This window comes from Lentimicrobium sp. S6, from assembly GCF_013166635.1.
Taxonomy (GTDB): domain Bacteria; phylum Bacteroidota; class Bacteroidia; order Bacteroidales; family UBA12170; genus UBA12170.
Genome location: NZ_JABKBZ010000001.1, coordinates 115,344 through 173,014 on the forward strand (window position 1 = coordinate 115,344; position 57,671 = coordinate 173,014).

42 protein-coding genes and 2 pseudogenes (1 of these 44 only partly in view) are annotated in these 57,671 nt (G+C 35.4%); 23 read left to right on the top strand and 21 right to left on the bottom strand.

Features of this window, described 5'->3' with window-relative positions; translation table 11 throughout:
• The first annotated feature begins 70 nt into the window (after positions 1-70).
• The 7 genes from HNS40_RS00530 to HNS40_RS00560 all read left to right on the top strand — a co-directional run bounded on the left by HNS40_RS00530 (position 71) and on the right by HNS40_RS00560 (position 9,240).
• Positions 71-412 carry an antibiotic biosynthesis monooxygenase gene (locus HNS40_RS00530; protein ID WP_172276114.1) on the top strand — a complete coding sequence of 114 codons (342 nt, stop codon included), beginning with the start codon at positions 71-73 and terminating at the stop codon, positions 410-412.
• Between the two features lie 182 nt (positions 413-594).
• The gene (locus HNS40_RS00535; protein WP_172276116.1) at positions 595-2,556 is read left to right on the top strand and encodes a tetratricopeptide repeat-containing sensor histidine kinase; all 1,962 of its coding nucleotides are present in this window, start codon (positions 595-597) and stop codon (positions 2,554-2,556) included.
• A gap of 736 nt (positions 2,557-3,292) precedes the next feature.
• Complete coding sequence (locus HNS40_RS00540) at positions 3,293-3,769, top strand: T9SS type A sorting domain-containing protein (protein ID WP_172276118.1); 477 nt, start codon at positions 3,293-3,295, stop codon at positions 3,767-3,769.
• A complete protein-coding gene (locus HNS40_RS00545) occupies positions 3,766-6,024 on the top strand; it encodes a carbohydrate-binding domain-containing protein (RefSeq protein ID WP_172276120.1) in 2,259 nt (752 codons plus the stop codon). The genes HNS40_RS00540 and HNS40_RS00545 overlap by 4 nt, the downstream gene beginning before the upstream one ends.
• A 111-nt stretch (positions 6,025-6,135) precedes the next feature.
• Positions 6,136-7,392, top strand: a complete 1,257-nt coding sequence (locus HNS40_RS00550) for a nitrate/nitrite transporter (RefSeq protein WP_172276122.1) — start codon at positions 6,136-6,138, stop codon at positions 7,390-7,392.
• A 433-nt stretch (positions 7,393-7,825) separates the two neighbouring features.
• A complete protein-coding gene (locus tag HNS40_RS00555) occupies positions 7,826-8,398 on the top strand; it encodes a Crp/Fnr family transcriptional regulator (RefSeq protein ID WP_172276124.1) in 573 nt (190 codons plus the stop codon).
• Positions 8,399-8,484: 86 nt separating this feature from the next.
• Positions 8,485-9,240: an acyl-CoA desaturase gene (locus tag HNS40_RS00560; RefSeq protein ID WP_172276126.1), complete on the top strand. Its 756-nt coding sequence runs from the start codon at positions 8,485-8,487 to the stop codon at positions 9,238-9,240.
• A gap of 331 nt (positions 9,241-9,571) precedes the next feature.
• Here HNS40_RS00560 and HNS40_RS00565 read toward each other — a convergent pair whose 3' ends face one another.
• Both HNS40_RS00565 and HNS40_RS00570 read right to left on the bottom strand, forming a co-directional pair.
• Positions 9,572-9,775, bottom strand: a complete 204-nt coding sequence (locus tag HNS40_RS00565) for a hypothetical protein (protein WP_172276128.1) — start codon at positions 9,773-9,775, stop codon at positions 9,572-9,574.
• A gap of 13 nt (positions 9,776-9,788) precedes the next feature.
• Positions 9,789-13,571: a T9SS type A sorting domain-containing protein gene (locus tag HNS40_RS00570; RefSeq protein WP_172276130.1), complete on the bottom strand. Its 3,783-nt coding sequence runs from the start codon at positions 13,569-13,571 to the stop codon at positions 9,789-9,791.
• A gap of 318 nt (positions 13,572-13,889) precedes the next feature.
• Here HNS40_RS00570 and HNS40_RS00575 point away from each other — a divergent pair, with 318 nt between their 5' ends.
• Positions 13,890-16,205: a tetratricopeptide repeat protein gene (locus HNS40_RS00575; RefSeq protein WP_172276132.1), complete on the top strand. Its 2,316-nt coding sequence runs from the start codon at positions 13,890-13,892 to the stop codon at positions 16,203-16,205.
• A 4-nt stretch (positions 16,206-16,209) separates the two neighbouring features.
• Positions 16,210-16,938, top strand: coding sequence for a LytTR family DNA-binding domain-containing protein (locus tag HNS40_RS00580; protein WP_172276134.1), 729 nt, complete (start codon positions 16,210-16,212; stop codon positions 16,936-16,938).
• A 10-nt stretch (positions 16,939-16,948) separates the two neighbouring features.
• Here the strand turns inward: HNS40_RS00580 and HNS40_RS00585 are convergent, their stop codons facing one another.
• The 7 genes from HNS40_RS00585 to HNS40_RS00615 form a co-directional block, all read right to left on the bottom strand.
• Complete coding sequence (locus tag HNS40_RS00585; RefSeq protein ID WP_172276136.1) at positions 16,949-18,682, bottom strand: FAD-binding protein; 1,734 nt, start codon at positions 18,680-18,682, stop codon at positions 16,949-16,951.
• Positions 18,675-19,322, bottom strand: coding sequence for a ferric reductase-like transmembrane domain-containing protein (locus tag HNS40_RS00590; protein WP_172276138.1), 648 nt, complete (start codon positions 19,320-19,322; stop codon positions 18,675-18,677). Before HNS40_RS00590 ends, HNS40_RS00585 begins: the two co-directional genes overlap by 8 nt.
• Positions 19,323-19,326: 4 nt before the next feature.
• Positions 19,327-19,539, bottom strand: coding sequence for a ferredoxin family protein (locus HNS40_RS00595; protein WP_172276140.1), 213 nt, complete (start codon positions 19,537-19,539; stop codon positions 19,327-19,329).
• Between the two features lie 746 nt (positions 19,540-20,285).
• Positions 20,286-20,999: a LytTR family DNA-binding domain-containing protein gene (locus HNS40_RS00600; protein WP_172276142.1), complete on the bottom strand. Its 714-nt coding sequence runs from the start codon at positions 20,997-20,999 to the stop codon at positions 20,286-20,288.
• Positions 20,999-22,117 (bottom strand): sensor histidine kinase, encoded by a 1,119-nt coding sequence (locus HNS40_RS00605; RefSeq protein ID WP_172276144.1) that lies wholly within the window; start codon positions 22,115-22,117, stop codon positions 20,999-21,001. The genes HNS40_RS00600 and HNS40_RS00605 overlap by 1 nt, the downstream gene beginning before the upstream one ends.
• Positions 22,118-22,151: 34 nt before the next feature.
• Positions 22,152-24,422, bottom strand: coding sequence for a CotH kinase family protein (locus tag HNS40_RS00610; protein WP_172276146.1), 2,271 nt, complete (start codon positions 24,420-24,422; stop codon positions 22,152-22,154).
• A gap of 76 nt (positions 24,423-24,498) precedes the next feature.
• Positions 24,499-25,755 (bottom strand): DUF1566 domain-containing protein, encoded by a 1,257-nt coding sequence (locus HNS40_RS00615; protein ID WP_253916192.1) that lies wholly within the window; start codon positions 25,753-25,755, stop codon positions 24,499-24,501.
• A gap of 250 nt (positions 25,756-26,005) precedes the next feature.
• Here HNS40_RS00615 and HNS40_RS00620 point away from each other — a divergent pair, with 250 nt between their 5' ends.
• From HNS40_RS00620 to HNS40_RS00670, 11 genes are all read left to right on the top strand, one after another.
• A complete protein-coding gene (locus HNS40_RS00620) occupies positions 26,006-27,202 on the top strand; it encodes a M28 family peptidase (protein WP_172276148.1) in 1,197 nt (398 codons plus the stop codon).
• A gap of 278 nt (positions 27,203-27,480) precedes the next feature.
• Positions 27,481-28,077 carry a TetR/AcrR family transcriptional regulator gene (locus HNS40_RS00625; RefSeq protein ID WP_172276150.1) on the top strand — a complete coding sequence of 199 codons (597 nt, stop codon included), beginning with the start codon at positions 27,481-27,483 and terminating at the stop codon, positions 28,075-28,077.
• A complete protein-coding gene (locus tag HNS40_RS00630) occupies positions 28,074-29,213 on the top strand; it encodes a hypothetical protein (protein WP_172276152.1) in 1,140 nt (379 codons plus the stop codon). The genes HNS40_RS00625 and HNS40_RS00630 overlap by 4 nt, the downstream gene beginning before the upstream one ends.
• A 203-nt stretch (positions 29,214-29,416) precedes the next feature.
• A complete protein-coding gene (locus HNS40_RS00635; RefSeq protein WP_172276154.1) occupies positions 29,417-30,127 on the top strand; it encodes an ABC transporter ATP-binding protein in 711 nt (236 codons plus the stop codon).
• Positions 30,124-31,281 (top strand): ABC transporter permease, encoded by a 1,158-nt coding sequence (locus HNS40_RS00640; protein WP_172276156.1) that lies wholly within the window; start codon positions 30,124-30,126, stop codon positions 31,279-31,281. Before HNS40_RS00635 ends, HNS40_RS00640 begins: the two co-directional genes overlap by 4 nt.
• Positions 31,278-32,552, top strand: a complete 1,275-nt coding sequence (locus HNS40_RS00645) for an ABC transporter permease (protein ID WP_172276158.1) — start codon at positions 31,278-31,280, stop codon at positions 32,550-32,552. Before HNS40_RS00640 ends, HNS40_RS00645 begins: the two co-directional genes overlap by 4 nt.
• Positions 32,553-32,670: 118 nt before the next feature.
• Positions 32,671-33,411 (top strand): outer membrane lipoprotein-sorting protein, encoded by a 741-nt coding sequence (locus tag HNS40_RS00650; RefSeq protein ID WP_172276160.1) that lies wholly within the window; start codon positions 32,671-32,673, stop codon positions 33,409-33,411.
• A 159-nt stretch (positions 33,412-33,570) separates the two neighbouring features.
• Entirely contained in the window at positions 33,571-37,191 is a 3,621-nt protein-coding gene (locus tag HNS40_RS00655) for a T9SS type A sorting domain-containing protein (RefSeq protein WP_172276162.1), read from the top strand.
• Positions 37,192-37,326: 135 nt separating this feature from the next.
• A complete protein-coding gene (locus tag HNS40_RS00660) occupies positions 37,327-39,213 on the top strand; it encodes an ATP-binding protein (RefSeq protein WP_172276165.1) in 1,887 nt (628 codons plus the stop codon).
• Positions 39,214-39,352: 139 nt separating this feature from the next.
• Positions 39,353-41,203 (top strand): glycoside hydrolase family 36 protein, encoded by a 1,851-nt coding sequence (locus HNS40_RS00665; RefSeq protein WP_172276167.1) that lies wholly within the window; start codon positions 39,353-39,355, stop codon positions 41,201-41,203.
• Positions 41,204-41,215: 12 nt separating this feature from the next.
• Entirely contained in the window at positions 41,216-41,617 is a 402-nt protein-coding gene (locus HNS40_RS00670) for a hypothetical protein (RefSeq protein WP_172276169.1), read from the top strand.
• 123 nt (positions 41,618-41,740) lie between these two features.
• On the opposite strand, the gene HNS40_RS00675 is transcribed toward HNS40_RS00670, so the two are convergent.
• The 7 genes from HNS40_RS00675 to HNS40_RS00705 form a co-directional block, all read right to left on the bottom strand.
• Positions 41,741-42,901, bottom strand: coding sequence for a leucine-rich repeat domain-containing protein (locus tag HNS40_RS00675; protein WP_172276171.1), 1,161 nt, complete (start codon positions 42,899-42,901; stop codon positions 41,741-41,743).
• Positions 42,902-43,004: 103 nt separating this feature from the next.
• A complete protein-coding gene (gene lnt / locus HNS40_RS00680) occupies positions 43,005-44,624 on the bottom strand; it encodes an apolipoprotein N-acyltransferase (protein WP_172276173.1) in 1,620 nt (539 codons plus the stop codon).
• A gap of 327 nt (positions 44,625-44,951) precedes the next feature.
• Positions 44,952-45,890, bottom strand: coding sequence for a methylated-DNA--[protein]-cysteine S-methyltransferase (locus tag HNS40_RS00685; protein ID WP_172276175.1), 939 nt, complete (start codon positions 45,888-45,890; stop codon positions 44,952-44,954).
• A 259-nt stretch (positions 45,891-46,149) separates the two neighbouring features.
• Positions 46,150-46,830 carry an outer membrane beta-barrel protein gene (locus tag HNS40_RS00690; RefSeq protein ID WP_172276177.1) on the bottom strand — a complete coding sequence of 227 codons (681 nt, stop codon included), beginning with the start codon at positions 46,828-46,830 and terminating at the stop codon, positions 46,150-46,152.
• A 250-nt stretch (positions 46,831-47,080) separates the two neighbouring features.
• Positions 47,081-47,617, bottom strand: a complete 537-nt coding sequence (locus HNS40_RS00695) for a cytidine/deoxycytidylate deaminase family protein (RefSeq protein ID WP_172276179.1) — start codon at positions 47,615-47,617, stop codon at positions 47,081-47,083.
• 1 nt (position 47,618) lies between these two features.
• Positions 47,619-48,170 carry an AAA family ATPase gene (locus tag HNS40_RS00700; protein ID WP_172276181.1) on the bottom strand — a complete coding sequence of 184 codons (552 nt, stop codon included), beginning with the start codon at positions 48,168-48,170 and terminating at the stop codon, positions 47,619-47,621.
• Complete coding sequence (locus HNS40_RS00705; RefSeq protein WP_172276183.1) at positions 48,167-48,757, bottom strand: TIGR00730 family Rossman fold protein; 591 nt, start codon at positions 48,755-48,757, stop codon at positions 48,167-48,169. The genes HNS40_RS00700 and HNS40_RS00705 overlap by 4 nt, the downstream gene beginning before the upstream one ends.
• Positions 48,758-48,925: 168 nt before the next feature.
• On the opposite strand from HNS40_RS00705, the pseudogene HNS40_RS00710 reads away from it, so the two are divergent.
• Positions 48,926-49,587, top strand: a pseudogene (locus HNS40_RS00710) (IS6 family transposase).
• Positions 49,588-49,639: 52 nt separating this feature from the next.
• Positions 49,640-49,813, top strand: a pseudogene (locus HNS40_RS00715) (IS5/IS1182 family transposase); the annotation flags it as partial.
• Positions 49,814-50,057: 244 nt separating this feature from the next.
• On the opposite strand, the gene HNS40_RS00720 reads toward HNS40_RS00715, so the two are convergent.
• Genes HNS40_RS00720 through pta form a run of 3 tightly spaced genes read right to left on the bottom strand, consistent with a single transcriptional unit; the run spans position 50,058 to position 53,294 of the window.
• Positions 50,058-51,272, bottom strand: a complete 1,215-nt coding sequence (locus HNS40_RS00720) for an acetate/propionate family kinase (protein WP_172276185.1) — start codon at positions 51,270-51,272, stop codon at positions 50,058-50,060.
• A gap of 12 nt (positions 51,273-51,284) precedes the next feature.
• The gene (locus tag HNS40_RS00725; protein WP_172276187.1) at positions 51,285-52,256 is read right to left on the bottom strand and encodes a 3-hydroxyacyl-CoA dehydrogenase family protein; all 972 of its coding nucleotides are present in this window, start codon (positions 52,254-52,256) and stop codon (positions 51,285-51,287) included.
• A 33-nt stretch (positions 52,257-52,289) separates the two neighbouring features.
• Positions 52,290-53,294, bottom strand: a complete 1,005-nt coding sequence (pta, locus tag HNS40_RS00730) for a phosphate acetyltransferase (RefSeq protein ID WP_172276189.1) — start codon at positions 53,292-53,294, stop codon at positions 52,290-52,292.
• A 411-nt stretch (positions 53,295-53,705) separates the two neighbouring features.
• On the opposite strand from pta, the gene HNS40_RS00735 reads away from it, so the two are divergent.
• A complete protein-coding gene (locus tag HNS40_RS00735; RefSeq protein ID WP_172276191.1) occupies positions 53,706-54,683 on the top strand; it encodes an acyl transferase in 978 nt (325 codons plus the stop codon).
• Between the two features lie 186 nt (positions 54,684-54,869).
• On the opposite strand, the gene HNS40_RS00740 is transcribed toward HNS40_RS00735, so the two are convergent.
• Together HNS40_RS00740 and HNS40_RS00745 are read right to left on the bottom strand one after the other, a co-directional pair.
• Positions 54,870-55,499, bottom strand: coding sequence for an HmuY family protein (locus HNS40_RS00740; RefSeq protein WP_172276193.1), 630 nt, complete (start codon positions 55,497-55,499; stop codon positions 54,870-54,872).
• Positions 55,500-55,539: 40 nt separating this feature from the next.
• Positions 55,540-57,671, bottom strand: partial view of a TonB-dependent receptor gene (locus tag HNS40_RS00745; RefSeq protein WP_172276195.1) — the 3' portion only. 169 nt of this gene lie beyond the right edge of the window; only the last 2,132 of its 2,301 coding nucleotides appear in the window; its start codon lies beyond the right edge, outside the window — the gene reads right to left on this strand; its stop codon occupies positions 55,540-55,542.

The window sequence follows — 57,671 nt, forward strand, 5'->3', positions numbered from 1 at the left end:
TCCTGAAAACAACCTATGTGTTTCTATTTCTTCAGATTCTATATTTGCCAATCATAAAAAACACAGAGTCATGATTGCCGTATTATTCGAAGTATATCAAAAAGAAGAATATAGATCAGAATATTTAGAAATAGCTACACAACTAAAGAAGAAACTAGAAACCATAGAAGGTTTTATTTCTATTGAAAGGTTTGCTAGCTTGCAAGATGATAGCAAAATACTCTCTTTATCATTCTGGCAAAATGAGGAGTCTATCGAACAATGGCGCAACTTAATGGAACATAGAGAAGGGCAATCAAAAGGGCGTGATCATATTTTTAGTGATTATAGAATCCGAGTGGCAGGAGTGATTCGAGATTATGGTATGAACAGGGTAGAAGAAGCTAGGTTGACTAAAAACGAACATTTCTAGCAGCTCCCTTTTCTAGAAGTTCTAAACGATTTAATCTACACTATTACAAAACATTAACAACAATAAATTTAATGAATAGGGCTGCAAAAAACCAAAGGAAAAATAACAACAACTTGAAAAATTAAAAATTATTCGTAACTTAGTATTTATTGATCACTTAATCAATGATATAACGCTCAAAAATGAAAATCAAGCACTTAAGTATTTTAATTGTTCTTATATTATCATGTGCAATATCTTTTGCTCAAGATAAGAAACTACAATCTGCAGATTTTCCATCAGCAGTAAATGCTTCATCATATATTGATGAATTGGGAGATCAGTGTTGGAAACTTAGAGATCGCTATAGTGATTCCGCTCTACAACTTGGATTACAAGCTCTTGAGTTAGCAGAACAATATCAATACCCAGATAAGCAAGCAAAAATCTCTAACTTTGTTGGAGTCGTATATTTACACTATTTATACAATTACCGAGAAGCCCTACCTTATTTTCAAAATGCCATGAGAATTAGTATCCTATTCAAGGATTCTATTCAAATAGCCTATTCCTACAATAATTTAGGCGATGTATTTCTGTTAAATGGTAACCTTCCTTTGGCTTTAAAATATGGTGAACTATCTTATAATATATTCAAAGGATTAAAAAAAGAAGATGGCATTGCTTTTTCATTAATCAATCTTGCAGAGGTACATCGAGCTCAAAAAAATTATAGTTTGTCTTTAGAATATTTCAACCAAGCTGTAGAAATTAGAAAATCTATCAACTCTGCCAATAGAATGGGCTTTGTAGCTTTTAATAGAGCAAGGACATTAGAGGAGTCTGGTGATTTAGAATCAGCTAAAAACTTTTATCAGCAATCATTGGAATATAGTTATGACTCTGACGATTTTAGATATGTTTCTTGGAGTTTAAATGGCTTGGCCAATGTATATTATAAATTGGCCGATTATCGTCAGGCTCTTGATTATTATACCAAAGCTCTTCAATGGAATATGGAAAGCAATCATGAATTTGCTTATTTAGATAATTATATTGGTATTGCTCTGGTATCTGCTCACCTAGGTCGTAAAGAAGAGGGGCTCAAGTTTTTAGATAAATCCATAAAAATAGCTAAGAAGTTAGGTGTTAATACTCAAATTATAGATTCCTATAACTCTGCATTAGAATTTTATAAAATACTTGGAGATTATAAGAATATAAAAAAGAGTTCCGATTTATTCCTCCATCAATATGATTCCATTTTAAGTGCTCAACAATTTGAAATTGTGAATGAACTGGAACAAAACTTCATGATTCAGCAAGAATTATTTCAATCGGAACAACAGCTTGAATATGATGAAAAAGAAAAGAAAGCATTACTCATTACCATTATAATTATGGTTCTCATTATTTTAGTCATCCTTTATCAATACCGAATCAATAAAAAGATAAATCAGAAGCTAAAAGAAATGAATCAAACTAAAGATAAGCTCTTTTCAGTGATTTCCCATGACTTAAAAAACCCCTTTAATACCCTTATCGGTTTTAGTGATATCCTGGTCTCCTCTATTGAAGAAAAAGATTATAGCGAAGCTCACATTCATGCTGCATTAATCCATAAAGCCTCTCTTGAAGGCTATAAGCAATTAACTACTTTATTAAATTGGTCCTTATCACAAAGTGGAAAGATTCATTATAGACCTGAAAATATAAAACTATCCGAACTGCTTCATGAATTAGAAGAATTATATCTCCCAAAAACTACAAAATACAAAGTTCAGTTGGAGGTAAAAAATGAAATAGAAGAGCCAGTGACATTAGACCCCAATATCGTCAAAATAATTCTAGAAAACCTTTTAACCAATGCCTTTAAATATACTCCCGAAGGAGGAAACATCACTATTTCAACCAATAAAGAAAAATATCATCTAATCATTAAAATCACTGATTCAGGAACTGGTATGATACCAGGGGTTTTAAAGGCCTTACAAACAAATGACAGATCAATTAAAAGTAAAACCGGTTTGAGAAAAGAGAGAGGAACGGGCTTAGGCTTAAGTATTGTTAATGACCTTATCGAGATTCATCATGGTAAATTAAAAGTAGAAAGTAAAGACGGAGCAGGAACATGCTTTACATTGAAATTTCCTTTAGCTCGATAATTATCCTAAGTTTACTCTTTTCATGATCCCCTTTCGCCTCTCCTTATAAAAGTATACTTTAATGCAAGCTGCCGATCTGCTTGATTTAGAGCAAACTTACAATTACTTTCAAGATTTAATATTGACATCTATTATAAAAAAGGTTACTAATCAGTCAAGTGTCAATTTACTGTAGTCGCCCATAATAAATGATTTTTTTGTTTTGCCCCTTCCCCGTGGGGAGCCAAAAAAATCAGATTTTAGTTTCAAAAATCAAATTAGAATAGAATATCAAATTTTTCAATCTAATCATTTTGCTGAATCTTTTCCCTGACTCCCCTTGGGCCGGAACGATGCTGTCCGCTACGATGAATGTAGCGATAATGATAGCATCGTCATTAACCGAAGCGTCAGCTGTTGGGGAAATCAGGGAAAATTAAACTATAGTAATTCTTACTGATTAGTAACTAAAAAAGAAAACCTATGTACTAATTCCACTAACCGAAGCGAAGCAAACTCACTGAATTAGTTTTCACAGTTTTATTTTTAGACAAGGGTCAGCTTTTCTAGCCATTGTCTGAAATTCGCCTTAATTTGTGATAATCCGCGGACTAAATAAAAGTATGTATTTGTCCTATCAGCTTCGTTGATAAAATTGAGCTTTTCAAGGTCAAAACCATACTTTTCGTAGATTTCTTTCTGTGATTATCTGCCTAATATATACTTTTGAAAACTATTTTTTACTAAAAAAAACTTAATGAAAACCAAAACCATTTTTATAAGCCTATTTTTGAGCTTATTCTTTTTACATTCTTTTGGGCAACAAATCATTATTGAAACCAATAGTGAACAAACTATAACAGAGCATATAGCTTCAATAGATCATATAAGTTTTCCTAAGAATAACTTTGTTATCAGTAGGCTAGATCAATCGTCCAGATCTTTAAACCTAATATCTATTAAGAAATTATATTTCGACACAACAACTGCTGTGAACAGCATCAATGAACTCACTAATACATTGGAAATTTATCCAAATCCGGCAAGTGATTTTATCCAAATATTAAATGCTCCATTGGATAAAACTATATTTAGTATTTATTCATTACATGGAATAGAGGTTTTACAATCAAGCTTAAATTCCTCTTCAGATATCATTGATATTTCAAGTTTAGTTACTGGGGTTTACTTTCTTCGTATTTCCAATCAAACCTATAAATTCATTAAATTATGAGAAGACTATTTATAATCAGCTTATTAGCCCTACTCAATTTTAATTTATGGGCTCAAAATACCATGACCGTTCATACTGAGAATTATAATGATGAATACTTGATATCAGATACCGATAGCATGTATTTTAATGAAGATTCTGATGTTATTTATTTTCAACTCATTAATGATTTAGTTTCTTACTATACCGATGACATTGACAGTGTGAGTTTCGACATCAGTACCGACAACACCATATTTATTAGCTACGATCAACAATCGGTGAATATTATAAACCCAATGGAGGATTTAGGAGTAAATATTGAAGTAAATGGAGCAGATGTTACGGTAACTACCGAAGCCGATACCAAAGATATCAACTATGTTCTTTCTGGAAATACGGAGGAGGGCATGTTTAAAATATATTCCGATAAACGATTCAATTTACTGTTAAATGGAGTAGATATTTATAATTCTGATTGGCCAGCCATCAATATTCAAAGTGAAAAAAAATGTAGACTCAATTTGGTTTATGGAAGCACAAATATTTTGACCGATGGAACAGATTATGCTGCAGCCGCTGTAAATGCCAATAATGAAGAGGAGGATCAAAAAGCAACTTTATTTAGTGAAGGGGATTTAGAGTTTATTGGCGGAGGAAGTTTAACAGTCAATAGTTTGGGTTCCGATCAACATGCCATTCGAAGCGATGATGAACTCATCATCAGTGAAGGAAATATACTTATTAATTCAGCAGCCAAAGATGGATTGCATGGAAAAAATGGTTTCTTTATGTCTGGAGGAGATGTAAGTATTGAAGCTGTAGGGGGCGATGGTATAGATGCCGGAAATGATATTCTCAAAATGCTAGCTGGTGTTTTAGATATTACCAGCACTCAAAACGATGTGAAAGCCATGAAATCGGATACGAGCATGTATCTCTTAGGTGGTAGCATTCATCTCAATATACAAGGAGATCAATCTAAAGGCATATCTTCCGATTATGAATTAATCATTGATAATATGGAAATCAATATTGAAACTTCTGGAGATGCTGTCTTAGAACCTTCAGGTTCAGGATATGATGCTTCGTATTGCACAGCTATTGATGGTGGAACAGAAATCAGTATTTCTAATGCACTCATCGAAATAGAGTCGAATGGTGAGGCTGGTAGAGGATTCTCATGTGATGGAAATATGCTTATTGAAAACGCTGATATCCTCATCACTAATACTGGTGATGGTGACCTTTATACCAATGAAGATGGTGACGATGATGCCTATCATGGAACTTGTTTTAATGTAGATGGGGATATGGAAATTCTTAGTGGGAACATAGAGCTTTCTAATTCTGGCGATGGAGGAAAAGGCATTTCTATAGATGGTAACCTAAACATCGGAGATGATACTAATATTCCTAATGTAAATGTGACCACTACTGGCAGTAGTATCGTCATTCAACAAGGTGGCGGAGGAGGAGGCCCTGGTGGAGGAAGCGGAGATTATGATGAAGCTAAGGCCATCACTTGCGATAGCGAAGTAACCATCAATAACGGTGAAATCATTATTGAATCTGCCGATGACGGTATAAAAGCCGATGAAGCCATCACCATTGAAAATGGAAACCTGCAAGTATTAGGATCTGTAGAAGCATTAGAAGCTCCATATATTACAGTAAATAATGGCAATTTGGAATTGCATAGTGAAGACGATGGTTTTAATGCCACCTTTGGTGATGGTGGTGAAGGAAATGATGGTAGTTTACTACAAATCAATGGAGGTTATACCATGATAAATGCTATTGGCGGAGACGCTGTGGATAGCAATGGTGATTTTGAAATCAATGGAGGAGAATTAATAGTACATGGCCCTCAATCTGCTCCAGAAGTAGGCATGGATGTGAATGGTGATAAACTAATTGATGGTGGTTTTTTAATCATCTCAGGAACCAGTTCGAATATGACAGAAGGAGCCAGTAGCAGCTCAAATCAAAATTCTCTACTATTGAGAACCACTCAAGCCCTTAGTGCAAATACCCTAATCCACATAGAAGACAACGAAGGAAATCAAATAGTCACATTTGCTCCACTAAGAAGCTATTACTCTATTATTTTTTCATCTTCAAATTTGCAAAATGGGATAAGTTATAATGTATATACCGGTGGTACTTGCACTGGTGACGAAGAAAATGGTTTGTATCAAGGAGGAACTTTTTCTGGCGGTAGTTTAGAAACAAGTTTTACCATAAGTCAGACTGTTACCACGGTTTGGTTTTAAATCCCCAAAGCTATTTGATTTAAACAGGAGCTGTCTAAAAGTTTAGACAGACCCTGTTTCAAATAAAACAAAATCAATATATTTGAAAGCATAAAAACCTAAACGATAGCAATGAAGCAAAAAAGACCGCCATGGTATTATCTCGTTTTACTCATTTTAGCTGGTGAATCTGTTTTTGTAGTTCCTTTTATCATCGTTAGAGTATTCCGACCTGCAGTGCTAGAAGTCTTTGATTTAAGCAACCTAGAACTCGGCTATTGCTTTTCTATCCTAGGTATAATTTCATTCTTTTCCTACTTCTTTGGTGGGCCTCTTGCCGATAAATACCCTCCTAGAAAATTAATTGCCATTGCACTTTGGTTAACGGCATTTGGAGGAGTCTATTATTATCAAATCCCGGGATATACTGGATTAACAGTGCTGTATGCATATTGGGGATTTACCACTATTTTCTTGTTTTGGGCTCCCATGATTAAAGCAGCACGAGTATGGGGAGGTTCCACCTCACAAGGAAAAGCATTTGGCTTTTTAGATGGTGGTAGAGGACTAGTAGGTGCTTTATTTGGTGCGCTGGGCTTACTTATTTTTTCTTTGCTTCTGGGTGATAATATTCAAATGTCAGATGCTGAAGAAACAAGAAAAGCGCTAAAACAAGTCATCCTATACTCTTCTATTATTGTAGCTGTGGTGGGTGTTTTTGTATGGTTTTTCATGAAACTCGATCGTCAAATAGAAAAGGAAATAAGTATAGAGAAAATCCAAATCTCCCAAATCAAAGAAGTTTTACGTTTGCCTTCAGTTTGGTTATTGATGATGATTATTCTATGTGCTTATGTGGGTTATAAAGTGACCGATATTATTTCTCTCTATGCACAAGATGTCATGCTTTACGACCATGTGAAATCAGCACAAATAGGAACTTTCTTGCTTTTTATGCGCATGATCATTGGAGTTTTAGTTGGTCTTTTGTCAGATAGAATGGAAAGCACTTTTCTTGTTATCATCAGCTTTGGACTTACTCTTCTTGCCTCTTTAGCAATTGCCATGGGATTCATTACAGCATCGGTAAGCTTACTCTTTATTCTCTCCATATTGGTATTATCAACAGGGGTATATGCAGCTCGATCCTTATATTTTGCCCTTATGGAAAAGGGAAATATCCCCGTCATTCTCACAGGAACTGCTGTAGGCCTTATTTCTTTAGTTGGATATGCTCCAGATATATTTATTGGTCCTATTATGGGGCATTTGCTCGATAGTTCACCCGGTTTAAGAGGCCATCAACATGTATTTTGGATGTTAGTAGTATTTTCTTTGTTGGGTGGATTTGCTGCTTTTTTTTATTATCGGAAGTATGGTAGAAAATGAATGATAAAAGTAGGGAATGATTGAATGAAGGAAAGAGCAAAAATTCTATCATTAAAGCATTGTATCAACTGTAGAAGAAAATGAGAGAAGGATTGAATGTGAGAAGGCGAAAACTATCCTATCATTGAAACATAATCACATTTGTTGAAGAAAATGTAAGGGAATGAATGATAAAAGGAGGGGATGATTGAAGAAATAGAAAGAGTCAGTTAAACTGAACATATTTCTTTGGGCACTTTGTGAAACCCATTGGCTCCTTTGTGGTATAGCTATTTCACAAAGAAGAGAAAAATTCAATGAACAAAAGGAGTCAATCATTAATTCATTGTATCATTAAAGCATTCTATCATTAAAGTATTAAGCCATTTGAACTCATGGAGTATTGAACTGAACAAAATATCTTTATTTTTGTATCAACCCAAAGTCATAAAACATGCACAGATTAAGAACATACATAGAACAGATAGCCAAAGTTTCCGATGAAGATTGGAACTTATTCTCTTCCTGTTTGTTTCAGCAGGATTATGCAAAACGACAATTGATTTTAGAGGCTGGAAAAGTAGAAAACCATATCTCCTTTATTGAGGAGGGCATAGTAAGAGTATTTATCCCGAAAGAAGATCCAGAGAAGGAAATCACCTTTGGTTTTAGTTTTAAATATGAGTTTATTAGTGCCTACGATTCCTTTCTGAGTAGAGAACCGTCACAATATCAGTTAGAAGCACTCAGTAAGTGTAGGGTGTGGAGTATCTCCTATGAAGATTTGCAGAGAGTCTACAAGAAGACAAAGATTGGTAATCTCATCGGTAGGCTCACTGCCGAAAGGTTATTTCTGATTAAATCGAATAGAGAACAATCTCTACTGAATGAATCCGCTGAGGAGAGGTATCTGAATCTATTTCATCAGCGGCCAGAGCTTTTTGAAAGTATTCCCTTGAAATATATTGCTTCCTATATTGGAATTACTCCCCAGGCTTTGAGTCGTATTCGTAAGAAATCACTTTAGTTTTTTTCCTTTGTATTCCTGAACCTAGGTTCATTGTTATTCATAACAATTCATCACATCTTTGCAAGAACAATTAATCTATAAAAATGGCTATTTTATTGTTCTTCATTGTATTATGGTATGGAGGATTGTTTTTCCAAACCTTTTTTCTGCATCGCTATGCGGCCCATCAAACCTTTATAATGTCGAGGAGGGCAGAGAAGGTGAGCTTTGTGCTGACTTGGATATTCCAAGGTTCCAGTTACTTGAGTGCTTATGGCTATGGAATTATGCACCGAATGCACCATGCCTATGCCGATACAGAGAAAGATCCACACTCTCCTAAATACGATAAAAGCCTTATGAAGATGATGTTGCGAACTAAGGATAATTACCAAGACATCAACAGGAAAGATGTTTATGTGGAAGATCAATTTCTAAAGAATGTACCACAGTGGAAATCCTTTGACCATTTTGCCAGTTCTATGTTGTCTAGAGTTTTGTGGGGAACTTTATATTTCCTGTTCTTCTTGTTTTTCGCTACGGCTTGGTGGCAATGGTTACTCCTCCCACTCGCCTTCCTCATGGCACCTATTCACGGTGCTATTATCAATTGGTTTGCTCATATTTATGGCTATGTAAATTTTAAGGTGAATGATACTTCAAAAAACCTCCTCCCTTTAGATTTTTTAATGATGGGAGAATCTTATCATAATAACCACCACAGATATAGCGGAAGATCCAATTTTGGTGGAGTAAGATGGCATGAAATAGATCCCACCTATATGATTATGAAAATGCTTCATTCCTTTAAACTCATTAAACTGAAGGAATTTAAGGGTGAAGTTGTAAGAGATATTTAGTATTTCCTTTTTCCATTCGAAGCCATTATTCAGATAAAAAAAGCCCTCTGAAGAGGACTTATATAAAAACTAAAATTGAGTTTAAAACCTGAATTCTATCATTATTAATACTTATGATAAGCCTGCTCCAAGGAGATATTAATTAAAATCAACCTTTATAGGGGGCTATATCAGATGATTTTAATAGCTATCTCAATGAATGAGTAAGGTTTTGATCACTTGAGCTTATATTTCCTTACCATGATATCAAATTTCTTGAGATCATATTTCAAAGGAGCTGTGGGTTATATGAGCTCTTAATCTATAAATTAGGCTTATATTAATATCAAAATCAGGATTTAAGCTGATAAGTTTTTCTAGCACCATATGCTGCTGCTAAAGCCATAAATACTAAGGTTCCACCACCAATGGGAGCACCTCCTCCTGGCAAAGGGCCGCCATCACCACTACCCGAACCATTTGGATCTGGTGGGTCGGCCATTAAACCTAAACCTAAGAAAACAAACAGAACTACTAATTGAAATTTGCGTATCATAATTTTATTTTTTCTACTGATGAATAAGGATTTTTCTTCTCACTGATTTTTTGTCGGATATCAATTGAAACACATAGCTTCCATGGCTTAAAGATCCTGATGAAATACTTTGCAGACTTTCTGGACTCATTTTTTGGCTCAACACCACTTGTCCGGCCATATTGTAAATGAGAACACTATGGAAATACTCCTCCGAATTATTATTGAAATAGATTTGATTTTGGGAGTGATAAATATTGAGGTCTAATTCTTCCATTTCTTCTACACTGGTAATATCTTTAAAATGCAGAACAAATCTATCATTCTCTGATTCAGTTTCATAATAGAAGGAAAAGCTTGTTTCGTTTCCGAGACTGATAAACTCCTTGTTCTTTTTATCTTCTAAGGTGACATGAACAAACTCACTAAAGCTATTTTGCATATCGAAGAACAATTCATATTCTCCAGCCTCCTCTATTTTTAATCCTAAGGAAACCAAATCAGTTTCTTTAATAGAGTTTAAAGTTTGAATGGCTTGATTTCCTCCATTTTGATTTTTAATAAAAACCTGTGGCAGGCTATTTCTTCCAAATAGTTTTCGAGCATCAAAAGCTTCATCAAAACCATTACTGGCTCCTTCTATAAACCTGATTATGGCTTCGTCGCTTTCATTGCCATTTATCAAATGAATTCGCATTTGATTTTCTATTTCCTCTTCTGATTTTAGAAATGTGGCTTCATTCACTTTTCTGATGTCATTATTATCAATCTGAAGAGATGGACTCACGCCTGTGGCCTCCACAAAAAATCCTTGCATGGCGGGAATGTATCGAGTTCCACCGTTCACCCCTGCCCCATTTACATAACTGGTATAGCTTCCTGTTTGAGGATTCCATATATAAATAGCATTGGCCAAATTGGTTTTAGTCCAGTTGGCATCGTCCCAATCAATGGTAGATGGAAATGGATTTCCAACTAAATTATAAGCATCACCATCATCGCTTAAAGAAATACTAAGCGGAGCAGATTGAGCCGTATTCAACTCCCCAGTGAACTCTATCTTCTGTCCACTAAAGCCTGAGGGAAGTTTAGCAGAATAGCCTTGCATGGTATTTAAGTCCTGGCTAAGACTGGTAAAAGGAACCCATAATTCTTGAGCGGTATTATAGGCATTCAAGTAAACTCCAGCAAAGAATTCTGCTGTAGCATTTTTAATGGGGCTTGCTATATAATGCCAATCTTCTTTTGAAGGAATATAAGTTTCAACAATGATATTGGCATCTGCTTTGGAGTTATACTCCACTGGACCATTGTCAATAAAACATGCCGAACCTGTGGCATCTGATCGTAATATTAGGTTAGCTCCAATGCTGGTGCTACCATTTACCGTAATACATCGGCCTGCACTAATAGCCACTTGTCCGGCTCCAGCACCAATAATAAAGTCGCCATCTACTTCTACATCAAAATCAAATACAGGACTACCAGAAGAGATACTAATTTCATGAATGACACCATCTCCTCCTACCATATCTTCATTGATCTGAGCATCTCCACCTATCCACATATCAGCATCTTCCTGTAAAATGACCTCAAATCCATTCACATCAAAAGAAGCAGTAAATAAAGCATATAAATCTTCTATTTCTAAGTTGGCTTGTAAAATGGTTGGGGCAGTTCTACTCACCCAAAACGAGTTTAATAAACTTAAATCTGCAGGAATATATAGTTCATCATCATCTTTACCATTATCCTCGATCACTAAACTACATTCTCCACCATTAGCATGGGGAAATAGCCTACCTTCCTCTTCTATAATTGGATTGTAAAGCGTTAACTGGCAACTTCCACTAAAACCTAAATATACATCACCATCTAATAAACTCAATTGTCCGTTAATGGTGATATAGGAGTCTAAGTAAACCTTTTCATTTCCTGGGATATCGATACTCAAATTATTTAATTGAGAAACATTTGTAGGCATAAAAAAGCTACTCACTCTTTCACCAAATAAATGCAAACTAGAACTCTGACTAAAGATTATTTTTCTTTGGCTTCCATTGATTCGTTCACCGAGGCTTAGAATATTGCTTCCAACATTTAGTTTTTTAATGTTGTCATGATAAAACATACCACCAATAGTAACATCACCTTGCATATCAGAGTTTTCTCCACAATCGTAATGAAAAGTTCCTAAATAGGTTCCGGCAGCAATATCTTGTTGCCCACTTCCATCGAATAGTGAATTCCCTCCAATAGTTAAATGCAAAATATCATCATTTATCAATTGTCCATGATTATTTAAATCTCCTAGAGCACTCAAATAACCCGTTCCGATGGTTAAGCTGGCACCTGCTTCTATGCTTAAATTTCTGGCTAAAGCAGTGGCTATATTTATCTCAGGATAATTGGGAACTGCTTGAGGAATGTGCACATCTGTCAAGCTATTTGGAATATTATTGTCGAACCAGTTAAGAGGATCGAACCAATCGGAAGATACTACTCCTATCCAATTTCCATCGAAAACATCATTGGCCATAGAATAAAAATATGCTGTTCCATCATTAGGAGTATTTCGATCTGTTTTCCAAGCTCCAATAACCACATTATCTAAACTTAAACCTACTGCAAATCCAAATTCATCGCCAATGGCCATATCACTGGCCTGAACCTCTGCTTCATCCATAGCATTATTATAATCATAGAAATATACTTTCCCTTTTGAAGCATCGAAACCTTTTGCACCAACAGCAATCATTTCATCATTCATGTCGATATCAAACCCAAAATAATCGCCTTCACTAGCATCTAATGCAAAGGTATAAACAGCATCATTCCAAATTCCTGCATCATTTTCAAAAATGGCTATCTTGCCCGAATGGTTACCATTTACATTGGAGAAGGGTGCGCCAGCTGCAATTTTTCCATCATAAATGGCAACAGAATGTCCCATATCTGAATAATTCTCAGTAGCTGCTTCTATTAACATTTCACCTTCCCAATCTAGGCCATTAAACTCATAAGCATAAACGGCACCATATTCTGTTCCTCCTTCTACTCCTCTATTTGGTGCCCCAATTGCTATAGTTGTTCCATCAATATCCACATCATATCCAAAATTGTCGCCAGAACCAATGCTATTTGCTTGTTCAGAACCCCATCCATTATCGGCTATCAGCTTGGAATGTAATTCCCAAGCTCCTCCATTGTTTTTATAAGTATAGGCAGCACCAATATTGTTTCTATCATCCACTTCACCATTAATGGGATGTTCTTCGGTTGGGTCTCCAACAACAGCCCAATTATCGGATATAGAAACCGACCAACCAAAGCTGTTTAAAACTGCAATTTCTGGAGCTAAAGCAGCTACTTTTATCCATAGCTCATCATTTGAATCATACTCGTAGATAAAAGCCATTCCATCTGGGCCAATATTACCTTGCATATCAGAATCATAGGCATAAGCTCCAACTATAATATGATCTTCGTAAATATCCACATCACAACCATAAAACAAGCCGATTGGAGAGGCCGGGTTGTTATCATAGGCGAAATAGCTGGGCTCATCGATATCTTGAAAGTGAGACCAGTTTCCATTATTGGCTTTTCTATAAATGGAAACCCTCCCCGCATTGGTATAGTCATGTCCTTGGAATTCACCCGTTTGATGCATATTACCCACCACTGCCCAATTACCATGGCTTGCTACTGCATTGGCATATTGGTGCGTACCATCAAAGCTAAACTCATCAATTTGGGAGAAAGAAGAGATGGCTGCCAATAGGATTAAGATTAGAAATAGTAATTTTAGTTTCATTATTTTGGTTTTTAAGATTATTGGTGCCAAAAGTAAGTGGACTAGAATGCGATTAAAAGTCATAAAAAGTATTCGGTGGACTAGAATGATTATTCGGTAAACAACTGAATATGAGTATGGATAAATAAATAGAGTACTCATTTTAGAAATCTGTATTATTTCAAAATTCTTTAGAAAGTAGCAAACGGTCTGTATTGACCAGTAAGTGGTCAGATCTCATTAATATTCGGTCATTTTCTGACTTAAACATAGGTGTTTTAGGTAAAATGAATCATTTAAAAGTATATTAATGACTAGAAAAATAATTAGATTTGCCCTATGAGATCTCCTATTTCCTTGTTTTTCATATTCTTGTTTTTCTTGTTTTTTCAACAGGAATCATATTCCTATGAATCGAAAAAAGATAGTCTTATTGATTTGATAAACATTTCTCATCAAAAAGAGATAGCAAGTCTCTATCATCTCTTATCAAAGGAAGAACAAGTTCCTGATAGCATTAGAAAATATGCCATACTGGCCTTAAAATTTGCCAAATTAGAGCACCAAACTTATACCATGGCTGATGCCTACAAAAGCATAGGCGCTTCATTTCATTTATCCTCCTCTTACCAAGAAGCATTAAGCTATTATGATTCGGCTTTGATGTTTTTCTCCAAAGAAAAACAAAGTAATGCCATTGCAAGAACCTATAGTAACAAAGCTGGAATTTTCATCAAATTTTACTCCCTTGATTCGGCCATTTTCAATAATGAAAAATGTAAAGAATATGCAGAACGCTTAGAGGATGTTGATTTAGAAAGAATATACTTCAGTAGAAAAGCAAATATACTATCATTACAAGGAAATCATTTGCAGTCGATAGAGGTATTAAAGGAGATGATAGAGAAGTACGAGATGAATCCCAACTCAAAATTCATCGCCCTAAAAGATATTGGAATTAACTATTTCAATTTGGGAAATATTGATTCTTCACTCTATTATTATCAGTTGGCTGAGCAATCGGGAATTTCAGAATATCCAAAGAATAAAATCATTTTGCTCAATAATAAAGCCAATGCTTATATTTTTATTGGTGACCATCAAAACTCTATAAAATGTTATCTTGAAGCCATTCGCATTGCCGATTCCATTGATTTTAAATATGGTTTAACCTTGATTAAAAGCAATCTGGCAAATTTATATTTTGAATGGGATAAATTTGATGAAGCCATATCCATTTACAAGGAAAGCCTAGACTTTTTAAAATCGAAAGGAATTTTAAGAAACTTGGCCACCAATTATGTAAATATTGGCATCAGTTATAACTCTATTCATCAGCTAGATTCCTCCATAAAATATTTGAAAATGGCAAAAGAGGCTTGTATACAGACTGATGACCAAGGATTATTGAGTACCGTTTATCATAATTTAGGTCGGATAAGCTTCTCCAAAGATCAATATCAGGAATCTATTTCCTTTTACGATCAAGCTCTTATTTCTAATCAACGTGATAATAATATCAATACCAAAGCCAATATTTATCACGATAAATCATTGTCATTGGCTAAGCTCAAACAATTTGCTAAAGCGCTGGTCTTAATAGATTCGGCTTCTATTATTTACAATAAAATTGAAAACTCACAGCAAGTAGTAGATGTGGAGCTTAGCAAAGCCATCATCCTTCAACAAAAGGGGAGCTTTAAACAGGCCAATGAACAATTATTGGTTTTTATGGATTTAAAAGATTCTGTTTTTAGCACCGAAAAATTTAAGCAAATCAGTGAGTTAGAAACCAAATATAATACCGCAGAAAAAGAAGCTCAAATACAAAAGCAAAATGCTCAACTGGTGGAGAATGAATTGGAAATTAATCAACAAAAAAACCGGGCTTTAACATACGGAATCCTATTTACTGGAGCGGTTATCGTTTTATTAATTATCTCTATTTTCCTACTCAGAATCAGACAGAAACATCAACTGATTAAATCGAAATTAGAACAAAATAGTAAAGAATTAGAAGGACGTTTACTGCGTTCTCAAATGAATCCTCATTTTATTTTTAATTCCCTCAATTCCATTCAAAGCTATATTACTTCTAATGACCAATATCATGCTGAAATGTATCTTTCAAAGTTTGCTAAACTCATGCGTAGCATACTCGAAAATTCTCGTCATGCCTTTGTAAGTATGGATCAGGATTTAGCTAATTTGATGATCTATCTAGAGCTAGAAGAATTAAGGTTCGAAGGCATCTTCACCTCAAATATTGACATTGAAGAAAACATCGATATAGAAAACACCTATATTCCACCCATGCTTATTCAGCCTTATATTGAAAATGCAATTATTCATGGATTGGTAAAAAATACTGGAAAGAAAGGTAAACTCTTGGTGAAATTTGAAGTCATAAATGCTCAATCCATTAAATGCACCATTGAAGACAATGGTATTGGTAGAGAAAAAGCTATGGAGCTGAAATCTAGAGAGATGAAACCCTATAAATCCTTAGGAATGCAAGTAACAAAGGAGAGGATGGAAGTGATATCAGAAATCAATCATGTGAATTTTGATGAGAAAATAATAGATTTAAAAGGAGAAGATGGAGTTGGACAAGGAACAAGAGTTGAGCTCATTATACCTTTTGAAAAAGATTAAAACTATGAAAGCACTAATTGTTGACGACGAAAATAAAAGCAGAAATACGCTCATGAAGTCTATTGAAAAATATGCTTCAGATATAGAAATTGTTGGAGATGCAGCCAGTGTTGTAGAGGCACTCAAAAAAATAAAAGAATTGCAACCCGATTTACTCTTCCTAGACGTTCATTTACCCGATGGCAGTGGTTTTGATATTTTAGAACTCCTCCCCAACTTACATTTCAAGATTATCTTTGTGTCTGCCTACGATAAATATGCCATTGATGCTTTTAAGTTTTCCGCCATAGATTATCTTCTAAAACCTGTGGAACCAGACCTTTTGGTACGTGCCATAGAGAAATCAAAAAAGGAAGACAAACTACAAAGTATGGAAGGCAAATTAAACGTATTACTAAGCAATCGTCAGCATATTGAAAAGATAGCCTTACCAAGCTCCAATGGCTTAGAATTGGTGAAAGTAGACGATATCATCTACTGCCAGGCCGATAGTAATTATACCCTCTTTCATTTGTCTGATGGACAAAAAATACTAGTAAGTCGCAGTTTAAAAGAATACGATGAAATACTTAGTCCGCAAGGCTTTTATAGAATACACCAATCCTATCTCATCAAACTCAGTTATGTGAAAAAGTATATCAAAGGCGAAGGCGGAATAGTAATCTTAGAAAATGGCAAAGAATTGGATGTAAGCCGAAGGAGAAAAGAGGGTTTTCTTAAAGCTGTTAATTAGAGTGTTTCATTCATTCATTGGGCCAAGAACCAAAGGCCTGTTTTTCAAATTTCATATCACCATCTTGGCCTTTATAAATATTAATCCAAGCTTGCCAGTTTTCATTATCTAAGTCGGGATAATCCAGACGGTAATGACTACAGCGACTTTCGGTTCTCATCAGAGAGGCTTTTAATTTCATTTCGGCACTAATAATCATATTAGCAGTTTCATGAGCTAGACGCAACTCATGTAAATCTGCTGCTCTTAGCATGGTCATGTGGTGATCACGCAATTCCTCTATATAGGCCAAAGCTGCTTTCATTAGGTTTTCTTTCTTAATATAAAGAATGAAGTTAGGCATCATTATACCCTGCAAAGTTTGGGTGACCCAAGCTGGACTATAACCCGATTCTCTTTTTAGAGGAGCCGTTATTTCATCATGTATCATTTGAATTTTGCTAAGCGATATGTTTTTATAATCTGCTTTTTCAGCATATAAAGCTGCCGCCTCTCCTGCAATGGCACCTTGTACCGCCGAACCAGCCAAAGAGGAGCCAATCTGTGTGTAAATAGCTCCTGCCATATAAGAACCAAGCGCATCACCTGCAGCATATAGTCCAGGAATATTCGATTCGCATTTGTCATTTATAGGTACTATACCTTCCGATTTATGTATGGCCAAACCTGCCGATGATCCTCCGACCATACTTCCTCCCATTCCAGGGGGACCTCCTTTGCCTTTTTTACCATCACGAGGTGGTGGTCCATCCTTGGGTCTTTCTCTTTGCTTTTCATTTTGGTTAAAACCTACGGGACGATAAGGACCTCCAGAAATATCCATTTTATTCATATCACCAGGGTGACTCATTTTCAAAGGATTTCCATTTACATAGGCCAGATAGTTCATATCCATTCCTAAATCGTGGTGAATACTAACCGAAGTAGTTTCCGGTTTTTTATCAAACATACCTCTCCAGCCATCATAGCATGCTGCTGCATTTTTAGATTGTCCAGCATGACCATCGTTCCACTCTTTACCAGTAACCTTGGCGCCAATATGATAAGCCATGATGGTTCCATCATGGGTTAGGTCGTTTATAGGAAAACCATTGGGTTTAAAACCACCCGCACCGGTACAAAGAATAACACTTTTTGCATTGAAGAAGTATATTTTATTCTCGTCGATACTAAATCCTGCTGCACCAGCAATTTTGCCATTTTCTTTGATAAGATGGCTTATTGTTACTCGCTCAATCACAGAGATTTCCCGATCTTGAAGAGGTTTGCTAAATGATTCATAATATAATGGCGAATTGAAGAAACCCCATTCTCTGAGCTCCTTTACTCGTGCTTGTGAATGTTCAGCAACTTGACGGGTATAAACCGAATTATTAGTGCCTAAGGCTGATTTGCCCACCGACACAACAAACTGGTCAATAGTATATTTTGATGTTTTGGCATCATATTCAAATATTCCTTTGGCAAATGGGGTTTGTCCTGAGGATCCTAAACGTCCTTTTGAAACCATCATGGTTTTTGCACCTGCATCGTGTGATTTAACAGCTGCAAATAAGCCAGCCATTCCGCTACCAATAACTAGTACATCAACATGGTAGTTTTCGCTTTCCATATCATTAGGTTGAATTTCTGCTTCATTTGCGGCCCAACCTGAGTTTATGCCCAATGAAGTGGACGCAGTGATACCCGCAGCAGCAGCTCCTAATACAGTAATAAATTCTTTACGTGATATTTTTTTAGACATGGTTATTGTTTTTTTGTGATGTTGATTTGAAAAAGTATGTTTTCATTAATAGAATCATTGCAGATAGACTTAATAGGATAAAAAGCCAAGACATGGGTTTGTTCATATGTCTGCCCATGCTTAACACATGCAAGGATGCTGCTATTATAAATGCTATTGATAAATAGCCATGAATCATTCGCCATGTTAAATAAGTTAATCGAAGTTTATATCTGAATAGGGAAGTTAAACCAATGATAAGCATAAGGATCCAGGCTGTTAAGCCTAATAATAAACCTTGTTGGTTGATATTAGACAATAGCTCTAGGAAAGCACGATTCGGACTGATTCCTGCTTCAAAATAGCGAGGCAATACGATTAGAAATGGATGTAGGAGCAACACACTTACAAAAACATATCCTAATGCCTTATGCCACTTTATTACTTTCGCCATATGATGCTCCTTTAAAATAGGCTTATTAGCCCTAGATAAAAAGAATTGCATAAGCATCATAGAAAAAGCTAAAATGGTGACTAGGGATATGGCCTCTTTAAGAAGAGAACGCCTTGGAAAATCACCTAAGCTATAAATAAGTATTGGTAAGACAATAAACACTGCAACTGCAGCTATCTGGTTGTATATTTTTATTCTGTTTTCCATCATTTTATCCCCACGAAACAATAACAGGTATGGATTTTTCTGGAGTGATGGTAATGGCATCAACAGGGCAATACATACGACATAAATGACATATTTGACAATCTTCAGGATATTTAATTTCAGCCTTTCCTTTGCTGTTTAAACGAATGACATCGGTGGGGCAAGTTTTCACGCAAGTCCCACAACCTATGCATCCGCTGATGTTATTAATAGCCATTTTGTTTATTTTTTAAAGAATTATTATTTCGACTTCTATATTTTCAGTTTGATCAGATAAACCTACTATTTTAATTTTTTTGCTTTAGTCCGCTTTTATCTCTTTCCATAAGGTAAAAACTAGGTCATTATATCAAACTAACACAAAGATAATAAGAGCTTTCTCTTTTATAAAATACAATCGACGGTTCTAGCTATTTCATCGACAGATTAATGTGTTATATATACAAGTCTTTAAAAAAAGAGTACAAAATGCTAGAAACTAAACTGCAGATAAAAGTTTTATCATTAGTCTCTGATTTTCTGTTTTAAATGGTTTTTGATCAATGGCCTTTTCGAAAATACAAGGGGCTTTAAATTTATTTTATATTCCTTTGGAGTATTGACTCCGTGAAGATATATTACAAAAAAATTCTAGAGTTTAAGGGATAAGTTTTATAGGAAAAAGACTTGAAATTTCTTGTTTCTTAATGCTGAATACATAGCATGGATATTAATTAAAGCAAAGGCGATTGGTGTAAATGGAGTCTCCATATTTAGCACTCCTCTACGGAAATTCTTAGGGGAAGGGGTGGTTTGTCTACAGCTATAGGTTCCTTCTATTATTATTTATCCATCTAATAGCAAATATAGAAAGGTTTTTATACCTCATTTTAGCATGTTTTGTAGTAAAACCAAATCGTTTATAGAGTTTTCTTTAACCATTTTTTGACCATCAAAAATGGGATCTTGGTTTTATTTATTCTTTTACAAAAAATATTGCTCTACATAAGCTTTAAAAGCTTCACGATACTGCTCACTAACTGGAATGTAAGTTTTTTCGTCATAAACAATTCTATTTCGTTCTATGGTAGTAATATTTTTAAGATTAACTATAAAGGAACGATGCACTCTCATGAAGGTATCTGAGGGAATAGATTCCTCCAGTTTTTTCATACTGATTAATGTCATCAGTGGATTCCTGTTGACCAGATGAATGCGAACATACTCTCGCATACTTTCCATATAGGTGATATCGCAAAGGTTTATTTTAATGATTTTATGCTCCGATTTGATAAACAGGAATTCCTCTTTGAAACTCAATTCTTCAGAAGATGGACTCGGTTTACTCAATAACTGATTGGCTTTACTTGCTGCTTTTAGGAAGGCAGTATAGTCTATGGGTTTCAATAGATAATCAATAGCGTCTACTTTATATCCTTCAATGGCATATTCGCTATAAGCAGTAGTGAAGATAATTCCGGGGGCTTTAGTTAATGATTTGGCAAAGTCCATTCCACTAAAATCGGGCATATTGATATCAAGCAACAGAAGGTCTATTTCTTGTTTCTGGATAATATTGAGCGCTTCTAAAGCACTTTCGCAAGTATCTACTAACTCCAAGAAAGGAGTTTTCTCGATATAGGCCGCCATTTTTTTGCGGGCCAAAGGTTCGTCATCTATAGCAAGGCATTTTAACATCACGATAAAGGTATGGATAAATGAATAGCATATTGCTCTGGAGTATCAGAAATATTTAAAATAAAATTCTTTTGATACAATAGTTTTAATCTTTTTTTCACATTTTCGAGTCCAATACCAGAGCCCTCCTCGTCTTTAGAAACTGCTCCTTGGCTATTTTTTACTTCAAGAATAAGTTTATTTTCATCTACTTTTAGATCGATATAAATAAAACTAGCTTTTTGATAACTCACGCCATGTTTAAAGGCATTTTCGATAAAAGAAGTAAAGAGTAAAGGCGGCAGATTTTTATTAGGAATATGGCTAGGCATATTCACTTGAATATCTACTTTCTCAGACACCCTTAATTTCATCAGTTCCACATAGCTTTCAATAAATTCCGTTTCCTTTTGTACCGTGGTAGTATCATTGGAAGTTTCATAGAGCAGGTAGCGCATCATTTTTGATAGTTTCATTACCGCATCTTTTGCTGATTCACCACTAATATCTATAAGGGTATGTATATTGTTCAAAGTATTCATAAAGAAGTGGGGACTTACTTGATGACGGAGCATTTCTAATAGGTTTTCCACATTCTCTTTTTCCAATTCCTCTTTTTCCTTTTCCGATTTTGCCCATTCAAAAGAAGCTCTAAGTCCTGTATCGAAACCAATAGTTAGAAAAGAAAAAATGAGGAGGTTTATAAATGGAGGTAAAGGTTGTCCCGGCAGATTTTGCATAGGAGGTAGATTCTGATTTCTGTTTGGACTAAATTGTCTATCTGGAGGAGGAGGCATTCTTCTGCTATTCTGCATTTCGTGTCTAGACCTTAAAGTATCCTTAGGTAGAAAGAATTGGAAGCCTATAGTAACAAGAGCAATTAAAGCTATAACGGAAGCAAAATATTTGATTGTCTTCTTTTTGAATAATAACTTAGGGACTAGGAAGAATCTGTTGATTAAGAATAATAAAAAAACTAAACCCAAGGTATCAAGTGGTTTCAAGGCCACTTCCCAAGTTAAAGAATCCGTAGTGTTTCGGAATAAGATGGGCGCAAAAATCATAATCAACCACATTACTGTGATGAGTATGATTTCTGTTCTTCGAAATATTGGGTTTTGTTTTATTGCCTTCTTCATTAGTGCTAATTTAAACCTTTATTAGAGATACTTATTATTGCACCAACATTTTTTTCACTAAGGATTGGCCTTCAAACTGAAGTTGATATAGGTAAACTCCTGTTTTATTATTGTCGGCATTCCATTGGTATGAATACTTCCCAGCTTGTTTTTCACCTGCTTCTAAGGTTTCTATCAGTTGTCCATACATATTATAAACACCCAAACTTACATAGCCAGTTTTTTCTATCTCAATATTTATTTGTGTTTGGTGCGTGAAAGGGTTTGGAATATTTTGATCTAATTGAATACCAGAATTCAAGCTTTCAAGATTTGAGACATCCATAATTAAAGGTTCATTTTCTTCACTAAAAGTAGCCATCATTTCTGCAAAATCACCAGTTCCATTGGGGTATCTTCCATAGGAGGTATCTGCCTTTTGTTCAGTGAAGGTAACTTGGTCAATCACATTTAAATCAGTATCATATAGGAATAATGATTCTCCAGAAGAAGAAAGCTTTAAATCGGCATGTAAGCCAGATTGCTCTTCATCTTTATCGGCCCAAATAATGAGATAATCTCCTGCTAAAATATTGGTATCAGGAAAAGCCCACATATCAGGTTCTGTGGCATCATCACTTAAGTAAATACCTTCTAGTTCAATAGTGGTATTGCTATTATTATATAATTCTATCCAATCGTCATATTCTCCATTTTGATCCACAACGGTACTTTCATTATCAGCCATTAATTCATTAATAACCAAATCGTTATTTACGCTGATGTCGAAAAACTCATATTCTGCTCTCACTGGAAGAAAAGCTACAGCATCGGTATTTGCTGCATAGATATAGTATTGAATATCGCTGTGACTTACCAAAATCGATATCCCATAAACACCATCCCCGGCAGCGCCATCCTGATGATTTCCATCATCAAACATTTCTACTTTTTCAAATATTCCTAGTTGACTTTGTCTATAGGCCAGAAAAACTTGTTCGGCTTGTTCTACTTCTGTACTCAACCAGACTTCTGAATTTGCAGAAACCTCCTCAGGACTATAAGAGGCACTTGCTATTTGTGGCTGAGCAGCTTGAAAATCTGATAAACCCAAAATATAATCAACACGAGCATCCATTAATTGTGATATTCCAATGACGCTATTAGGACCTCCTCCAACAGAATTATATAGATTTGAAGTAAATTCAGAATAGGAGTAAAATTTATTTTGATCTGCTTGAACATCTTCTTCAATTATACTTTGTATTTCCAGTGCGCGATCAAGATATTGGTCATCACTGAAATTCTCTTCTATGATGGTTTTCATGTGAGCCACATACATTTTACGGTATGTTTCATTGCTTAGAATTTTACTGATAATTGGAAAATCATCTTCATTAATATTGGCAAATGGGCTAAACTGTTGTAATTGGTTAGTACTCAAATTACCCAATGTTTGGTGGGAGCGAAATCCCCCAAAGCTTTCGTTTAAATCCCAAGGAATAGGGTTGAATCTTCCATTATCATCTTTATAGAGGTAATGATTTTGTGGATTATTGATAGGGCCATCTAAATTAACCAATAGATTGGAAAAGGCTAAAAACCACAGGTGACGATCAATATCTAAAACTTGATGGACGTATTCTTCGTGATTGTTCAGAGTATCTAAAAACTGGATAAGCTCCTCCCAACCATAATCGGATTTCATATCGTAATATCCATAATAGTTGCTAGAATCTGCTCCATAATATTCCCAAACGCCACCCGATGGAGGTCCGTTTGAGGTAATTTCACCCTTTGCACGGGTGTTATCTCTGCTACCAAAATTACTTTGCATAAAGAATTTATCTACGCTTTGGTCATTGGTATACAAGCCTAAATGGGTTCCGTTGATGTATACATTGGCATAATTTGATTGGCTCGCAGGGAAATATTTTCGGGCAGTTTCATAGCTAAGTACTTCTCGAACAAGACTTGGATCTTTAAATCCATTAGCCAGTTTTAAGGTCCCATATCCTTCCAATGATTGATCATTAATAATATAATCTAATTTGATATTGAGCGGGTTTTTAACTTGATTAGAACTATAGGTACTATTTCCTTTATATCTAATTCCTGCACTGTCAAAAACTTGTCCATTAATGGATACGCTACCCATCAACCTTTCTTCGTCGCCTGCTTGAGCCATTTGATCGAGTAAATAATCCCAATTAGACTCTTCAAAAGTGATTTCTATGGTGTTAATAGTATTGATATCATAAAAAGACTGACCAAATGCAAAACTCGAAAAGAACAATGCAAAGCTTAATTGTAATATTTGTTTCATCGTAAAATTTTTGGTTTAAGAATACTTAAAAAATTAAAAAAAGGCTCCATATAAAAAAGGAGCCTCATCCTCATCACTATATACTCCTCACTAATCTAACGTAATTATATATTCTAATCGCATCTCCTTGTGGTCCATTTCCAGTTGGATAATCATCAGGATTTCCTGTTTTTGGGTCGCTACGTTGAGCTCCTGCACCATGCACATCTGTCCAGCTTCCATCCATATATCCCATGGCCCTTCCAAAGCTTACATAAGCTCCTGCTGAACCACCAACATCTGACCAGTTGGAATGTGTTGTTCCTGACCAATAGCACGCGTAATCGCTTTGCCCTGCTTCGTTGGTTATTTCGCTAGCATTGAATAATGGGTCGATAGCAGCTGATTGTGTAGTACCAGGAGAGCGACTATAATCTAAAATACTTTGTAATTCTTTTACATCGGGTAATCTCCAATCACTATGTCCAGCAAATTCAAAATTCTCAGCGTATGTTAATGCTTCTTCCCAGTTCTTACCTGCTCCATTATCATCTTGCATCCACATTAATTCTGTTGCCTCATCGCTTATGGTTCCATCTTCATTATCAACAAATTGATTGATTCCATATTCTGTGTTTCCTCTTACGTAGGTTACAAAAAAGGTTTTATCACCAGGGCCAAAAGGCATAGATAATCCATAACCTTTAATTCTACCATCGGCAAAGTTTACTCCAAATAGTAATTCTCCATCTACATACAAATTGGAGGAAGCGTATTGAGAATCGATGATTCTTTCACCAGCATCCGTATCTCCATAAGCAAAGTCGAAGTAATCTGTATCGATGAAAGGAATTAATCCATCGGTATCATCACCTTCATAACCACTTGGATCTACTCCAGTAAAAACGATTAAGGAATATTGTTCTTTAATACTAGGTAATCTCCAATCATCATATCCTCCCAAATCAAAAGAAGATGCCCCAGCCAAAGCTTCGGCATAAGTTAGTTTATCATCGGCATCTATATCACCATCACCATCGGTATCTGGGCTCTGCTGCCACATTAGGCCAGTTACCATATCTGTAACAGTGCCATCACCATTATCAACATAAGAGGTTTGGTTTCCTGTATAGCTTGCATCTTGACCATAAAATGATGCACCTTGTGCTGGTTTAGAAATATCGTTTTGGTTATCATAGAATGTTACTTGCATGGTTTCTACTATTGGATATCCGGAAACTTCTGGTAAAATTACCTCTCCACCTGTGGTGTCATCCACTATGATTTCTTCATCATTTTTTGTACAACTTAATAATACCATGATTACTAAAAGTAAACCTAAACTATATAACATTCTCTGTACTGTTAACCTTGTTAAATCCTTCATCATCTTTCCTTTCACTTATTGATTATCTATGGTGCAATAATAATATGGGATGTGGCGAATTGAAAATATTTTCAATGGATAGCTATAGTTTATCTATGGAAATGAGAATTGAATCTATGAATTTTAACTTCAAAAAAACGCTTTTACCTTGTATGACTCGTTTTTGGCATTTCTTACTATCTTAGCTCACGCATATTTTTTATAAAACACAATCATGATGAAACGTATTTATTTACTATCGATTTTCCTAATATTTGGACTGTTTTCATTTGCTCAAACCTATAATGCTCAGGTTGAAAATGTCATCAATACTGTAAATTTAGATTCACTAATTTATCAAATGAGAAACCTCAGTGGTGAAGATGAAGTGGTGATTAATGATGAAACTACTACCATTGAGCATAGAGTGAGTAATTGGGGGAATAATTTAGCTGCTCAATATATTTATGAAACACTAGAAAATATTGGATTAGAACCCACTTGGGATTTATACAGCATGAATGGCGTAAATGTATATGCAGTGCAAGAAGGCAGTGTATACCCTGACGAATATTATATGATATGTGCCCATTACGATGCGGTAGATTATTATTGTGCCGATGATAATGCCAGTGGTTCGGCTGCAGTGATTGAAGCGGCTCGTATTTTAAGCAGTATGGAGTTTGAATACTCCATTATCTATGCTCTTTGGGACGAAGAAGAAATTGGATTGATTGGTAGTGCGGATTATGCCGCTATAGCGGCCAGTAATGGTGATGTAATACATTCAGTTATAAATATGGATATGATTGCTTGGGATGGTGATGAAGATATGGTTGCGGAGATACATTCTAGCTATACAGCCAATTCCAATGAATTATCAGATTATATAGTTGAGATTGACGAGATCTATAGCTTGGCAATAGAACCAAGTGTGATCATTCCGGGTGCAGGTGGCACCGATCATTCTAGCTTTTGGAATAATGACTATGCTGCTGTGGTGGTATCAGAAGAATATTATGGTGGAGATTTTAATCCCTATTATCATACAGCACAAGATAGAATTGCTGTATTAAACATGGATTATTTCCATGAAATGTCTAAATTATGTATTGCTAGCTTGACTTCTTTCTGCCATCCTATTTTAAATACCTCGGTAAGTGAAAACAGAAAGTCAGATGCCAAACATATACAGGTTTATCCTAATCCTGCAACTACTATAGCTCATATTACTTGTCGAACTCCTTCATCTGATTTTACTCAAGTCACTTTATTGAATAATATGGGACAAAGTTTATTAACTCTATACCAAGGTGAGGTAATAGGAGAGAGTTTGAATCTGGAGCTTCCTCTAAATTCTTTAGCCAAGGGTATTTATTTTGTAAAAATGGAATCAACTAATGGCTCTAAAACACAGAAATTAATGGTAGAATAGTCAGGTTCATAGTAAAAACCTTTTATAAAAAAACATTAACATAGAGGAAGTCATTCTTTATGTTTTTATCTAAATCTTTTTTTAAGAGTAAGCGTTAGGTTATATAAAAGCTTATATATCAATGGTAAATATTGATGTGTAAGGATTGAAAGTGATTTTAATTTCAGGCTCACACCTTTCATTAATTACATATCAGACCTTCAATATCAAAAATATTAATGTTACGACTTGATAATTATAATACTTAATTCGTAATATTGTAAAATATTCGTAACAACATGAGAAACGAAAAACATAATAAAAGTTATAAAACCCTTTTGGAAACCGCCAAACCTCTTTTCTGGAAATACGGTGTAAAAAGAGTGAGTGTTGAAGAAATATGCAAAGAAGCCAAAGTGAGTAAGATGACCTTCTATCGCCATTTTAAAAATAAGAACGAATTGGCTTTGGAAATCATGCTGAAGATTTTTGATAAAGGATTATTAGACTATAGACAGGTGATGGCACAAGATATTCCCTTTGTACAAAAAATAGAAGAAATTATTTCCTTGAAATTTCAAAACACCCAAGATGTAAGTGAAGAATTTATCAAAGATATTTATGTGAATGGGGATATCACGACACAAAAAATGATTGAGGAATATTCTGAAACCATGCTTCTAGAATTTAAACAAGACTTGGCCAATGCTCAAAAAAAAGGATGGATCAGAAAAGACATTAAGATAGAATTCATCATGAAAATGAGAGACCAAATCACTCAATTACTCAATGATGATTCATTTTTAGCTATATATAAAACACCCCAAGAAGCCATTATGGAAGTCACTAGGTTTTTCTTTTATGGTTTGATGAATTCGGAGGAGGCCAAATCATGAAAAAGAAGTTCCATATTATTTTAGTATTGGCCATGATAAGCATGGCTCAGCTGAGCAGTGGACAAGCCAAGTTGGAGTTCGACGGGCAGTTGTCTCTTTATGGAAACTATAATCCCGATTCGGATTTGGATGTGCTTTTAGGCGGTAGATATTTACCTGAGCTTAATCTCAAGCTACCTTTGAAAAACAGCAAAGCTTTCGACTTTCAAGCAGCAGCAAATATTTATGGAGCCTATATTACTCATCCTTTTGACTCCTCATGGAGCGATGGAAATATTAAAGCTTATCGGGCTTGGGGGCGATATACCACTGAGCAATTTGAGCTCAGAGTAGGATTGCAAAAAATAGATTTCGGAACGGCCATGTTGCTTCGTCCTTTGCAGTGGTTCGACGAAATAGATCCTCGAGATCCGCTCAAATTCACTAATGGAGTTTATGCTGCATTAGCCCGATATTATTTCCTCAATAATGCCAATATCTGGATTTGGGGATTGTATGGAAATGAGAATCCCAGAGGATTTGAACTCATCCCTAGCCAAGAAAAGATTCCAGAGTTTGGAGGAAGGGTTCAATATCCTATTCCAAGAGGTGAAATTGCTTTCACTTACCATCATAGGAATGCTGATGCGAGTGATTTTAGTCAATTGGGTTTGGTAGAAGAAATCCCTGAAAATAAGTTTGGTATAGATGGTAAATGGGATGTGGAAGTGGGACTTTGGTTCGAAGCTGCATATACTCAAAAAACTATAGATGTGGGCTTGTTGACTCATCAAACTTATACCACGCTTGGCACCGACTACACTTTTGGTTTAGGAAACGGACTAAATGTGGTGGTAGAACATCTGGTAGGAGCTTTAGATGAAGAAGCATTTGAGTTTTCGTACATCACTAATGCTACGGCAGCCATCCTCAGTTATCCATTGACTATGTACGATAATATCAGTATTATTAATTCTTATAGCTGGGACATGCAGGCCTATTCATTCTTCTTGAATTATGAGCATCAGTTTAAGAATTTCACAGGCTATATTATGGCCTATTATAACCCTGATATTCAACAAAAAACAATTGAAAATAATTTTGAAAATACTTTCACTGGGCCTGGACTCAGGTTGATGTTGGTTTATAATCATTAAATAAGAGATGAATATGTTATATAGAATAGAAAATCATTTTGTATAAATTCAATGGCTTTTGACCCCTCCCTAAAGGGTGAGCTATTTAAAATCAGGCTCCCTTTAGGGCTGGGGCGAAACTCTTTTTCAATTTAATGACAAGGGGAATTTGAATATAAATATTAGAGGTAGATAATAAAGACAATCATTAAATACAGAGCAATATGAGCAATCACATCATTTCAATCGAAAAAGTGACCAAGCGTTTCCCAGTTGGGGAAGGTGAATTTACAGCTTTAAATCAAGTTGACCTACAGTTTGAAAAAGGAGAGTTTGCCGGAATTGTAGGGCCTAGCGGTTCAGGAAAAACCACTTTACTCAATATCATAGGTTCTTTAGATTCACCAACGGAGGGCAAAGCCATTGTGATGGGTAAAAACATTAAAGAATTATCGCATAAAGAGTCGGCTGGTTTGAGGAATAAGCACTTGGGTTTTATCTTTCAAGTGTATAATCTATTGCCAGTTTATACTGTTTTCGAAAATGTTGAGTTTGCGTTAATTCTTCAGAATAAATCGGCTAGCGAGAGAAAAAAAGCGGTGATGGAAGCTCTAGAATGGGTGGGTTTAGAAAATATGGCCAAGAAAAAACCTGCTAAATTATCGGGTGGAGAAGGCCAGAGGGTTGCTATTGCACGTGCTATGGTCAAGAGGCCCGAAATAGTTTTGGCCGATGAACCTACTGCCAACTTGGATGCAAAAAATGCTCATGCCATTATCCAAACCATGAAAAAGCTAAATGAGGAGCTCAATACTACCTTCTTGTTTTCTACCCACGATGAAAAAGTAATGGCCTATCTCAACAGAATGGTGCATTTAGAGGATGGCAAAGTGGTGAAAGATGAGCTCATAGAAACTAAAAATATCATATCATGAAATTAGCCTTTCAATTAGCCTATAAAAACCTTATTGGTTCGGGTCTGAGGACTTGGCTCAATGTAGGTGTTCTTTCTTTTGCCTTCGTGATCATGATATTTTATAATGGATTGATTGACGGTTGGGATCAGCAAGCCAAACTAGATAGCATAGCTTGGGAATATGGCCATGGCCAACTTCTCGAAGAAAGCTATGACCCTTTCGATCCATTTACACTTCAAGATGGACATGCTGAGTTTGAAGCAGAAAAAGCGAGAAACCTAAGCCCTATTCTGATTCGTCAAGCTTCTATTTATCCTGATGGGAGAATGCTTTCGGTTTCATTAAAAGGAATAGAAGCCCAGCAAGAAATACTCAAACTTCCAACAGCTGCTTTGGAAAAAAGTGATGCTTTCATTCCTGCAGTCATCGGGAAAAGGATGGCAGAATCCGCTAATTTGGAGGAGGGCGATGAGGTATTATTACGCTGGAGAGATAAAAATGGAACCTTCGATGCTGCTAATATTACTATAGTGGATATTTTTGATTGTAATGTTCCCAATGTGGATAATGGTCAGATTTGGGTTTCGATAGATAAATTATGGGAAATTACCGGAATGAGCAATCATGCTACTATGTTTATTGCTTCAGAAGATTATGTTCATGTAGAAATGAAAGGCTGGAAATACAGTAGCCAAGAAGACCTGCTCAAAGAAATCAGCGACATCATTGCCATGAAAAAAACCAGTGGTTCCATCATGTATGGATTGCTTTTGGCCATTGCCCTATTAGCGATTTTCGATACTCAGGTACTTTCAATTTTCCGCCGTCAGAAAGAAATTGGCACCTATATTGCTCTTGGAATGACTCGCTGGCAAGTGGTAGGCTTATTCACCGTAGAAGGAAGTATGTATAGCTTTTTAGCTACTTTGGTAGGCAGTGCTTATGGTATTCCATTTTTCTATTATATGGCTACCAATGGCATTACCATGGCAGCCAATGCCGATGATATAGGAATTTCCATTGCCGATGTCATTTATCCAGTATTTGGCATAGGACTTATAATTGGTTCTATTATTCTAGTGGTGATATCAGCAACTATTGTCAGCTTTTTACCAGCCAGAAAAATTGCAAAAATGAACCCTGTTGATGCTTTGAAAGGAAAATTATCATGATCAAGTTTTTGTTAAAAGGAATATTAGGAGATAAGAACAGAAGTCTACTCCCCATTATCATTATCAGTATTGGTGTGATGCTGACCATATTCTTAAGTGGATATATGCGCGGCGCTATGGGCGATATGATAGAACAAAATGCTCGCTTTCAAACTGGCCATGTGAAAGTGATGAGCCGTGTTTATGCCGAAAATGAATCACAAATGCCCAACGATTTGGCTTTACTTGGTGTAAGTGAAATTCAATCTCAATTAGAAGAAGACTTTCCGGATGTGGAATGGGTTGATCGCATTCGTTTTGGAGGATTATTGGATGTTCCTGATGCCAATGGAGAAACCAAAGGCCAAGGTCCCTCAGCAGGAATGGCCTTGGAGTTATTCTCTAAAAACACTGGAGAAGTTCAACGTTTGAATATGGAGCAATCTATAGTTAGAGGTGAAATTCCTAGCAAAAAAGGGGAGGCTTTAATAGGCGAAGATTTTGCTACAAAGCTGGATATTTCCATAGGAGATAGAATCACCTTTATGGGCACCACCATGAATGGAAGCATGACTTTCGCCGACTTTGTAGTGAGTGGAACTATTCGGTTTGGCTCTGCTGCTTTAGATAGAGGAATCCTCATTATTGATATTAGTGATGCCAGATATATGCTCGATATGGAGGATGCCGCTGGAGAAATAATAGGTTTTTTAGGTGAAGGACTTTATGTGGATGAAAAAGCAACGGAAATAGCCCAAGAGTTCAACGAGAAATATGCTGGAATTAATGATGAGTTTGCTCCACTGATGCTCCGTTTACGCGACCAAAATAACTTGGATAGCTATTTGGAATATGTGGATGGTTTTGCTTCTATGTTTGTCACTATTTTTGTGCTGGTGATGTCTATAGTGCTTTGGAATACTGGATTACTTGGTGGACTTCGTAGGTATCAGGAATTTGGCATCCGATTGGCTTTAGGCGAAGAAAAAGGTCATATTTACCGCAGTTTAATTTACGAAGCCATCCTCATAGGAATTATTGGTTCTATTGTTGGAACTACACTTGGTTTGCTCGGAACTTGGTATATGCAAGTGGTGGGAATAGATATCACAGGCATGATGCAAAACTCTACCATGTTGATGCCTAATGTGCTTCGTTCAAAGTTCACTCCAGAGCTATTATATATTGGTTTTATACCTGGTTTAGTAGCCATGGTATTGGGGAATATGCTTTCAGGAATTGGGATTTATAAGCGGGAGACGGCTACTTTGTTTAAGGAGTTGGAGGTGTAAAAAAACAAGCTTTGTGTCACCTTTGTGCGAACTTTGAGGCCCTTTGTGGTATAGCTTTTTAATAATTATTTTGAACAAAGAAGACACAATGTAATAAAGTGAATAAAAAGAAAACAACATGAAAAATATAATAACAATCACCCTAATACTCATCGGAATAGGGGCTTTTGCCCAAGAAACTCCAGATGCAAAAACCATTATTGACAAAGTAGATTTCAATATGTCGTCTGACACCAAAATTACCAAATCGCAAATGGTGGTTTATGGCAGAAGAAACAGTAGAACTTTGGAGTCCATCAGTTATACCAAAGGTCATGAGGAATCCTATACCGAGTACTTAGCTCCTGAAAGAGAAAAAGGAACCAAGATGCTCAAGCTGGAAGATCGCTTGTGGATTTATACGCCCTCTACCGATAGAACCATTCAGCTCTCGGGTCACATGTTACGCCAATCGGTGATGGGTTCGGATATGAGTTATGAAGACATGATGGAAGACCGAAAACTATTGGATATTTATGAAGCTGAAGTAATAGGAGAGGAGGACATTAATGGAAAATCCTGTTGGGTTTTAGAACTCCATGCCAAGGTGGATGATGCTTCTTACCAAAGTCGTAAGATATGGATAGAAAAAGAACACTTTGTACCCTTGAAAGAGGAATTATTTGCTAAAAGTGGACAGTTGCTTAAGAAGACAGAGATGAGCGATGTGAGACCAGTAGATGGCCGTTGGTATCCTCATAAAATCAATTATAAAGATATGCTTAAAGATGGAAAAGGTACGGATTTCATTATTTTAGAAGTGCAGATAGATGCGGAGATTCCTGCTCATATTTTGAGTAAAGCTGCTTTGAGGAAGTAAGTTAAGAGTACTTAAAGTACATTAAAGTACTTAAAGTTTACAAAACACCAACACCTATAGGGTTCTCAAAATCAAATTTCATAGCAGACAATATTGCTTTCCATTTGTCGTTTTGTTTTTAATTGTTAACCGTTACAACCGCATATTGAAAACGACCCTATGAAACGCATATTTCTACTTTTTTTCTTATTGATGACTATTTATTGTTTTCCCCAATCCGAAATTTGGGGAATTAAACAACAGGCAGGAAAGCATAATGGAGGATTTTTATATAGTATTGATAGCGCGACTAATAAAATTATTGAGCATCAGTATTTTGCCAACCCCAAAGCAGATTCTAGAAAATCTGGAATATTATATGATTCCACAACAAAATGCATGTTCGGTGCTTGTAATCAAATATTGTATAAATACGATTTAGTAAACAGAACTATTGAATCAAAAATATTAGAAGAAGAAGTATATGGTAGCTTTGTGAAAGCATCAAATGGCAACTTGTATATTCTATCAAAGAATGGATTGATAAAGGTAAATCCAAGAGATTTAAGCATGGAGCTGGTAGGGCAATTCTATGGTCAATTTATTTTGCCTGATTCAACCATGTTTTTTGAGACAGAAGTTGGAACTTCATATGGATTATGTGAGGTTTCGGAGGACCATTATATTGTGGCTAATTATACAGAAGATAATTCCTATCATTGGAAGCATACTTTTTTACATTCAATAAATACAGCAACCGATTCCATTGAGTTGATATATCGTACTTCTTTTTATCCCGAAAATGAATCTCTTATCCCTTTAGGAAATTTCTACCCACATAATGGCTTACTATATGCCTTATTTTCTATGAATGGTGAAATTGGGCTTTATTCTTTAAATCCTCTAAACCTGGAGTTTTCAAATGTTCATGTTTTTGATGAATTAAGAGCATATCAAAACACTCTGCCCTATATTATCTCTTCTCAAGGGAAAATATATGTAAAAACGCGAAACACTTCAGGTAATCAAACCCTTCTATGTGAGTGTGTTATTGACACAGAAGAGTTTAAAATCTTGTCAGAAATACCTCTGAACTTTAACCATAACCGAATGATAACAGATGAAAATAATGATCTTTATCTCCTATTAGATATTTCTGAAGATTGGTTAATAAAAACAGCATTTTATCAATATAATTTTGAAACCAGTCAGCTTGATTCCTTGTTTTTTATTAGTGAAAGATATTTCAATACTTCCATATATGATGAGTTTGGTTCGCTAGTTTTATTTAATAATGGGATTATTTCTTTTCTAGATAATAACCAAGATTTAGATTATCAAATTGTATCCTATAATACTGACCAATTGAAAATTGACACTATTGCATACCTCCAGAATTCCTTCAATTTTACAGATTCACTAATCTTGCCTGCAAGTTTTTGCGAAGCTGAAAACGGCAATTTAATGCTACTAAATAATAGAAAGATCAGAATGCTTTCATGGTATTATAAGTACTTTTTCAGTTTCACTGAATATAATCCACAAACAAAAGAACTCATAAGATCCGATGAGTTGGAATTATCTAGTTATTGTGAAAACCCTCAAATCTATAAAATGAGTGATGAGGAATATTGTATTACCTGCAATCAGGACAGTGTCATCCTCAAATATCATTGGTCCGAAAATGAAATCACCAATATTGAAACACCTTTTTCTGCTGAATGGATCAAAGAAAAAGACAATAGTTTTATTGGGACTTCTGAAGACACTACAATATATAGGTTTAATTATCATTCAGAGCAATTTGAAAAACTTTACAAGCCCGATTCTGATACAAGTTTTGACTTGGCATGCATAGACAAGGAAAACAGATTGTTCATTTATTCTGAGTCAATTGAGCAATTCTTATGCCTTGATTTAAACACAAACGAAATAAGTTCTGTGAATCAATTAAACGCGCTTATTGAACAAGTAAATTATTATCGAATTGAAAAGGTTTTCTCTGAAGGAGCGTATTTGTTTTTTGTTGTTTACATATCATCACCCTATGCTTACAAGCTTTTTAGATACCATCTTCCAAGTCATGAATTTAAGCTTATCAATATTGAAGAAAATGAAGATTTATCCTTCTTTCAGTTTATTGAAAACTATACTAATGATGGTATTTTTATTGCAAGTCTAGATATAGATAATAATACTTCTGGCTATTTACAATCTTTAGCCAATAATAGTGATTCCTCAATAATGCTTGATGCCTTCGAGAACAAAACATCAGCATATGAAAATGTATATGAGTCCTATTTGAGATTAATAAAAACCAAGAAAAAACCTATTCACCGATGGATTGGTGGCTTAAGCGAGGATTGGTATGAATCAGGAAACTGGTCTAATGCAAGTTTACCAACTGAAGGCAGCTCAGTGAATATTATGAATAATGCAATGTTTTACCCAGTTATTGATTCAACAATCAAAATTCGAAACTTATATATTTATAATGATGCTAAAATCCTATTAGAGAAAAAAGCTGAAATGATGGTTTCTGATGTTCTTAAAAACCATGGAACAATAAATATGACAGCCAACAATCACCAAAGAAGCTCACTAATAGTAGAAGGAGAATTCATACAAAAAGGAGTACAAAAGTATATCTTTACAGCTGATTCAATAAATAGTAAAATCCTGGCCAGTCCGATGAGGGCAGTAGAAAAATATGTCCAGCCATCTTACTCTGAGGCAGCTTTTAATGAAACCAATTTTGCATTTAGTGGAATCCAGTTTTATCCTCATTTTAGCGAAACATGTCAAGCGCTACAATATACTTGCCAGGATACTTTGCTGGAGTTTAAAGGAAGTTTTAATCATGGTAAACAGAACTTACGAATCCCCATACTTTCTGAACCGGAATTATATCCATTATCCAACCCTTATCCCAGTTCCTTCAACTGGAATAAAACTCAAACTACTACCTTAACTCATCAGGCTTGCTATTTCTTTAATGAAGAGGAAAACACCATTTCAGCGACTGTTGATGGCATTGGAAACCATCCTCCATTTATTCGTCCTTTGGAAGTATTTTGGGTTTATGGAAATGGAGAGGAGTCTATTCAAATTGACCAATCTGCTTTGATGCATGAACAGGACTTCGAAGAAGAAATTCCAAACAGAAAGGTGCTGAGTTTACAAGTAACGGGAGCTAAGAAGACAAGCGAAACCCTCATTGCTTTTAATGACTTAGCCAGCCCTGATTACGATCCACAATTGGATGCTTTTAAGTTTATCAAAAATGAAAGCTACCCTCATATTTTCACCAAAGCTGAAGATGAGCTATTGATGATTAACCAGCATCCCGATACCACCATGATGAACCTGTTTGTTCAAATGGGAACAGATGGAAATATGAACATAAAACTATCAGAAAATCATGGCTTCGATTTTTTGGTTTTAGAAGATTTAATCTGGCATACCAGAACCGATTTATTAGAAGATGATTACCAATTTGACTATTTCACTTCCGATGGATATTATCCCTTTAAATTATACTTTAATTCTTGGGTTTTGGAGCCCTTAGAGGAGGCTGACATTCAAATGTATTACTATCCAGAGTATTTAGTAGTAAAGAGCAGAAAACAAGTAAAGCAAGCCGACATCATCTTTTATGATTTGGCAGGTCGAGTGGTTCTTGAGTTTAGCGAGCAAAACTTCTTCTATATCGAAAAACCCATTCAAATTCCTGCTGGTCATTATATTGTACAGTTACGTAGTGGCGATTTGGTGATAAATGAGAAGATTTTGGTGAGATAATATTCCTTCCATTAAATGATTATTGGCTTATTCCTTTGATTTTGACTAGTATAATCAATATAATTATAAGCTTGTTTCTTATGGTGGTAATTCGTATATTGCATATACAGTGCATGTTACATTAATGTCGCCTTTATGAGAAAAAATAGGAATAAGTTATATAGCTTTTTAGTTTTGGTCGTTTTCTGTTTCTCTATCGCATTGGTGATAGCCCAGAATGTAAACAAACATGAAGAAAAAAACATCTTAGTTTTACAGAGCTATCATCAAGGATTAGAATGGACCGATAATATTTCTGCAGGTATACAATCTGTTTTTAAAGACAGAACCGATGTAAACCTACTTTTTGAGTATTTAGATACTAAAAGAAATTATTCTCCAGAATATTTTGAAGCACTAAAAGTGATGTATAAAGCGAAGGCATTACAAAACCCTTATAAGGTGATTATTGCTTGTGATAATGCTGCTTTTGATTTTATGAGGATGAATTCTGATGAATATTATCCTGGTGTCCCTGTCGTGTATTGTGGTGTGAATAATCTTGATATTGAGGTATTGAAAAATGTCCCACATTTCTATGGTTATGATGAAAAAGTCAATTATAAACAAACCATAGCCTCCATACAGAAAATCTTTCCCAATAGAAAAAACATCCTCATCATCAATGATAGTACAACTACTGGCAATGCCATTAGAAAAGAATTAGATAAGGTGCTTCCTGATTTTAAGGAATTGAATTTTGAGATATTTTCTGAGTTTACCATATCTGATATAAAGGAAAAAGTAAGCTCATTAGACGATAGCTATGCCATCTATTTATTAGTGATTAATAGAGATAAAAATGGGGAATTTATATCTTATAAGAAAGGTATTACAGCCATTCATGAGGTGAGTGATGTTCCCATTTTTGGTTCTTGGGATTTCTACGAAAACAAGGGTCTTTTTGGTGGAAAGATAACCAGAGGTTTTGATCAAGGGCAACATGCTGCACATATGGCAGAGGCCATCATGAAAAAAGATGTCACAGAATATATTTCTCAAATAAATACAGTCATAAACAATTATGTTTTTGATTATAGAGAAATGTTAAGGTTTGATATCAGTTTAGATCAACTTCCTGAAAATAGCCTGATTATCAATCAGCCAGAAAAGAATGCGAACCTTTTGCAAGCTATTATTATCGCAATGATTATCTTGTTAGTGATTGTTATATTTTTAACCCTAAGGTTAAATTATAAAAGGAAAAGAGCCATTGAATTACAGGATTTGGTAGATGAGAAAACCGAAATTCTTTTAAGAATGAATTTATCTTTAAAAGAAATCAATACTAAAAAAGATAGGTTTCTCTCCATTATGTCACATGATTTAAGAGGTCCTTTTAGCTCAATACTTGGTTTCACAACTATGCTTAATGATGATTTTGAATCCTTAGATAGCCAAGATAAGAAACAATTTATTGCAAAGATTAATAGTGGCTTAAAAAGTACATACAAGTTAATAGAAGATTTATTGTCCTGGTCTTATGCGCAAAGCGGATCTGTTGAATTTAAACCTCAACGAGAGAATATTTCACTAATAACAAAAGAGATTATTGAAGTATTGGATTTTTCTGCGGGCCAAAAATCCATTACCATCATCAACAGAATTCCAGATTTGGTATTTGTTACTGCTGATAAAAATATGATTTCTACCATTATTAGAAATTTGATTAATAATGCCATTAAGTTTACTCCAAGGAAGGGTATTATCGAGGTGGATATTGAAGACAGAAGCAATAAGAATAATAAACAATGTCTAGCTTTCTCTGTGAAGGATAATGGTGTTGGAATTCCTTTTGAAATACAATCAAAGCTTTTTGATATTGGAGAAGTTATTTCCACTAATGGAACAGATAATGAGTCGGGAACTGGATTGGGACTGATTCTTTGTAAAGAGTTCGTGGATAAGCATAATGGGAAAATTTGGGTAGAAAGTGAGATCAATAGGGGTAGTAAATTTGTATTTACATTGCCTGTGATCTAGTGTGCTATGTTTTACTGATTTATTTTCAATCAGGCCTATTTTTCAATCATACAATTTTAGCCATGATCAATAGAATATTTACATCATGAGAAATGATTGATAAGATTTCCTACATTTGTGATGGCTAAAAATTAAACACATGAAAAACCTCATTTATTCCATTGTATTATTGACTTTTATAGGATGTTCCAATTGTGGAGAAAAACCACAAAGCATTGCTCCCATGAATTCACAAATGATTCCCTTTATTGCCGATAGTATTTCGGTGGATGGTGATCTAGAGGATTTTGAAGTAAAGATTAGTAGTGAGAATCTTGAGGAAGGATTAGATATAGTAAAAGTGAGTTTAACAAGTAAGGTTACAGCTACACCACCTAAACTGACTCTAAAATGGCAAATTCCTTCTATCGATATTGCCAAGTTCTGGAACCCTAATTTAGGTGTGGATAAGGCCACCTATTATTCCAATAATGTAAAAACCAGTGCCACTCGTTATGCTCCTGTTTTGAGTTATATGAATATGAACGACGAAAACCGTATGACTGTTGCTGTTGGCGATGCTTTAAATAAATTAGAATTAGGTTCTTACCTTAAAGAAGAAGATGCTAATTTTCATTATTACCTGGTACTTTTCGATGAAGAGTATCCTGCTATCAAAAACTATGAGACTGAAATACTCGTGGACCGAAGAAAGCAAAACTTTGCTCAAACACTTACTGGAGTGACAGACTGGTGGGCCAAACAAGAGAATTATAAACCTGCAGAGACTCCTCAAGAAGCTTTACGCCCTATGTATTCCACTTGGTATAGCTATCATCAAAGCTTAGATGTGGACGAGTTGCTAGAAGAGTGTAGAGAGAGTAAAAAGATGGGCATGGAAGCCATTATTGTAGACGATGGTTGGCAAACCATGGACGATAAAAGAGGTTATGCTTTTACTGGTGATTGGAAACCAGATAGAATCCCCAATATGAAAGGTTTTGTAGACCAAGTTCACGATTTAGATATGAAGTTTCTGCTTTGGTATTCTGTTCCTTTTATTGGTAAGAATGCCGAGAACTATCCTCGCTTTAAAGGCAAATACTTGTATTACTGGGACAGCCAAGGTGCTTGGGTTTTGGATCCACGTTATCCCAAGGTTAGAGAGTTTATCATTGGAATATATGAAGACGCCATGGCCGATTGGGGATTAGATGGATTTAAGCTGGATTTTATGGCTTTCTTTAAGCCCGGAAAAGACACTGAACTAACTGCAGAGGATGGTAGAGATTATGCATCGGTTTATCATGCAGTAGACCGGTTGATGACTGATATTATGGCTCGTTTGAAAGAGAAAAACCCAGAGATATTGATAGAATTCCGTCAGCCCTATATTGGTCCTTTGATGCGTAAATATGGAAATATGCTTCGCGCCGCAGATTGTCCCAATATGGCTACCATCAATCGTGTTCGAACTACCGATACTCGTTTACTAGGTGGCTCGTCGGCTATTCATGCTGATATGCTTATGTGGCACCCAGATGATGAGGTGGAACATGCGGCTCTCCAGATTTTAAATATTATGTTTTCTGTTCCTCAAATCTCGGTACGACTCAATGAGATTCCTCAAGAACATAAAGATATGATAGCCTTTTGGGTGGATTATTGGAATGAGAACCAAGAAGTATTAATGAAAGGTGATTTTACGCCTCACAAACCCGATGAATTATATCCCGTCCTTATTGCTCAAAATACAGAAAAGGCAGTTATAGGATTATATGGAAACGATATAATTGTGAGCGATGGATTTGAGAACTTACAAGCTTTCGATATTATCAATGCTAGAAATAAAACTCAAATAGTGATTTTGAATAATCAGGACTTGGGAACTTATCAGTTGCAAGTTTTGGATTGTATGGGAGAACTAGTATATGAAAAAAGTATTCAGCTGAAGAAAGGTGCTGTGGCTATTGATGTACCTGCTTCTGGTTTGGTGAAGTTGACAAAATAAATACAGGTTTAGATGAAAAAGAATAAATATATTTTCATATGGTTAGCATTGATTTTGAGTGCATGTTGTGAATTAAAAGGACCATATCCTGTTGCAGCAGTTTTGGTTACATATGAAAATATAGATTCTCCTCAATCATTACAAGCATATCTGACTGAGAGAAATAGCTTAAGTAATATTAACGATACTATTCTTTTGGGTGAGTTAAATGAGTTAAACAACTTTTCTATAGTTATTGAATTCGATGAAGATGCCCCAAACTATATTCTATTTATTGAAGAGACTGATTATATGGATACTATTTCTGAGATTTATTATTATAGAAGTGAAAAAAAATGTAAAGAAACAATTGAAGGTTTCCGATATCAATTTAATGGTCAATTAAAAACCAGTAATAGACAAATCATCTATTAGTGACTATACTTCGGAGAATAGAATACGTTGAATAAAGGGGCTATTGCTATTGATGTTCCTGCTTCGGGATTGGTGAAAATATGGATATAGTGAGTTATTGTAAGTTGACTTTATAGCTGGAGATTAAAAAAACAAGCGAATATCCAATTCCAGCAATTCGGTTCTCAACTTCTCCATTTCGGCTCTTTCTTTATCAGTCATTACAAAGGAGTTTCCCATCAGATAGATTTTTCTAAGGCTTTTGATTTCGGTGAGTTCATAGGGGAATTCGGATAGACTGTTCTCTTGAAGATCGATTTCGATAAGCTTGGTCATTTCACTTAAATCTGGAATCTCAAAAATACGATTATAACCCAAGTCTAAATAGAGTAATTGTTTCAAATGGGTTAAGCCTATGGGCACCATGATGATTTCGTTATGATGGAGATATAGTGCGATGAGATTTGGTAGTGTGAATAATGTATCAGGAATTTGGGAAATCTGATTATAGGCCAAATATATTTGTTCCAGTTTTTTAGCATTTCCAATTTGTGCTGGAATTTTGGTGAGTTTATTGTGATAGAAATCTATCTCTTTAAGTTTCTTCAATTCCCAAATCTTCTCAGGAATAAAGGTGAATTCATTTCTATAAAAAATTAGATGCTCCAATTCTTTGAGCTCAGAAAAAGAGGGAGGAATATCGCTAATTTGGTTGATGCCTAGATTTAGACTTACTAGCTTTGTGAGTAATTCAAGGTTATCGGGTAGCTCAGTAATGCCGTTGGCACCAATATGAATACTCTCCAAGTTTTTAAGCTTTCGGATGTCTCTTTTGCTCAAAGTTTGAATTTGATTATAATTGAGCTTAATCTCTTTTAGACTGTCCATTTTTTTAATAAAACAGGGGATTCTTTTGATTTCATTTTTACTGAGATCAAGGTGCTTTAGTTGCTTTAATTTCCTGATGGATCTAGGAATTCTTTTTAATTTATTCTCTGATAAATCGAGATTGGTGATGCTGTGGTTCTTTTTAAAACTAATGCGTTTCAGATGGTTTGAACTTAGAATAATGGTTTCTAGGCTGTCAGATTCTGGCCATGTTTTCTTTTTGATCTTCTCAATTTGATTTCCATGTAAATAGATGATTTTGGTATTATGGAAACTCGTCAACTCAGGAGCTTTTTTTAATTCTAATTTGGAAAGATGAACTTGTTTAACAGTGTCTGGCTTTAATTTAAAAAACTCCTTCAATTTTTCCTGAATTTCAACTGCTCTCACACTATCTTCATATAGTCGTTGTGACATAAAGATAGAGTCATGTATAATTAGGATAGAATCTCTATTTTGTTGTGCTTGAGCAAAATTGGAAAAGGATAATGCAATTATAAAAAATCCAAGGATAAAAGAGTTAATCGACTTCATTTGGCTTTTCTTTTTTAAAATAAACAGTCACATTAATGAGTAATAAAAGGATGGCAAAGAAGACAGAAGAACGACCTAGATAATCACCATACTTCACATAAAAAGTAAGTTCTGAATTGGCTTTCATTGTGTGTTTTCGAGCATCTTGAACCCAATAAGCGGTAGCTTCCGTCACATCGCCTCTTTGGTTGATAAAACAAGAGATTCCAGTATTGGCAGAGCGAGCCACACTTCTTCTGGTCTCTATGGCTCTGAGCCTTGAAAATGCCAAATGTTGTTGATGTCCTGGAGTGTTTCCCCACCATCCATCATTAGTAATAACCATCAGGATTTGTGCACCATTCTTAACAAACTCGGTCACAAATTCGCCATAAATACTCTCGTAACAAATCAATGGAGCGGCGCCTATTCCTTGGGAAGAATAGAATACTTTTCTTTCGGTATCATAGCCTAAACTTCCCGCAGTACCTCCCAAATTAAAAGCCATAAATTGCAGTGGTTTTAGTAAGCTTTTAAAAGGCATTTTCTCGGGACCGGGAACCAGTTTGCTTTTGTGATAGGTGTCTTCCACTTTTTGATGATTCATTATAATGGCTGTATTGTATTCATCATAGATTCCTCCATTCTCTGTTTCGCGAGAAGTACTGGTAGCTTCATCTAGAAAACGATAAGTACTGCCACCTATCACCATTTTTAAATTTGGAAATTCAGTCATGAAATTTTGTAGTCGAGGAATGGATATTCCTTTCTGCATTCTGGCACCTACTGTCATGGAAGGTTCTTGAATTCCTTCTTGAATGGCAGATTCTGGAGCTACCCAAAACTGAGTTTCCTGAGAGATTAAAGGAATAGATAGTTGAATCATTCTATCGATAACTTCCTGAGGAGGGCTTAGAAACTGCTCACTCCATGGATCCATATTGGGCTGTACCACTACAACTTCGGTGTCTGTTCCTTTTTCAGTATAAGTTTGATATTGGTAAATGGAGAAAAGTAAAGGAGTCAGAATGAGCAGGAAAATAGGGAAGGAAGAGAAAACGAGTTGACTGGCTCTTGGTTTATCCTCCAATAATTTTTTTAATAATTTGTAAATTAGGATGTTTATGATAAGTATCCACCAAGTACCACCAAATACACCAGTATACTCATACCATTGTATAGCATATGAATGATTGGCAAAAACATTACCTAAATTCAACCATGACCAGCTTAAATCCCAATCCAGATGTAGGTATTCAAAAGCCACCCAAAAAATCGGAAGCAAGAAAATGGCATTTCTATTATGATGAAAATACTTTTTCGAAAAGCTAAATACCACCCACACCAAACTCATAAATAGACTATTTAAAACAATGGCCATTATGGCTCCAAATATGGAGGAGTTCCATATCCACCAAGTACTTAGTGCATTCCAAGTAAATAGAGCAATATAGGTATACAGAAAAATATTTCGCAATGGCTTTTTAGATTCTTTGCTTAGTTGATCTTCGATAAAAAACAAAGGAATAAAAGCAATGAAAATAAGAAAAGGGAAGCCATGAGCAGGCCAAGCCAAGCTTAATAATACTCCGCTAATGATAGATAATAATAACTTAGATTTTAGCATATAAATAGAATTTGTGCTAATGATGATGCAATGGATAATTAGTATGAATGCAAAAATAAGCAAACCTAACGATATGAGTAGTAAAAAATTGGAGCGACAGGGCAAACTCGTACTTTTATTTTTCTTATTTTTTTACTGAAGCTAGCTTCGTGCGTTTAAAACACACTCTATGATGCTAATTTTTTCGCACGGAAAACATACTGATGTTACAATCAGTAGAACTTTTCGCGCTAGCCTTTTATCTTAGATCGCTCTGTTTTCTTGTATCTGTAGCTTTATTATTAAGTATGAGTTTGCCCTGATACTAATTAATAATCGAAATCAGGTTTAAAATACCCGAAGCTCAGTTTGGTGTTTTTCGAGGTCGAGCAAACGACTTTTGGTTACTAAGCTACCAGAATAGCTACTCAACTGTCCTCTTTTTGTTAATAATCGGTGGCAAGGGATAATGATTTCTATTGGGTTTTGTTGGGCAGCATAGGCAATGGCACCACTAGTTTTCTTGTTGCTTATTTGTTTTGCTAACTCGCCATATTCTTGGGTGTTTCCGTAGGGGATATCTAATAAGATCCTCCAAACCTTCTTTTGGAAGTCACTACCTTCAAGGTATAGCTTACCCGTAAACTCAACTTTAGTACCAGAAAAGTATGCTTTTAGTTGTTCAGAAAATTCATTATTTGAGTTTGATTTTTTATCAAAGGCCTCCTCAGAAAAGCTTAATCTGGATAATGCAAAATGATTAAAGCTAAGCTTCAAGATGCCCAATTCGGTTTTTAAAAAGGATTCGTTTTTGATGCTTTTTAGTATCCTAAAAGCTTCCGTGGTGTTTTTTGCTTTTAATACTTGAGGGGGAAGGTCATGATTGGTAATGCCTCCGCTTCCCTCAATGGCAATCACCGTTTTGTTGTTTTTTATAAAATGATTCAGCAGTTGTTGTGAGCCAGCTCCACCGCCAATTAATATTCCAGCATCGGCCATTTGACTTATTTGGCTATGTTTGGCATAGCTGTCTTTGGTGAGGTAAAGCTCCGACACTATTTTTTTATCACTTGGCTTTTTGTGTTTTTCTATGACACAAATAGTGGTGATGGGGAAATCTCTCACAACTTCAAATGCATGAGCAAATGTTCCTGTTACATTCCCTGCGATTAATGATATTCCTTGCTTTGCAGCTGTTCTTCCTACTAGGCTTGCTGTTTTGGCATTCTTTTTAGAGCATTCCTTGCCATATCCTAAAATGGCCAATCTGATTTGAGTGTTGATCATGGTCTTTCCTCCTTCAACAAATATAAAGAAAAAAGGCATAAAAAAAGCTGCTGAATTATTGAAATTCAGCAGCCTATACTTTTTGTTTTTTTTACTTAGTCTCAGCAAGAAGACTACCTTTTTTCTCAGTGGTTGATAAGAAAGCTTCGAGAACGAGGCTTAGTCTTTCTGAAAATCAAGGAGTCCCGATATTAATCATCAGGATGACTGTTTTCAGAAAGGCTATAACGATTTATCGGAGTTTTCTTGCAGCCACTACTTAGAATGGCATAAAAGTAATACCAACAGAAATAGGATAGGTTTCAGGTCCTTTGTTGGCTACAAATAATTTATTCAAACTATAGTAAGCATAGGCGTGAACCCATTTATAACCCACACGTGCTTGAACACCAAAACGAGTTGACTCTAGCTGATTCATGTCTTTTTGCTTCTCAGTGCTTCCATAACCTAAGGTACCATCCTCATCAAAAGCATCTCCTTTGATTTTGGTTTTAGAATCTATTAAGAATCCAAACTTCATACCTAAGGTAAAACGCATTTTGTTTTTAGTGACATAACGCATTTCAACAGGAATATCAATATAGGTAACGTTTACTTTCGATCTTTTTAATTTAACCCCAGAAGGAACAGGAGTAAAAGCAATAGAATCACTTTTTACATTAGGAACATAAGCGTTTTTAAGATAAAGGTTCTCTGAAGAAATTCCCAATCCACCTGCAAAACTAAATCCATTATCACCCATCAAATGATTGTACATCAAGAATACATTGGCACCTTGATTGATGGTTCTGGTTTTAATACCTGTAGGCATGTCCATCCAGATGCTGGTATACAAGTCGTAACCAACAGATATTTTTTTCATAGTAGTTTCAGCAACTGGTTGTGCAAATGCTCCAAAACCAATAATGGCTAAAAGTGAAAATATGACTGCTTTTTTCATAAGTTTATTTTGATATTTTTTCTTTGCTAAACTCTAACAACATTCATTAAAGCCAGCTTAGATTTCAAATACTAATTACAATTTATTTTCGGAATCATTTATAAATAATGATGTCCTAAGGTTTTATTATTTCAAATATTGGGGCAAATATACAAAATAATCATCCGAACCCTTGTTCATGATTTTAAGGAATAGGTGCTAAATAATGTTAATAATATAAGATTCAGAGGAAAAGGGGCTCTTTAATGGCCTATTCTTTTCTGAACATATCGGTGTTATCTATCTTCTGACCACTATATTGTTGTATTTCATCATGCATATAAGTCAACTCGATACCCACTTCTTTGAACATCTCCTCTGATTCGTCTCCAGCATGATATTTCCTTTCGCAAACCACTCTTTTTATTCCGCAATTGATAATGAGCATGGCACAAGTTCTGCAAGGAGTCATTCTGCAATAAAGCGTTCCGCCTTCTAGGGCAATTCCTCTTCCTGCTGCTTGGGTGATGGCGTTTTGCTCTGCATGTACTGTTCTTACACAATGTTGTGTAACATGGCCATCCTCATGAATGACTTTTTTAAATAAATGTCCAACATCATCACAATGGGCCAATCCTCTTGGAGAACCCACATAACCCGTCACCAAAATTTGCTTGTCTTTAGTAATCACGCAACCGCTCCTTCCTCTATCGCAAGTGGCTCTTTGGGCTACAGTATCGGCAAGCTGAATGAAATATTCATCCCACGATGGGCGAATGTGAACTTCAGTTTTATGTTTTTCAGACATATTATAGTTTTTCGATGATTTTTTCTGTTTGAATGATTAACTGATTTCTGTCTCCATTATTGTCAATAGAAAAATCGGCCATCTCAATACATTTTTTCAGATTTTGTTTGTTGGGATCGGTGCTGTTCATTTCCCTAGCTTCATTGGCTAGAAATGTTTCGTAGCTGATATGATCAGTCGCGGATGCTCTTAATTTAATTCTCTCGTAACGGACGGCAGCATCAGCATCAACAGCAAAAAGATAAAAACTCCCTTTTTCTCTTAACGAAGTGATTTCCCCAGGAGTTCTGATGCTTTCAATAATACAGTTTTTACCGCTCTCTAAAGCTTCAAAATATAATTGGTCGGTAACATAAGAAGGCGAATTTTGGGCTCTGAGTTCATTGGCCAAAGAAGTCATGCTATCGCGATTATTGGGCATTCCTCTTTTTTCCATTTCCTTTTGCAAATATCCACGTACTGAAAAATGCGTAAAGCCTTTTTCTTTGGTCAGGTATTTTACAATGCTACCTTTTCCAGCTCCTAAAGTTCCTGTAATTCCTATGATGATCATTTGCTTTCTTTTTTAATGTCTTTTAGCCATTTGGTCATGGTGATGGGTTTGTAATCAGAAAGCTTATTCATTAGCGTTTCAGTATTGCTATCCACCATTAAATTATCCAAATGCTCTTGTCTGATAAAGCCTTCGCCCACACCAAGCTCAAAAAAATTCACCAAATGCGAGAAATAGTCTTTCACATCTAATAATCCCATGGGCTTTTCGATAATATGCAATTGATCCAAAACCAATACCTCAGCCACTTCATCCAAAGTACCAAAACCACCTGGAAGCGCAATAAAAGCATCCGACATTTCTATCATAATGTCTTTTCTTTCGGCCATTGAATCTACGGCTATCATTTCGGTAAGCTCAGTATGGGCCACTTCTTTTTCGATGAGATGATGAGGCATTATGCCTATCACCTCTTTACCAGCAGCCAACATTTTGTCAGCCAATATTTTCATTAAACCCACATTGGCACCACCATAAACTAAGGTCATATCATGTTGGATTAAATAATCGGCTAATTCCTCCGCTTTCTGACGATATATAGGATCGGTTCCCATGCTGGAACCACAAAAAACACATATTTTCTTCATGCTGCGAATTTAGGGAATATTTATATTGGCCTGTAGCTTTGTGAAAGTAATGGCGGATTAATTGTTTTTGAGTATTCCAAGTGCCTTGAGTACTTAGCGTGGTTCTGTCGCATTAATTAGTCAAAGGTAAAAGAATTTCTACTTTTACCACCAACAAAACCATAATTGATGTTCAAGCACCACCGATATCTCAGTATTATCATCCTTCAAGCAGTTTATTTCAAATTAAGGTTCACCTTAAGCTATAGGGATGTTGAGGAATTGCTTTCAATAGGAGGAGTAAAGGTTGACCACTCCACTATTCAAAGGTGGGTTTTTAAGTTTAGTCCTTTGATTGAAGCAAATATGCATCGAAGGAAACGGAAGGTCAATAATAGCTGGAGGATGGATGAAACTTATATCAAGGTAGGAGGCAAGGACCACTATTTATATAGGCTGTAGATAAATATGGAGATACCATTGATTTCCTGTTAACCAAGAGAAGAATGAAGGGTTCAGCACAGAAATTATTGAAAAAAGCCATTGGTAATAATGATATTCCAAGGGTTATTAATATTGATAAAAGCGGAGCAAATAAAGAAGGGATAAGGACAATCAATAGAAGGAATTTTAAGGAAATTAGATGGCGACAATGCAAGTATTTAAATAATATTGTGGAGCAAGACCATCGGAATATCAAGAGAAGAATAGCCATTAGTACTGGATTTAAAGAATTTGAATCCGCTCAAAGAACTCTAGCAGGAATAGAAACCGTATGTATCATTAAAAAGAATCAGATAGAAAACTCCAAGGCCACTGCTTTCAAAACATTTTATTCTTTAGCTGTATAATATTTAATTATATTTGATTTTTAAAACTATGGTTGGATTAATGCGACAGAACAGTAAAACAAGGTTTAAAGTTGAACGCCCTTTCGGAGGAATAAAAATTTGGTTTTTAGGAGGTGCTGCTAAATACAGAGGAATGAAAAAAATGCACACTCAAAATCTAATGGAGGCACTTTGTTACAATTTATATCGGAGTCCTAGGATAGTTGCGTCTAATAGTAAAATTTAAGGAGAAAATGTTCAAAAACCCAAAGTGTTTAACGCTTTGAAATGCAATTAATCGATAAAAAAATGAAAAATTAGGGTCATTGAAAGAATTATGGTGTTATGCAACGGTCTTAGTTTACTCTTGTAAATGAGGATTTTGAAGAAGATTCCAACGAAGAGATGAAGCAAAAGATAAGCACTAAATGAAATAAAAAAGAGCTCTTTGTAAAGCAAAGAACTCTTTTTTATTGAATGCCTAGAAAAATTTATAGTTGGTCGATTTCTTTATCAATGATATCAAAGGTATCAGTCGCAATCACCAATTCCTCATTAGTAGGAATCAACATAATCTTCACCTTAGAATCTGGTGTAGAAATAATAGTTTCTTTACCTCTTAAGTTGGTATTGATGTCTTTGTCTAATTCAGCACCCATAAACTCAAGTCCTAAAGTAGCCTCTTGACGTGTTACCCAGTCGTTTTCTCCAATACCACCAGTGAATACAATGGCATCCACTCCACCCATAGCGGCAGCATAAGCACCAATATATTTACGAACTCTGTATTGGTACATCTTAAGAGCCAATTGTGCTCTTTCGTGACCTTCTTCTCCAGCTATTTCCACATCTCTCATATCAGAAGAAACTCCACTTACTCCCAATACTCCACTAAACTTGTTAATCAAAGTACTAGCAGTTGGTAAGGTTAATTCTTCTTTCTTAATGATATGGAATAAAGCGCCAACATCTAAATCACCAGAACGTGTTCCCATCATTAAACCTTCAATAGGTGTCATTCCCATACTGGTATCTAAAGACTTTCCTTGCTTAACTGCAGCAATAGAGCCTCCATTACCGAGGTGGCATGTAATCACATTAACCTCCTCAGGTTTTTTGCCTAATAAAGCAGCAGCTTTTAAGGATACAAACTTATGGCTAGAGCCATGGAATCCGTAACGACGAACACCATGCTTTTCATACATAGAATATGGAACACCATATAAATAAGAAAAGTCAGGCATGGTTTGGTGGAAAGCAGTATCAAAAACACCAACCTGTTCAATTTCTGGTAGTAGAGCAGTGATGGCATAAATACCATCTAAGTTTGGAGGATTATGAAGAGGAGCTAAATCTATAGTTTCTTCTAATGCTTGAATAACTGCATCATTAATTCTAACAGAACCACCAAATTTTTCACCAGCATGAACCACACGGTGACCCACGCCTTTTAATTCGTCGAGGCTGCTCATACAGCCATATTTCTTACTTAAAAGAATGCCTAATAAATATTCGATACCTTGCTTATGGTCTATGATTTCACCAGGAATAGTGGCTTTTGTACCATCCTCCATTTCGTGCTTAATCAATGAACCTTTAAGACCGATTTTGTCTACCAAACCTTTGGCTATCACCCTTTGACTAGGCATGTCGAATAATTGATATTTTAAAGATGAACTTCCACAGTTCAATACAATAATTTTCATTTTCTTGGTTTTTTATGAAATGCGACCTAAATGCTGAATATCTCCTTTTTTTGGTGTGCGCTTGCCATTAGGATAAGAATAAAATCCTTCGCCCGACAAACGACCAACCATGCCTGCTCTTACCAATCTCTTAATGATTGGAGAAGGCTTGTATCTGATTTCACCAAACTCGCTATATAGATTGTCCATCCATTTCAATACCTTATCGAGGCCCATATTATCTGCCAATTCGAAAGGTCCAGTTTGATAACCTGTTGTATGTTTAATGGTTTTGTCGATATCAGGAACTGAAGCAACACCTTCTAAAAGGATGCTACAAGCTTCGTTGATTAATGGGACAATCATACGAGTACTGATATTACCAGGAGATTCTTGTACTTCAACCATTTCTTTACCTACCATTCTAATGAATTTAGTAATACAGTCGTAGCTTCTGTCATCTGTTTTGATGGTTCTTACCGCTTCTACTATTTTTACTTGATCTACTGGAAGAATAAAATGTAATCCCATGGCCCTTTCAGGGATGTCCAATACCTCAGAAATCTCAGAAATATTTAAGGTAGCTGTATTGGATACTATAGTTGTTTTTTCATCAACCACGGCTTCAATTTTCTTGAAAACATCTCTTCTAAGATCTAAGCTAGTTCCTTTTTTCTTAGAGTGAATGGTTTCGATAACAATATTACTGCCTTTAAGGATAGAGAAGTCGCTTGAGCCTTGAATACGGCTTAGCATAGCCCTTTTTTCTCCTGCGGTTAAACCCCAACGGTTAATTTTTTCATCCAATTGCTTATCTAGAGCGTCAAAAATCTGTTGAACTCTCTCTTCGCTAACATCCACGAAAACTACGTCGATCCCGGCTTTGCTTACAAGACGAATAATTTGTTGTCCGGTGGTTCCGGCTCCAACAACTCCAACCTTTTGAAGGCTTCCTTCTTGTACAATTTTTTTGCCTAATGCAAAATCTGCTAATGTTTCAGCCATTGAAATATATTTATATGTTTTTTTATGTGTTTATTAAAACTTGTCTGCCGCTTGTAGAGAGGTAATCGCAATCATATTGATGATATCATCAGCTGAGCAACCTCTACTTAAATCGTTGATTGGTGCTGCCATTCCTTGCAATACTGGACCTACTGCCTCTGCCCCAGCTAAACGTTGCACTAATTTATAGGCTATGTTTCCAACTTCAAGAGTTGGGAAAACCAATACATTTGCTCGTCCAGCTATTTCGCTATCCGGAGCTTTTTTACTTCCAATACCAGGAATGATAGCTGCATCTGCTTGTAATTCGCCATCGATTTTAAATTCTGGAGCCATCTTTTGTGCAATGGCTGTAGCTTCTACTACTTTGTCTACCATTTCGTGCTTGGCGCTTCCCTTGGTAGAAAAACTTAAAAGAGCTACGCGAGGCTCTAAACCTGCAATAGCCTTGGTGGTACGAGCACTAGCCACAGCAATTTCTGCTAATTCGCTTGCAGTAGGATTAGGATGAACAGCACAATCAGCAAAAGTGATAATACCATTGTCTCCTATTTCTTTATTTTCGAAAACCATAAAGAAAGCACCACTCACTACAGAAATACCAGGTAAGGTTTTTACAATTTGAAAGGCAGGACGTAAAACATCGCCAGTTGAATTTTCAGCACCAGCTACTTCTCCATCTGCTTTACCATTTTTAACCAATAGTGTAGCTAGGTATAGAGGATTTCGAACTAGTTTTTCAGCTTCTTCTCTGCTTTTAATCTTCTTTCCTCTGATTTCTAATAGTAAATCAACATACTCTTCAAAAGCATCAAAGTTATTAGGATTGATAATTTGAGCTTTTTCAAGATTTGTTAAGTCATATTTCTGGGCTAATTCTCTAATTTCAGTTGGATTTCCAATTAGAATAATTTCGGCAATTTGATGAGCAATAGCATAATCAGCTGCTTTTAAAGTTCTTTCTTCATTGCCTTCTGGAAGTACAATTTTTTGGATGTTCTTTTTGGCTTCTTCTCTAAGCCCTTCAATAAAATTCATAATATGGTTTGTTTAAGTCCTAATACATTAATAATTAAGTATTTATAACTATGTTGAATCGTCGGCAAAGATAGGAATAAAAGAAAGATATAGATTCCTCAAAAATCAAAAAAAATGGCTGATTACTTAATTTAGAATTGTTCTTTCAAAAATATTTATAAAACCATAGACAACCTTTTATTTTAAACTGGGGTCTAAGCTACAAATACTTCAATTCATTTTGTAGTATTCGCATAAACCATTGAATATAACATATTGAAAGCGAAAGAGAATCACACAAACTCTCTTTCAGATGCATTTGCACAACATGCATCTATTAGTTAACCAATAAATGTTATTATCCTGTAGGATTTTTCCTATGGGATTTTTTTTGTACTGTTGTGTTTCCTTTCTAGTTATTTTTGCAATCGAATGGGAAACATCAATCTTTTTAACAATCACAGTTCGGAGGAATTCAAAAAGCTGAGTTTGCAGCTGTTTCAGAAGCAATATCAGCAAATTCCAGTGTATCGATCCTTTGTGGATGCTTTGAAAATAAAGCCACAACAGGTAGGGAAATTAGCCGATATTCCATTTATGCCCATAGAGTTTTTTAAAGATTATAAGGTTTTAGCGAAGAACGAGAAGACCGAGTTATTGTTTAAAAGCTCTGGGACAACGGGAATGCAGAGAAGTCAGCATTTTGTAAAATCGGCTAAAGTGTATAAAGAGAGCTTTATAAAAGGTTTTGAGTATTTCTATGGCCCAATTACCAACTATATTTTCCTAGCCCTACTTCCGAGTTATTTAGAGAATGGAGATAGCAGTTTGGTTTATATGGCTGACCATCTGATTGAGCTTTCAAAGAGTGAAGATAGTGGATTCTATCTAAACGATTATTCAAAAATAATAGAAAAACTTCATCAACTGAAAAGCAGTCCTAAAAAAGTCATGCTCTTGGGTGTGAGTTATGCTCTTTTAGATCTGGTGGAAATGCAAGACTTCGATTGCCCAAATCTAACCATCATGGAAACCGGAGGAATGAAAGGAAGAAGGAAGGAAATGGTAAGGGAAGAGTTACACGAGATAATTAGGAAGGGTTTTGGAGTAGAGAAAATACATTCAGAGTATGGTATGACGGAGTTACTGAGTCAAGCTTATAGCAAAGGCGATGGTATTTTCAGTTGTCCACCTTGGATGAAAATCATGATTAGAGATGTGAATGACCCGCTCAGCCTTTTGGAGGAGGGTAAAAGTGGCGCTATCAATATTATTGATTTAGCCAATATACATTCTGTCAGCTTTCTAGCCACACAAGATTTAGGTAAAATAACCGCTCCCAACGAATTTCAGATACTAGGTCGTTTTGACAATAGCGATATTCGAGGTTGTAATTTATTAATTGCTTAGGTTTCTTCCTCATTAAATCATCACGATTAATATGGAATCTCAGTTATGAGTTACCAAAACACCTGTCATTCCGATGCGCAGCGAGGAATCTTTAATAATTAATAGGACGCTATTGTTTTTTCATAAATAAAAGAACCCACCTTTATTAAAAGATGGGCCCCAATTTACTTCTCCACTTAAAATATTTTATTCAAATTTTCTGCCATCCCCAGCTTGAAAAGCATATTTCATATTGATAAAACCAGAAGCTCCACCTTCGCTATAATATCCTTTAATCCAAACTTTTGCATATTTGCCATTGGCAGTTTTTATCACATAAACATGATCGTTGGCTTCATAGCTAGGACCTTGGTTTCCGTGAGTCATCTCAATACATCCTTTAAAAGCGTCGTTACCAGTAGAGGTCATATATTCCACTCCTTGACCAGTAAAGGCTTCCACTATTAAAATAGTATCATCCACAATATAACCTGTTTCATTAGCTTCTAGAACTGAAGTAAAGTCTACTTCGCCAGCATCATAAGCACCACCTTGTCCACTCCCAGACTCACCGCCATTGGTTCTTACATTATAACGATTAAAAGCAATATCCCAAGTTAAAGAAGTGTTGTGATTTGTTGAGTCTACTTCTTTTCCTTCTTCGAATGAATAGTAAATCCAATCGTTTCCATAATCAGTTTTTCTACTTAAAATAACATCCCCTGTTTTTAAATCTCCTGATTGAGGTGTTACTTGCTCATCTTCATCTTTTGTACAAGAAGTGTTCACCATCACTAAGCTAATTAAAGCTATAAATACTAATTTAAAATTTTTCATTGTTTTGTTGTTTTTGATTGATTTTTATTTGTCTGTTTTATTATTTCTGAATGAGAGAACGAAATTCTCTATATAAATGGTCGACCTTTAAATTAAGGCTGATATAGCCTCTTCGCCCAGGTGAAAGGCTACTATTATTGCTAACGATTGGAGCTTTATAGTCAAAGATATTATCTACCCCAATAACTAAGTAAATACCATTATGAAAGCTTTGAGAGATGGTGAATTTCCACATAGAGAAAGGATCGTAATGGGCTAAATAGGAACCAACTTCCTGTTGTCCATTTACTTCAATATCGTCTAACTCATAATAGTCTTTTGCTCCCGTAAACTTTCCTGTGAGATTGACCTTTAGCTGATAAATTCGCTTGGTTAAGGTGTATTCAAACCTGATGTTTCCACTATGTGGTGATATGGCAGATATACTCTTATTATTCATTTCTTGTGAATCTTTGATATAGCTATATCCACCAGAAATAAAGAAATTTCTCTTAATATTATATTTAAACAAAACTTCTAGTCCATGCATTTGGGATTTGTCGATATTGGTATAATTATATACTTGTTTACCATATTCATCAAAAGACCAATAGCCACCTATTTTGTTTTTAAACCAGTTCTGATAAAAATTTGCGCTAATGTTGAAAACAGAACGTGTATATTCTGCTGAAAAGGAGAGGTAATTATTGGTTTCTGGGATTAGATTTTCATTTCCTTTAATATCGAACATGCCTAACATAGACCAATCCATATACAGTTCTTTAAGTGTGGGGGAGCGGAATCCCATAGCATAATTCGCTCTAAAAGTCACAGGAATCAGTTTATACATCATAGATAGTTTTGGAGTGAGATGAGTGCCATATGTACTGTGGTGGTCCATCCTAAATCCTCCAATCATATTCCATTTTGAGTTTATCTGATAATCATCTTGTGCATAGGCAATGATGGTATTTGAGGATTTACTAACTAATGAATCAATAGCACTTGAAAACATCATTGTGGCCAGTTCTTCAGCCAGATCTTCTAATCCTACAGTTAAAAAGTGCTGTTCATTGATACGCTGATTAAGAATAGCTTTTGGATTATAAAAATGATGATTATATAGTTTGTTCTTCCAATCTATTCTTTCATTTACTTCATACTTATGATACGTATCATCATTATAAGAGAGCTCTAAGTTAGATAGTTCAGAAAAACTAAAAATAGATTTTAATCCGAAATTAAAATCCTCATATCCATCATAAATATTGTCTTTTTTAAAATCGTAGATATTATGTTTATAGTAATTAGCATTTGCTCTCATCCGCCACTTATCAGTCACTTGGTACTCGAATAATTGTGAAATACTATAGTCTTCATTTCCGGGGATATGCATGGTCGGTAGTTCTACTCCTTTTAAATCATGATCTACATAATCCTTATGTAATGAATCACTACTAGTTAAAATATAAGCATCGGAGCTTTTAATATTAAAATTAGTCTTGGACATGAATTTATTCAAGTTGAAACCTAAAGTACCATGAAGATTTAAATTGGGTAGATCTAATTTGCTTTTATAGAAGTAGAAGTCGTCATTAGATTTTAAATCTGGATAGCTTGTCTGATTCATCTCCCCATACTTGCCACCTAAACTAAATTCAACTTTGTTATTGGGTTTTTTAGTGATGATATTGATAACACCTCCCATAGCTTGAGAACCATATAATGCAGAGGAGGCTCCTTTTACTATTTCTACGCGTTCCACATCGTTCATATTAATTCTGCTATAATCAACATTTCCCTCTGTTTCTCCAGCCATTCTTTCACCATCTATTAAAAAAAGAACGTAGTTGGCATCTAAGCCTTGTATTTTAATATCTGCTCCATAACCAGCCTGATGAATTTCTACACCAGGGACTTCATCCTCTAGTAAAGATCCTATTTCTGTGATTCCTCTACTTTCAATTTCTTCTGCTAATAATAGCTGTGTGATTACTGGAACGTCTTTTAGTTTTTTAGAAGTTCGAGTTGCGGTCACAACTACTTGATCGAGGTTCATGAGGTCAGTACTTAATTTGTATTTCTTATCCTCTCCAGGTAAAATGGTATCTAGAACAGTTTTATAGCCAGTAAAGGATATGACGATGATGCTCTTTTCAGATACACTATTATCGGATTTGCCTTCTAAAGAAG

What these genes read in the sequence shown, in the direction of transcription:
- HNS40_RS00640 (WP_172276156.1), top strand. Translation starts at nt 30,124, where the DNA reads ATGAAATTAGCCTTTCAATTAGCCTATAAAAACCTTATTGGTTCGGGT.
- HNS40_RS00695 (WP_172276179.1), bottom strand. Translation starts at nt 47,617, where the DNA reads ATGTCTGAAAAACATAAAACTGAAGTTCACATTCGCCCATCGTGGGAT.
- HNS40_RS00555 (WP_172276124.1), top strand. Translation starts at nt 7,826, where the DNA reads ATGCACAGATTAAGAACATACATAGAACAGATAGCCAAAGTTTCCGAT.
- HNS40_RS00530 (WP_172276114.1), top strand. Translation starts at nt 71, where the DNA reads ATGATTGCCGTATTATTCGAAGTATATCAAAAAGAAGAATATAGATCA.
- HNS40_RS00615 (WP_253916192.1), bottom strand. Translation starts at nt 25,755, where the DNA reads ATGTTATATAGTTTAGGTTTACTTTTAGTAATCATGGTATTATTAAGT.
- HNS40_RS00665 (WP_172276167.1), top strand. Translation starts at nt 39,353, where the DNA reads ATGAAAAACCTCATTTATTCCATTGTATTATTGACTTTTATAGGATGT.
- HNS40_RS00690 (WP_172276177.1), bottom strand. Translation starts at nt 46,830, where the DNA reads ATGAAAAAAGCAGTCATATTTTCACTTTTAGCCATTATTGGTTTTGGA.
- HNS40_RS00575 (WP_172276132.1), top strand. Translation starts at nt 13,890, where the DNA reads ATGAGATCTCCTATTTCCTTGTTTTTCATATTCTTGTTTTTCTTGTTT.
- HNS40_RS00655 (WP_172276162.1), top strand. Translation starts at nt 33,571, where the DNA reads ATGAAACGCATATTTCTACTTTTTTTCTTATTGATGACTATTTATTGT.
- HNS40_RS00535 (WP_172276116.1), top strand. Translation starts at nt 595, where the DNA reads ATGAAAATCAAGCACTTAAGTATTTTAATTGTTCTTATATTATCATGT.
- HNS40_RS00600 (WP_172276142.1), bottom strand. Translation starts at nt 20,999, where the DNA reads ATGTTAAAATGCCTTGCTATAGATGACGAACCTTTGGCCCGCAAAAAA.
- HNS40_RS00705 (WP_172276183.1), bottom strand. Translation starts at nt 48,757, where the DNA reads ATGAAGAAAATATGTGTTTTTTGTGGTTCCAGCATGGGAACCGATCCT.
- HNS40_RS00735 (WP_172276191.1), top strand. Translation starts at nt 53,706, where the DNA reads ATGGGAAACATCAATCTTTTTAACAATCACAGTTCGGAGGAATTCAAA.
- HNS40_RS00560 (WP_172276126.1), top strand. Translation starts at nt 8,485, where the DNA reads ATGGCTATTTTATTGTTCTTCATTGTATTATGGTATGGAGGATTGTTT.
- HNS40_RS00720 (WP_172276185.1), bottom strand. Translation starts at nt 51,272, where the DNA reads ATGAAAATTATTGTATTGAACTGTGGAAGTTCATCTTTAAAATATCAA.
- HNS40_RS00585 (WP_172276136.1), bottom strand. Translation starts at nt 18,682, where the DNA reads ATGTCTAAAAAAATATCACGTAAAGAATTTATTACTGTATTAGGAGCT.
- HNS40_RS00660 (WP_172276165.1), top strand. Translation starts at nt 37,327, where the DNA reads ATGAGAAAAAATAGGAATAAGTTATATAGCTTTTTAGTTTTGGTCGTT.
- HNS40_RS00650 (WP_172276160.1), top strand. Translation starts at nt 32,671, where the DNA reads ATGAAAAATATAATAACAATCACCCTAATACTCATCGGAATAGGGGCT.
- HNS40_RS00675 (WP_172276171.1), bottom strand. Translation starts at nt 42,901, where the DNA reads ATGTCACAACGACTATATGAAGATAGTGTGAGAGCAGTTGAAATTCAG.
- HNS40_RS00685 (WP_172276175.1), bottom strand. Translation starts at nt 45,890, where the DNA reads ATGATCAACACTCAAATCAGATTGGCCATTTTAGGATATGGCAAGGAA.
- HNS40_RS00630 (WP_172276152.1), top strand. Translation starts at nt 28,074, where the DNA reads ATGAAAAAGAAGTTCCATATTATTTTAGTATTGGCCATGATAAGCATG.
- HNS40_RS00635 (WP_172276154.1), top strand. Translation starts at nt 29,417, where the DNA reads ATGAGCAATCACATCATTTCAATCGAAAAAGTGACCAAGCGTTTCCCA.
- pta (WP_172276189.1), bottom strand. Translation starts at nt 53,294, where the DNA reads ATGAATTTTATTGAAGGGCTTAGAGAAGAAGCCAAAAAGAACATCCAA.
- HNS40_RS00570 (WP_172276130.1), bottom strand. Translation starts at nt 13,571, where the DNA reads ATGAAACTAAAATTACTATTTCTAATCTTAATCCTATTGGCAGCCATC.
- HNS40_RS00550 (WP_172276122.1), top strand. Translation starts at nt 6,136, where the DNA reads ATGAAGCAAAAAAGACCGCCATGGTATTATCTCGTTTTACTCATTTTA.
- HNS40_RS00565 (WP_172276128.1), bottom strand. Translation starts at nt 9,775, where the DNA reads ATGATACGCAAATTTCAATTAGTAGTTCTGTTTGTTTTCTTAGGTTTA.
- HNS40_RS00610 (WP_172276146.1), bottom strand. Translation starts at nt 24,422, where the DNA reads ATGAAACAAATATTACAATTAAGCTTTGCATTGTTCTTTTCGAGTTTT.
- HNS40_RS00670 (WP_172276169.1), top strand. Translation starts at nt 41,216, where the DNA reads ATGAAAAAGAATAAATATATTTTCATATGGTTAGCATTGATTTTGAGT.
- HNS40_RS00625 (WP_172276150.1), top strand. Translation starts at nt 27,481, where the DNA reads ATGAGAAACGAAAAACATAATAAAAGTTATAAAACCCTTTTGGAAACC.
- lnt (WP_172276173.1), bottom strand. Translation starts at nt 44,624, where the DNA reads ATGCTAAAATCTAAGTTATTATTATCTATCATTAGCGGAGTATTATTA.
- HNS40_RS00700 (WP_172276181.1), bottom strand. Translation starts at nt 48,170, where the DNA reads ATGATCATCATAGGAATTACAGGAACTTTAGGAGCTGGAAAAGGTAGC.
- HNS40_RS00580 (WP_172276134.1), top strand. Translation starts at nt 16,210, where the DNA reads ATGAAAGCACTAATTGTTGACGACGAAAATAAAAGCAGAAATACGCTC.
- HNS40_RS00620 (WP_172276148.1), top strand. Translation starts at nt 26,006, where the DNA reads ATGAAACGTATTTATTTACTATCGATTTTCCTAATATTTGGACTGTTT.
- HNS40_RS00590 (WP_172276138.1), bottom strand. Translation starts at nt 19,322, where the DNA reads ATGGAAAACAGAATAAAAATATACAACCAGATAGCTGCAGTTGCAGTG.
- HNS40_RS00645 (WP_172276158.1), top strand. Translation starts at nt 31,278, where the DNA reads ATGATCAAGTTTTTGTTAAAAGGAATATTAGGAGATAAGAACAGAAGT.
- HNS40_RS00725 (WP_172276187.1), bottom strand. Translation starts at nt 52,256, where the DNA reads ATGGCTGAAACATTAGCAGATTTTGCATTAGGCAAAAAAATTGTACAA.
- HNS40_RS00540 (WP_172276118.1), top strand. Translation starts at nt 3,293, where the DNA reads ATGAAAACCAAAACCATTTTTATAAGCCTATTTTTGAGCTTATTCTTT.
- HNS40_RS00545 (WP_172276120.1), top strand. Translation starts at nt 3,766, where the DNA reads ATGAGAAGACTATTTATAATCAGCTTATTAGCCCTACTCAATTTTAAT.
- HNS40_RS00595 (WP_172276140.1), bottom strand. Translation starts at nt 19,539, where the DNA reads ATGGCTATTAATAACATCAGCGGATGCATAGGTTGTGGGACTTGCGTG.
- HNS40_RS00605 (WP_172276144.1), bottom strand. Translation starts at nt 22,117, where the DNA reads ATGAAGAAGGCAATAAAACAAAACCCAATATTTCGAAGAACAGAAATC.
- HNS40_RS00740 (WP_172276193.1), bottom strand. Translation starts at nt 55,499, where the DNA reads ATGAAAAATTTTAAATTAGTATTTATAGCTTTAATTAGCTTAGTGATG.